General features: G+C 61.0%; 56 protein-coding genes (2 of these 56 cut by a window edge). 23 read left to right on the top strand and 33 right to left on the bottom strand.

Features of this window, described 5'->3' with window-relative positions:
* Both AC1DUP_RS28410 and AC1DUP_RS28405 read right to left on the bottom strand, forming a co-directional pair.
* A protein-coding gene (locus AC1DUP_RS28410; RefSeq protein WP_477836037.1) for a YcjX family GTP-binding protein crosses the window boundary here: on the bottom strand, positions 1-1,121 show its 5' portion. Its footprint begins 355 nt before the window's first position; 1,121 of the gene's 1,476 nt are visible here — the first part of the coding sequence; its start codon is at positions 1,119-1,121; the stop codon falls past the left edge of the window.
* A gap of 74 nt (positions 1,122-1,195) precedes the next feature.
* On the bottom strand, positions 1,196-1,690 hold the full coding sequence (locus AC1DUP_RS28405; RefSeq protein ID WP_113299471.1) for a SixA phosphatase family protein: 495 nt from the start codon (positions 1,688-1,690) through the stop codon (positions 1,196-1,198).
* A gap of 277 nt (positions 1,691-1,967) precedes the next feature.
* Between AC1DUP_RS28405 and dksA the strand changes: the two genes are divergently transcribed.
* Entirely contained in the window at positions 1,968-2,387 is a 420-nt protein-coding gene (gene dksA, locus AC1DUP_RS28400; RefSeq protein ID WP_113299470.1) for an RNA polymerase-binding protein DksA, read from the top strand.
* Between the two features lie 97 nt (positions 2,388-2,484).
* Here dksA and AC1DUP_RS28395 read toward each other — a convergent pair whose 3' ends face one another.
* The gene (locus AC1DUP_RS28395; RefSeq protein ID WP_477836034.1) at positions 2,485-3,615 is read right to left on the bottom strand and encodes a flagellar biosynthetic protein FliO; all 1,131 of its coding nucleotides are present in this window, start codon (positions 3,613-3,615) and stop codon (positions 2,485-2,487) included.
* A 287-nt stretch (positions 3,616-3,902) separates the two neighbouring features.
* Here AC1DUP_RS28395 and cckA point away from each other — a divergent pair, with 287 nt between their 5' ends.
* Positions 3,903-6,506 (top strand): cell cycle histidine kinase CckA, encoded by a 2,604-nt coding sequence (gene cckA, locus AC1DUP_RS28390; RefSeq protein ID WP_477836032.1) that lies wholly within the window; start codon positions 3,903-3,905, stop codon positions 6,504-6,506.
* A 75-nt stretch (positions 6,507-6,581) separates the two neighbouring features.
* On the opposite strand, the gene AC1DUP_RS28385 is transcribed toward cckA, so the two are convergent.
* Both AC1DUP_RS28385 and AC1DUP_RS28380 read right to left on the bottom strand, forming a co-directional pair.
* Positions 6,582-7,508 carry a pseudouridine-5'-phosphate glycosidase gene (locus AC1DUP_RS28385; protein ID WP_113299467.1) on the bottom strand — a complete coding sequence of 309 codons (927 nt, stop codon included), beginning with the start codon at positions 7,506-7,508 and terminating at the stop codon, positions 6,582-6,584.
* Positions 7,509-7,538: 30 nt separating this feature from the next.
* Positions 7,539-8,483 (bottom strand): carbohydrate kinase family protein, encoded by a 945-nt coding sequence (locus tag AC1DUP_RS28380; RefSeq protein WP_477836030.1) that lies wholly within the window; start codon positions 8,481-8,483, stop codon positions 7,539-7,541.
* A gap of 229 nt (positions 8,484-8,712) precedes the next feature.
* On the opposite strand from AC1DUP_RS28380, the gene recA reads away from it, so the two are divergent.
* Both recA and alaS read left to right on the top strand, forming a co-directional pair.
* Positions 8,713-9,804: a recombinase RecA gene (gene recA / locus AC1DUP_RS28375; RefSeq protein ID WP_477836028.1), complete on the top strand. Its 1,092-nt coding sequence runs from the start codon at positions 8,713-8,715 to the stop codon at positions 9,802-9,804.
* Between the two features lie 153 nt (positions 9,805-9,957).
* Positions 9,958-12,612, top strand: a complete 2,655-nt coding sequence (alaS, locus tag AC1DUP_RS28370; RefSeq protein ID WP_477836026.1) for an alanine--tRNA ligase — start codon at positions 9,958-9,960, stop codon at positions 12,610-12,612.
* A gap of 105 nt (positions 12,613-12,717) precedes the next feature.
* Here the strand turns inward: alaS and AC1DUP_RS28365 are convergent, their stop codons facing one another.
* Complete coding sequence (locus AC1DUP_RS28365) at positions 12,718-13,350, bottom strand: LysE family translocator (protein ID WP_477836024.1); 633 nt, start codon at positions 13,348-13,350, stop codon at positions 12,718-12,720.
* A gap of 126 nt (positions 13,351-13,476) precedes the next feature.
* Here AC1DUP_RS28365 and AC1DUP_RS28360 point away from each other — a divergent pair, with 126 nt between their 5' ends.
* Entirely contained in the window at positions 13,477-14,328 is an 852-nt protein-coding gene (locus AC1DUP_RS28360) for an AraC family transcriptional regulator (protein WP_113310682.1), read from the top strand.
* A gap of 62 nt (positions 14,329-14,390) precedes the next feature.
* Here AC1DUP_RS28360 and AC1DUP_RS28355 read toward each other — a convergent pair whose 3' ends face one another.
* Positions 14,391-15,020 (bottom strand): glutathione S-transferase family protein, encoded by a 630-nt coding sequence (locus AC1DUP_RS28355; RefSeq protein ID WP_477836021.1) that lies wholly within the window; start codon positions 15,018-15,020, stop codon positions 14,391-14,393.
* A gap of 449 nt (positions 15,021-15,469) precedes the next feature.
* A complete protein-coding gene (locus AC1DUP_RS28350; protein ID WP_113299460.1) occupies positions 15,470-16,681 on the bottom strand; it encodes an NADP-dependent isocitrate dehydrogenase in 1,212 nt (403 codons plus the stop codon).
* A gap of 190 nt (positions 16,682-16,871) precedes the next feature.
* Between AC1DUP_RS28350 and AC1DUP_RS28345 the strand changes: the two genes are divergently transcribed.
* The 6 genes from AC1DUP_RS28345 (at position 16,872) to AC1DUP_RS28320 (ending at position 24,105) form a co-directional block, all read left to right on the top strand.
* On the top strand, positions 16,872-17,414 hold the full coding sequence (locus AC1DUP_RS28345; protein ID WP_477836019.1) for a hypothetical protein: 543 nt from the start codon (positions 16,872-16,874) through the stop codon (positions 17,412-17,414).
* A gap of 135 nt (positions 17,415-17,549) precedes the next feature.
* Entirely contained in the window at positions 17,550-19,586 is a 2,037-nt protein-coding gene (locus AC1DUP_RS28340) for an FUSC family protein (protein WP_113299458.1), read from the top strand.
* 8 nt (positions 19,587-19,594) lie between these two features.
* Entirely contained in the window at positions 19,595-20,425 is an 831-nt protein-coding gene (locus AC1DUP_RS28335; protein ID WP_477836017.1) for an RNA methyltransferase, read from the top strand.
* Entirely contained in the window at positions 20,406-21,206 is an 801-nt protein-coding gene (gene murI / locus AC1DUP_RS28330) for a glutamate racemase (RefSeq protein ID WP_477836015.1), read from the top strand. Before AC1DUP_RS28335 ends, murI begins: the two co-directional genes overlap by 20 nt.
* 99 nt (positions 21,207-21,305) lie before the next feature.
* Complete coding sequence (locus AC1DUP_RS28325) at positions 21,306-22,481, top strand: MFS transporter (RefSeq protein WP_477836013.1); 1,176 nt, start codon at positions 21,306-21,308, stop codon at positions 22,479-22,481.
* Between the two features lie 109 nt (positions 22,482-22,590).
* The gene (locus tag AC1DUP_RS28320; protein WP_115035005.1) at positions 22,591-24,105 is read left to right on the top strand and encodes an ATP-binding protein; all 1,515 of its coding nucleotides are present in this window, start codon (positions 22,591-22,593) and stop codon (positions 24,103-24,105) included.
* Between the two features lie 6 nt (positions 24,106-24,111).
* On the opposite strand, the gene AC1DUP_RS28315 is transcribed toward AC1DUP_RS28320, so the two are convergent.
* Positions 24,112-24,447, bottom strand: coding sequence for a cupin domain-containing protein (locus tag AC1DUP_RS28315; RefSeq protein WP_113310674.1), 336 nt, complete (start codon positions 24,445-24,447; stop codon positions 24,112-24,114).
* A gap of 100 nt (positions 24,448-24,547) precedes the next feature.
* Between AC1DUP_RS28315 and AC1DUP_RS28310 the strand changes: the two genes are divergently transcribed.
* From AC1DUP_RS28310 to AC1DUP_RS28285, 6 genes are all read left to right on the top strand, one after another.
* Complete coding sequence (locus tag AC1DUP_RS28310; protein WP_113310673.1) at positions 24,548-25,078, top strand: MarR family transcriptional regulator; 531 nt, start codon at positions 24,548-24,550, stop codon at positions 25,076-25,078.
* A gap of 197 nt (positions 25,079-25,275) precedes the next feature.
* The gene (rpsD, locus tag AC1DUP_RS28305; RefSeq protein ID WP_113299451.1) at positions 25,276-25,893 is read left to right on the top strand and encodes a 30S ribosomal protein S4; all 618 of its coding nucleotides are present in this window, start codon (positions 25,276-25,278) and stop codon (positions 25,891-25,893) included.
* Between the two features lie 168 nt (positions 25,894-26,061).
* On the top strand, positions 26,062-26,991 hold the full coding sequence (locus AC1DUP_RS28300) for a glutaminase (protein ID WP_113299481.1): 930 nt from the start codon (positions 26,062-26,064) through the stop codon (positions 26,989-26,991).
* Positions 26,992-27,050: 59 nt separating this feature from the next.
* Entirely contained in the window at positions 27,051-27,917 is an 867-nt protein-coding gene (gene ttcA / locus AC1DUP_RS28295; protein ID WP_477836047.1) for a tRNA 2-thiocytidine(32) synthetase TtcA, read from the top strand.
* Between the two features lie 44 nt (positions 27,918-27,961).
* Positions 27,962-28,792 carry an inositol monophosphatase family protein gene (locus AC1DUP_RS28290; protein ID WP_477836010.1) on the top strand — a complete coding sequence of 277 codons (831 nt, stop codon included), beginning with the start codon at positions 27,962-27,964 and terminating at the stop codon, positions 28,790-28,792.
* Between the two features lie 16 nt (positions 28,793-28,808).
* Positions 28,809-29,633: an inositol monophosphatase family protein gene (locus AC1DUP_RS28285; RefSeq protein WP_113310672.1), complete on the top strand. Its 825-nt coding sequence runs from the start codon at positions 28,809-28,811 to the stop codon at positions 29,631-29,633.
* A 27-nt stretch (positions 29,634-29,660) separates the two neighbouring features.
* Here AC1DUP_RS28285 and hisC read toward each other — a convergent pair whose 3' ends face one another.
* The 5 genes from hisC to AC1DUP_RS28260 form a co-directional block, all read right to left on the bottom strand.
* The gene (gene hisC, locus AC1DUP_RS28280) at positions 29,661-30,719 is read right to left on the bottom strand and encodes a histidinol-phosphate transaminase (RefSeq protein WP_113310671.1); all 1,059 of its coding nucleotides are present in this window, start codon (positions 30,717-30,719) and stop codon (positions 29,661-29,663) included.
* 32 nt (positions 30,720-30,751) lie between these two features.
* Positions 30,752-32,032: a multidrug effflux MFS transporter gene (locus AC1DUP_RS28275; protein WP_113299447.1), complete on the bottom strand. Its 1,281-nt coding sequence runs from the start codon at positions 32,030-32,032 to the stop codon at positions 30,752-30,754.
* A 111-nt stretch (positions 32,033-32,143) separates the two neighbouring features.
* On the bottom strand, positions 32,144-33,391 hold the full coding sequence (locus AC1DUP_RS28270; protein WP_113299479.1) for a multidrug effflux MFS transporter: 1,248 nt from the start codon (positions 33,389-33,391) through the stop codon (positions 32,144-32,146).
* A gap of 137 nt (positions 33,392-33,528) precedes the next feature.
* Positions 33,529-33,867, bottom strand: a complete 339-nt coding sequence (grxD, locus tag AC1DUP_RS28265) for a Grx4 family monothiol glutaredoxin (RefSeq protein WP_113299446.1) — start codon at positions 33,865-33,867, stop codon at positions 33,529-33,531.
* Positions 33,868-34,174: 307 nt separating this feature from the next.
* Positions 34,175-34,405, bottom strand: coding sequence for a hypothetical protein (locus AC1DUP_RS28260; protein WP_113299444.1), 231 nt, complete (start codon positions 34,403-34,405; stop codon positions 34,175-34,177).
* 166 nt (positions 34,406-34,571) lie between these two features.
* On the opposite strand from AC1DUP_RS28260, the gene AC1DUP_RS28255 reads away from it, so the two are divergent.
* Entirely contained in the window at positions 34,572-35,717 is a 1,146-nt protein-coding gene (locus AC1DUP_RS28255) for an alpha/beta hydrolase family protein (protein ID WP_113310669.1), read from the top strand.
* A 129-nt stretch (positions 35,718-35,846) separates the two neighbouring features.
* On the opposite strand, the gene AC1DUP_RS28250 is transcribed toward AC1DUP_RS28255, so the two are convergent.
* From AC1DUP_RS28250 to AC1DUP_RS28235, 4 genes are all read right to left on the bottom strand, one after another.
* Entirely contained in the window at positions 35,847-36,080 is a 234-nt protein-coding gene (locus tag AC1DUP_RS28250; protein WP_007826248.1) for a BolA/IbaG family iron-sulfur metabolism protein, read from the bottom strand.
* A 19-nt stretch (positions 36,081-36,099) separates the two neighbouring features.
* The gene (purL, locus tag AC1DUP_RS28245; protein WP_113310668.1) at positions 36,100-38,334 is read right to left on the bottom strand and encodes a phosphoribosylformylglycinamidine synthase subunit PurL; all 2,235 of its coding nucleotides are present in this window, start codon (positions 38,332-38,334) and stop codon (positions 36,100-36,102) included.
* A 241-nt stretch (positions 38,335-38,575) separates the two neighbouring features.
* Entirely contained in the window at positions 38,576-39,157 is a 582-nt protein-coding gene (locus AC1DUP_RS28240) for an acyloxyacyl hydrolase (protein WP_113310667.1), read from the bottom strand.
* A gap of 125 nt (positions 39,158-39,282) precedes the next feature.
* On the bottom strand, positions 39,283-40,701 hold the full coding sequence (locus AC1DUP_RS28235) for an aminotransferase-like domain-containing protein (protein ID WP_113310666.1): 1,419 nt from the start codon (positions 40,699-40,701) through the stop codon (positions 39,283-39,285).
* Between the two features lie 79 nt (positions 40,702-40,780).
* Between AC1DUP_RS28235 and AC1DUP_RS28230 the strand changes: the two genes are divergently transcribed.
* Positions 40,781-41,035: a DUF1127 domain-containing protein gene (locus tag AC1DUP_RS28230; protein WP_113310692.1), complete on the top strand. Its 255-nt coding sequence runs from the start codon at positions 40,781-40,783 to the stop codon at positions 41,033-41,035.
* A gap of 106 nt (positions 41,036-41,141) precedes the next feature.
* On the opposite strand, the gene AC1DUP_RS28225 is transcribed toward AC1DUP_RS28230, so the two are convergent.
* From AC1DUP_RS28225 to AC1DUP_RS28195, 7 genes are all read right to left on the bottom strand, one after another.
* Entirely contained in the window at positions 41,142-41,546 is a 405-nt protein-coding gene (locus tag AC1DUP_RS28225; RefSeq protein ID WP_113299438.1) for a hypothetical protein, read from the bottom strand.
* 38 nt (positions 41,547-41,584) lie between these two features.
* Positions 41,585-42,256, bottom strand: coding sequence for a phosphoribosylformylglycinamidine synthase subunit PurQ (gene purQ / locus AC1DUP_RS28220; protein WP_113299437.1), 672 nt, complete (start codon positions 42,254-42,256; stop codon positions 41,585-41,587).
* Positions 42,253-42,807: an RNA 2'-phosphotransferase gene (locus AC1DUP_RS28215; protein ID WP_477836004.1), complete on the bottom strand. Its 555-nt coding sequence runs from the start codon at positions 42,805-42,807 to the stop codon at positions 42,253-42,255. Before AC1DUP_RS28215 ends, purQ begins: the two co-directional genes overlap by 4 nt.
* A 44-nt stretch (positions 42,808-42,851) precedes the next feature.
* Positions 42,852-43,094: a phosphoribosylformylglycinamidine synthase subunit PurS gene (gene purS, locus AC1DUP_RS28210; protein ID WP_113299435.1), complete on the bottom strand. Its 243-nt coding sequence runs from the start codon at positions 43,092-43,094 to the stop codon at positions 42,852-42,854.
* Positions 43,095-43,109: 15 nt separating this feature from the next.
* Positions 43,110-43,874: a phosphoribosylaminoimidazolesuccinocarboxamide synthase gene (gene purC / locus AC1DUP_RS28205; protein WP_113299434.1), complete on the bottom strand. Its 765-nt coding sequence runs from the start codon at positions 43,872-43,874 to the stop codon at positions 43,110-43,112.
* Positions 43,875-44,104: 230 nt separating this feature from the next.
* Entirely contained in the window at positions 44,105-46,408 is a 2,304-nt protein-coding gene (locus tag AC1DUP_RS28200; RefSeq protein ID WP_477836001.1) for a bifunctional diguanylate cyclase/phosphodiesterase, read from the bottom strand.
* A 106-nt stretch (positions 46,409-46,514) separates the two neighbouring features.
* Positions 46,515-47,069, bottom strand: coding sequence for an RBBP9/YdeN family alpha/beta hydrolase (locus AC1DUP_RS28195; protein ID WP_113299432.1), 555 nt, complete (start codon positions 47,067-47,069; stop codon positions 46,515-46,517).
* Between the two features lie 160 nt (positions 47,070-47,229).
* On the opposite strand from AC1DUP_RS28195, the gene AC1DUP_RS28190 reads away from it, so the two are divergent.
* A complete protein-coding gene (locus AC1DUP_RS28190) occupies positions 47,230-48,033 on the top strand; it encodes a DUF2189 domain-containing protein (RefSeq protein ID WP_477835998.1) in 804 nt (267 codons plus the stop codon).
* Positions 48,034-48,159: 126 nt separating this feature from the next.
* Positions 48,160-48,624 (top strand): low affinity iron permease family protein, encoded by a 465-nt coding sequence (locus AC1DUP_RS28185; protein ID WP_113299478.1) that lies wholly within the window; start codon positions 48,160-48,162, stop codon positions 48,622-48,624.
* Positions 48,625-48,669: 45 nt separating this feature from the next.
* Here the strand turns inward: AC1DUP_RS28185 and purB are convergent, their stop codons facing one another.
* The 5 genes from purB to AC1DUP_RS28160 all read right to left on the bottom strand — a co-directional run bounded on the left by purB (position 48,670) and on the right by AC1DUP_RS28160 (position 53,076).
* Complete coding sequence (gene purB / locus AC1DUP_RS28180) at positions 48,670-49,977, bottom strand: adenylosuccinate lyase (protein WP_477835996.1); 1,308 nt, start codon at positions 49,975-49,977, stop codon at positions 48,670-48,672.
* Positions 49,978-50,039: 62 nt separating this feature from the next.
* Positions 50,040-50,525, bottom strand: coding sequence for a hypothetical protein (locus AC1DUP_RS28175; RefSeq protein WP_477835994.1), 486 nt, complete (start codon positions 50,523-50,525; stop codon positions 50,040-50,042).
* Positions 50,526-50,527: 2 nt separating this feature from the next.
* Positions 50,528-51,256 carry a DUF2259 domain-containing protein gene (locus tag AC1DUP_RS28170; protein ID WP_113299428.1) on the bottom strand — a complete coding sequence of 243 codons (729 nt, stop codon included), beginning with the start codon at positions 51,254-51,256 and terminating at the stop codon, positions 50,528-50,530.
* The gene (gene rpe, locus AC1DUP_RS28165; RefSeq protein WP_113299427.1) at positions 51,256-51,933 is read right to left on the bottom strand and encodes a ribulose-phosphate 3-epimerase; all 678 of its coding nucleotides are present in this window, start codon (positions 51,931-51,933) and stop codon (positions 51,256-51,258) included. The genes AC1DUP_RS28170 and rpe overlap by 1 nt, the downstream gene beginning before the upstream one ends.
* A gap of 60 nt (positions 51,934-51,993) precedes the next feature.
* A complete protein-coding gene (locus AC1DUP_RS28160) occupies positions 51,994-53,076 on the bottom strand; it encodes an ABC transporter substrate-binding protein (RefSeq protein ID WP_477835991.1) in 1,083 nt (360 codons plus the stop codon).
* Positions 53,077-53,248: 172 nt separating this feature from the next.
* Here AC1DUP_RS28160 and AC1DUP_RS28155 point away from each other — a divergent pair, with 172 nt between their 5' ends.
* Together AC1DUP_RS28155 and AC1DUP_RS28150 are read left to right on the top strand one after the other, a co-directional pair.
* Positions 53,249-53,743 carry a flavin reductase gene (locus tag AC1DUP_RS28155; RefSeq protein WP_113299425.1) on the top strand — a complete coding sequence of 165 codons (495 nt, stop codon included), beginning with the start codon at positions 53,249-53,251 and terminating at the stop codon, positions 53,741-53,743.
* A 31-nt stretch (positions 53,744-53,774) separates the two neighbouring features.
* A complete protein-coding gene (locus AC1DUP_RS28150; protein WP_113310659.1) occupies positions 53,775-54,092 on the top strand; it encodes a TfoX/Sxy family protein in 318 nt (105 codons plus the stop codon).
* Here the strand turns inward: AC1DUP_RS28150 and AC1DUP_RS28145 are convergent, their stop codons facing one another.
* From AC1DUP_RS28145 to AC1DUP_RS28135, 3 genes are all read right to left on the bottom strand, one after another.
* A complete protein-coding gene (locus AC1DUP_RS28145; RefSeq protein WP_477835989.1) occupies positions 54,093-54,515 on the bottom strand; it encodes an NUDIX domain-containing protein in 423 nt (140 codons plus the stop codon).
* 7 nt (positions 54,516-54,522) lie between these two features.
* Positions 54,523-56,088, bottom strand: a complete 1,566-nt coding sequence (locus AC1DUP_RS28140; protein WP_477835987.1) for a DEAD/DEAH box helicase — start codon at positions 56,086-56,088, stop codon at positions 54,523-54,525.
* A 97-nt stretch (positions 56,089-56,185) separates the two neighbouring features.
* On the bottom strand, positions 56,186-56,829 hold the end of the coding sequence (locus AC1DUP_RS28135) for a peptidoglycan DD-metalloendopeptidase family protein (protein WP_477835985.1). Its footprint extends 679 nt past the window's final position; 644 of the gene's 1,323 nt are visible here — the last part of the coding sequence; the start codon falls outside the window, past its right edge — the gene reads right to left on this strand; it ends in the stop codon at positions 56,186-56,188.

Here is a 56,829-nt window from a genome sequence, read left to right as displayed (position 1 = left end):
CCGGCGCCGGCCATGCCGATACGGTCGATGGCGCGGTCGACGAGACGGCGCGTCAGGCGATCCAGCCGGTCGTGGCTTTCGTGGTGCAGATGGTCAGCCTTGGTGGCGGCGACCAGAACGCGGTCGATGCGACGGCCGAGCAGCGAGGAGAGGACGGAATTGTTGCCGGGGCGGAAGCAGGCGAGCACATCGGTCAGCGCCCGTTCCAGATCCTGCACGGCTTCAGGCCCGCGGTTCATGGCCTGCAGCGCATCGACCAGCACGATCTGCCGGTCTAGGCGAGCGAAATGCTCGCGGAAGAAGGGTTTGACGACGACGGACTTATAGGCCTCGTAGCGCCGCTCCATCATCGCCCAGAGGGAACCGCGCTCAGGCCTTCCGTCCGGGGGCAAGGCAAGGGGCGCGAAGGTCAGGGCAGGCGACCCATCGAGATCTCCAGGCAACAGGAAGCGGCCGGGCGGCAGGGTGGAAAGCGAGCGCTCGTCGGCCTTGCAGGCCTTCAGGTAGTCGGCAAAGCTGGTTGCGAGGTCGCGGGCCACCATTTCATCGGCCGAGGCGGTAATGTCTGTCGCCTTCGTCAAGGCCAGCCAGCCGCTCGACAGTTCGGCGCGGATGCCGGTTGCGGCAAGTGCGATCGTTTCCTCGCTGAAGGTACGGAAGTCCTTGCCGAGCAGTGGCAGGTCGAGCAGCCATTCGCCGGGATAATCGACGATATCGATCGACAGCCGGCCGGGCGAGAACATGCGCGTCCAGGAACTGGCGCTTTGATAATCGAGCGTGATGCGCAGCTCGGAAATCGCGCGGGTGGAATCCGGCCAGATGCGCTCCTTCACCAGCGCGCGGATATGATCCTCGTACTGGAAGCGCGGCACTGCATCATCGGGCTGCGGCTCCAGACGCACAGCCGAAACACGACCGGACTGCACCGCTTCGAACAGCGGCAGGCGGCCACCGTGCAGGAGATTGTGGACCAGCGAGGAGATGAAGACCGTCTTGCCGGAACGGGAAAGTCCGGTGACGCCGAGCCGGATGGTCGGATTGACCAGACCGCTGGCGCGGTCTGCAAGATTGTCCAGCGCGATCAGCGCATCGTCGGCAAAGGATGTCAGGCGTGGCGGCAAATCGGAATCCCTGATGGCACTGCCTGCAATATAGGGAAGGGCCGCTGCCTGAAAAAGAAGCGGCGCGAAAAGCTCTAATCGATAACGAAATCGACCAGTCGCCAGATAGAGGCCGACGCATCGTGATCGATGACGGCAAGACCTGCGGTCGGGAAGCCGGTCGGCAACGCGGCGACCATCGCCTCTTGGCCGATCAGCGCCTGCAGGGCCTGCTCCATGGTCGGGTTGTGGCCGACGAGCATGACGGTGCCCGCATCCTGCGCATCGATGATTTCGAGATATGTATCGACCGAGGCGTTGTAGAGCGTGTCGACGAAGCGCATGTCGAGCGTTTCGCCCATGGCGCGATGCACGGCCTCGGCGGTGTCACGGCAGCGAAGCGCGGTCGAGCTGATCAGGACGTCCGGACGGTAGCCCTTGTCGGCGGCGCGGTCGGCGACGATCTCGGCATCGCCGAAACCCTTCTGGTTCAGCGGGCGGTCGAAATCGCGCTGTCCGGGCTCGGCCCACGCGGCTTCGGCATGACGAAGGAGATAGATCCGGTTGGGCGGAGGCAGGAGGGCGGCCATGGGCAAATCCAGCTTCTAACGGAGCCTTTTCAGTAGCGGTTGCGATCCGGCAACGTCAACCGTCCGAAGGCTCCCAACGGCGCAAAAGCACGGTCCCAACACGGCATTTTGAAGGCGAAGCAAAAATTGCTGTTCGGAATAATGATGGGAAAATAGACTGTTAGCTAAAATTTGTGACAGATTTAAAAATCTGTTTACCTGTCTATTTTGGCTTGAATCACGGCTAGCGCTTGGGATATACAGCCGGCCAGATGAGATGTTCTTCAGGAGAATCGCGTTGAGTGAGAAGATCGATCTTAGCAATTATGCTCCCTCGGAAGACGAGGAGTTCATGAACACGAACCAGCGGGCTTACTTCAGAGGCAAACTGGTCGCGTGGAGAAACGACATCCTTAGAGAAGCGCGCGAAACTCTCGACCATCTGGCAGAAGAAAGCGCAAACCATCCTGACCTCGCAGACCGTGCATCCTCTGAAACCGACCGGGCTATCGAACTTCGCGCCCGTGACCGTCAGAGAAAGCTGATCTCCAAGATCGACGCAGCGCTGCAGCGCATTGAAGATGGCACCTACGGCTATTGTGAGGAAACCGGCGAACCGATCGGCCTCAAGCGTCTCGACGCCCGCCCGATCGCCACGCTGTCGATCGAGGCGCAGGAACGCCACGAGCGCCGCGAGAAGGTTTACCGGGACGAATAATCGTTTCAAGACCGGCAAAGAATAAAGGCACCGCGAGACGATCGCGGTGCCTTTTTTGGTTTTGGCGCTCTTCGCTCCGGGCCCCTAGGCCGCGGCTTTACTTGTCTCGGTTGACGCTCATTTCGCCGAAGATGCGGGCAACTTCCTTTTGAAGTGCTGCATCAGCGCCCGTGATCGGTGCCATTTCGGGGTCGCGGCGCGGCATTGATCCAGGCTGAGAGGCGCCGGGATGCTGGGCAGGGCGCGCCTGCTGCGCATTGGGCGCGGGAGCCACGCGATCTGCGGCAACATTGCCGGTTATTTCCTCATCGAGGACGCGCTGGAAATCCCGGCGGATGGCGGCCGATTGCGCGCCGCCGTCTTCCGTTGCGACCGGTGCACCGCGCGAAACGGGCGGCGTGGAAACCTCCGGTTCGATGCGCTGCTGCGGCAGCACGCGCTGGCGGGCTGCATCGAGGATATCGGCGGCGTTGGCCGCATCCGGCATCGGCTGCGGAGCGGGACGTTCGGGCTGGCGCGGCTGAACCTGTGGCGGGCGCTGCAGACCGTCACGCTCGGCTGTGAGGGGCGGAGCCGACATCTGCGGAGCGGAACGTTCCGGCTGGCTGGACATCGGCTGGCCCGGCGTTTGCTGAGCGGACGTTTGCTGAGCGGACATGGGCGGGGCAACGGCCGGAGCGACCAGGGGTTCGGGCCGCTGGCGGATAGGCTCGGCCGGCGGCGCGATGACTGGGGGGGCGATGACGACAGGTGCAGGTGTCGGCGCCGGTGTATAGGTTTCGAAATCGGGTTCGGCGCTTGCAGCAACAGGCGGAGCGACGGAAGCGGCGACCGGCTGCGGCTGCGGTTCGCGGCGCGGCTGGATGACGGCCCGCTCCGGGACGACTGGGCGTTCTTCGACCGGCTGCGGGCGGAACTCAGCAACCGTTTCGACTTCGGGTTCCGGCAGGATGCGGCTTTCGATGACAATATCAGTGGGGCCGCCGATCATGACGAGATGTTCGACATTGTCACGCCGCACCAGCACGAGGCGACGGCGGGCATCGACAGCGGCGGCATCGAGGACCTGAAGGCGCGGCTGGCGGTTGCGGCCGCCACGGACGAAGGGCGAGGGCGCACGGTTGCGCATGAACCACAGGATGGCGATGAGCAGGATGAGGGCAATACCGACACCGCCGGCTGCAAGCAGGAAGCGGCTACCGTAAGCTCCTACAACATCATCGAACATAGGCACTCACTCCATTTCGCATTATGGCACAACAGACGACTTTTCCGCTCCTTAGGCAAGAGCTGGCGGGTCTGTCCAGTCGCCGCCGAACGCGATTTCGTGTTGTGCAACCTATTTGATAGAACGGGGTCAGGGGCAAACTGGCGCGTTTGCCTGTGAATTCAAGCAGTCTGATGAAAGCCTGCTGTTTTTGAGGGCGCAGCAAGTTGATAAGAAGGGATAGACTGCCTGATTCCTGCTGCGTATCGGTGTACGCACGCAGCCGGAAGGGCTCATGCGAGGAATAAATGACGAAATCGCGTCAGGTCGACGACTATAACGCGCCGCTTGTGGATCGTGGGGGGCGTTCTGGCACGGCAATACGCATCATCCTGCTGGCGATCGTGCTGATTGCGGCGGCCGCGGCCTTTGTCTTCTTCAAGGATTCGCTCGGCAACGAGCTGGTGCTCGGCTGTCTCGGCGTGCTCGCCATGGTCGGCATCTTCTTCCTGGTATCCTCGGTCATCGGCTTCATCGAGGTGATGCCGCAGCGCCAGTCCGACAGCTTGGCGCGCGCCTTTTTGAACAGCCACCCCGATGGATCGCTGATCACCGACGACAAGGGCCGCATCGTCTACGCCAACGCCGCCTATGGGGCGCTGACGGGCGCCCGCAAGGCGACCGAGGTGCAGACGCTGGAGACGTTGCTGTCGCGCCACCGCGAATCGAACGAGGCGCTCTACCGGCTGGTGAACGGCCTGCGGGAAGGCCGCGAAGGCCGGGAGGAATTCCGCCTGCTGCGTGCCGTCGGCCCCGGAAGCAGCGCCGGCGCCCATTGGTACCGCCTGAAAGCTCGTCTCTTGACGCCGGAAGAGGGCGACGGCAAGCCGCTGCAGATCTGGCAGATCACCGATATCACCGCCGAGCGCGAGGATCAGGAGCGCTTCTTCAAGGAATTGCAGAACGCGATCGATTATCTCGACCACGCTCCGGCAGGCTTCTTCTCCGCCGGACGCAAGGGCGAGATCTTCTATCTGAATGCGACGCTTGCCGAATGGCTGGGCCTCGACCTCACCAAATTCATGCCGGGCTCGATGAACATCGGCGATCTGGTGGCGGGCGAGGGGCTGGCGCTGATCCAGTCCGTACAAGCCGAGCCGGGCTTCAAGAAGACCGTGACGCTCGAACTCGACCTGCGCAAAACGAACGGCCAGAGCCTGCCGGTGCAGATCATCCACCGCGTCACCTCCATGCGCGACGGGGCGCCCGGTGAAAGCCGCACGATCGTGCTGACGCGCGACAAGGACGGCGAGAACGGACAATCTGCTTCTGCGGCTGCCATGCGCTTTACGCGCTTCTTCAACAACACGCCGATGGCGATCGCCTCCGTCAATGGCGATGGCAAGATCCTGCGCACCAATGCGCCCTTCCTGAAGCTCTTCTCCAATATCGTCTCGCGTGACGACCTGGAGCGTGGCGCGCTGATGGAAACGATCGTGCAGGAAAGCGACCGGCCGCAGCTTGCCGCGGCACTCGCCGCCGCCAAGGACCGGCAGGGCGATATCGCGCCGATCGATTCCCGCACGCCGACGGACGATGCGCGCTTCTTCCGCTTCTACGTGAATGCCGTCATCGACCAGAGCGACGAGGCGCCCGAGGAGGCGGCAATCGTCTATGCCGTCGAGGTGACCGAGCAGAAGGCACTGGAAGCGCAGATGGCGCAGACGCAAAAGATGAATGCGGTCGGTACCCTTGCCGGTGGCATCGCGCACGACTTCAACAATGTGCTGACGGCAATCCTGCTGTCCTCCGACCACCTGCTCTTGCAGGCGCGGCCTGCCGATGCGAGCTTCGCCGACCTGATAGAAATCAAGCGCAACGCCAACCGCGCGGCGGTGCTGGTGCGCCAGCTTCTCGCCTTCTCGCGCAAGCAGACGATGCGGCCGACGGTGCTGAACCTGACTGATGTCGTCGGCGACCTGCGCATGCTGGTGGACCGGCTGATTTCGGGCACCAACGTCAAGCTCGACGTCGAATATGGCCGCGATCTCTGGCCTGTCAAAACCGATCTTTCGCAATTCGAGCAGGTGCTGATCAACCTCAGCGTCAATGCCCGCGACGCCATGCCCAATGGAGGCACGCTGACGCTGCGGACCCGCAATCTGTCGGCCGCAGAGGTCGCCGCCTTCAACTATTCCTACATGCCGCATGAAGACATGGTGCTGATCGAGGTGACCGATACAGGCACCGGCATTGCGCCCGAGATCATGGACAAGATCTTCGAGCCGTTCTTCACGACCAAGGATGTGGGCAAAGGCACCGGTCTCGGCCTTGCCATGGTCTATGGCATCGTCAAGCAGTCCGGCGGTTATATTCAGCCGGAATCTGAAGTCGGCAAAGGCACGACCTTCCGCATCTTCCTGCCGCGCCATATCGTCGAGCCGGCGGTTGCGGCCGAAGGGGAAGCCGCTGATCAGGCAGTTGCAGCCGGCGGCGCGCAGATTGTCGAACTGGTCCAGCCCCAGCAGCCGGAAGACCTGACCGGTTCGGCTGTCATCCTGCTCGTGGAAGATGAGGAAGCGGTGCGCCGCGGCGGCAAGCGCATGCTGGAGACGCGCGGCTATACGGTCCACGAGGCTGGGTCCGGCGTCGAAGCCCTCGAAATCATGGAAGAGCTGGAAGGCAAGGTCGACATCGTCGTCTCCGACGTCGTGATGCCGGAAATGGACGGGCCTTCGCTGCTGCGCGAGTTGCGCAAGAAATATCCGGATATGAAGTTCATCTTCGTTTCCGGCTATGCCGAGGATGCGTTCGCCCGCAACCTGCCGCCGGAGGCCAAGTTCGGATTTCTGCCGAAGCCGTTTTCGCTGAAGCAGCTGGCGGTGGCAGTGAAGGAAACGCTGGATAGCTAAAGCTTTTGCGGGGGGGTGTCCGCCGGCACGACACGTCTACAGGAACGGGGCGGGTCTAGCCCGCCCCATCAATCCTTATTCTCCAAGCGCCACGGCAATCTCAGCCGCAAGCCGCGCATTGTTCTCCACCAGCGCAATATTCGTCTTCAGGCTCTGCCCGTCCGTCAGATCGAAGATCGTGCTCAGCAGGTAAGGTGTTACCGCCTTGCCGGTGACTTCGTCGCGTTCGGCGCTGTCGAGGGCGCGCTCGATGTAGATTTCCATTTCCTCGCGGGCGATTTCGTCGGCTTCCGGAACCGGATTGGCGATCAGCATGCCGCCGTCGATGCCGAGCTGTTCGCGGGTGGTCTGGAAATTGGCGATCGCGGCCGGGCTGTTCAGGGTGAGCGGGCTGCGGATGCCCGAGGCGCGCGACCAGAAGGCCGGGAATTCATCGCTCTCATAGGTCACGACGGGCACGCCGCGGGTTTCCAGCACTTCCAGCGTCTTCGGAATATCGAGGATCGCCTTTGCGCCGGCGCAAACGACGATGACGCCGGTGCGGGCCAGTTCTTCGAGATCAGCCGAGATATCGAAGGTTTCTTCAGCACCGCGATGGACGCCGCCGATGCCGCCTGTCGCAAAGACCTTGATGCCGGCCCGCGCTGCCGCAATCATCGTCGCGGCAACCGTCGTCGCACCCGTGCGGCGCTCGGCGATGGCGAAGGCGAGATCGGCGCGCGACACCTTCAAGACATCCTTCGCCTGGGCGAGTTGCTCGAGCTCAGCGGCCTCAAGGCCAATATGAAGTGTGCCGTGGATGACAGCGATGGTGGCGGGAACCGCACCCTGATCGCGGATGATCGATTCGACGCTGCGCGCCATCTCGATATTGCCGGGGTAGGGCATGCCATGCGTGATGATGGTCGATTCGAGCGCCACGATCGGGGCGCCGCGCTGCTTGGCGGCGGCCACTTCCTTCGAATAGGAGATCGGCAGCAGGGGCGAAATGGGTTTGGTCATGATCGGTGTCCCTTTATCGATGGTGCCGCTTCATTGCAGAATTCTCGCCGCCGGGACAAGCGAAAGCATGTCGCGGATAAGATCCGGCGAGAGATTTTCGTTCACGGCGTGCCGTGACTGGACAGTAAGGGCGGCTGCAGCCGTGCCATGGCGCACCGCTTCTTCCAGCGGCAGGCCGTGCATGAGGGCCGAGAGCGTGCCGGCTGCCAGAGAATCTCCGGCGCCGGTGACATCGGCCACTGTCTCCGAGATCGGCGGCTGTAGGACGAGCGCACGATGGTCATTGAAGGCGACGAGCTCGCGCTGGCCGCGGGTGACGACCGCGCCGCTGACGCCGATGTCACCGAGCAGGGACGGCCAAGCGGCAGCATCCTCTGGCCGGTGGCCGACAAGGGCTGCAGCCTCGGCCTCGTTGAGGAAGAGATAGTCGATGCCGTCGAGGCAGGGCAGGAGGCGCACCACCTTGGCCGGCGAGATGGCGATGGCCGCCACCGGCTTGCCGAGCGCCTTTGCCCTTGCGACGATCGCAGCTGCCGTTTCCTCCGGCAGGTTGGCGTCGAAGAGAATGAAATCGGTAGCGGCGAAGGCATCGCGCACCCAGCGGATCGACAGACGCCGCGGCACGAAGAAGCGGTAGAGCTCCATATCCGCCAGCGCGATGACCAGATTGCCGTCCCTCTCAATGATCGCCGTATAGCTCGGCGTCTTGCGGTCGAGGAAGACGAAGGGGCGGTCGTCTATCCCCGCAAAGTCGGCCGCCTCGCTCACCGTCTCGCCGATCGGGTCGCCGCCGCGCGGCGAAATCATCGTCACGTCGAAGCCGAGTCGAGCCAGATTGCGGGCCGCATTGAAGCCGCCGCCGCCCGGTTCCTCGAACCATGTCCCGGGGTTGCTGGCGCCGGGTGCCGTCTCGCCGGCAATGCGGCCGCGACGATCGATATGGGCACCGCCGAGAACGAGAATCTTGCCGCTCATTTCTGCTCTCCCAAAGCGAATCGAATAGGCTCCGAAATATCCGCATTCAGCCCCGGTGGCTTATTAAGCCGTTGCTTTGCATCGATAAAACAAAAATAGAACACAGGCCGTTTTACCTTTTTCTTTCAATTATTTGCAACCCCATTGCGAAATAAGAACAAATCAGGTACAAACTTCGCATCAGCGGCGACATTGCTTGAGCAGCGTCAATAACCTAAAGGTGGATCGAATGTCTCAGAATTCATTGCGGCTCGTAGAGGACAAATCGGTGGATAAAAGCAAGGCGCTCGAAGCGGCACTCTCACAGATCGAGCGGTCGTTCGGCAAGGGCTCGATCATGAAACTCGGTTCGAACGAGAGCATCGTCGAGATCGAAACAGTTTCCACGGGTTCGCTCAGCCTCGATATCGCGCTCGGCATCGGCGGCCTGCCGAAGGGCCGCATCGTCGAAATCTACGGTCCGGAAAGCTCTGGTAAGACGACGCTCGCTCTGCAGACCATTGCCGAAGCCCAGAAGAAGGGCGGCATCTGCGCCTTCGTCGACGCCGAACACGCTCTCGATCCGGTCTATGCCCGCAAGCTTGGCGTCGATCTGCAGAACCTCCTGATCTCCCAGCCGGACACAGGCGAGCAGGCGCTTGAAATCACCGATACGCTGGTGCGTTCCGGCGCCATCGACGTCCTCGTCGTCGACTCGGTCGCCGCACTGACGCCGCGTGCCGAAATCGAAGGTGAAATGGGCGACAGCCTGCCAGGCCTTCAGGCTCGCCTGATGAGCCAGGCGCTGCGCAAGCTGACGGCTTCGATCTCCAAGTCGAATACCATGGTGATCTTCATCAACCAGATCCGCATGAAGATCGGCGTCATGTTCGGTTCGCCGGAAACGACAACTGGTGGTAACGCGCTGAAGTTCTACGCCTCCGTTCGCCTCGACATCCGGCGCATCGGCCAGGTCAAGGAGCGCGAAGAGGTGATCGGCAACCAGACGCGCGTCAAGGTCGTCAAGAACAAGATGGCGCCTCCCTTCAAGCAGGTCGAATTCGACATCATGTATGGCGAAGGCGTCTCCAAGACCGGCGAACTCGTCGATCTCGGCGTCAAGGCCGGCATCGTCGAGAAATCGGGCGCCTGGTTCTCCTACAACAGCCAGCGCCTCGGCCAGGGCCGCGAAAATGCCAAGACTTTCCTGCGCGACAATCCGGATCTCGCGCGCGAGATCGAAACGGCATTGCGCCAGAACGCCGGCCTGATTGCCGACCGCTTCCTGCAGAATGGCGGCCCTGACGCCGGCGACGATGCAGGTGATACCGGCGACATGTAATTCGCCCTGACCACTGAATCAAATTCGTACCGGCCGCATTCCTTCACGAGAATGCGGCCGGTTTTGTTTGTTCGCTGGACAGTGGCAAGGTCGAACGATAAAAGCCGATGAATTTGGTTTTACCTGCCTGCTGGCAGCATCGAAGGGCATGAAATGAGCGGTGTGAACGATATCCGGTCGACCTTCCTCGACTACTTCAAGAAGAACGGCCATGAGATCGTTTCATCGAGCCCGCTCGTGCCGCGCAACGACCCGACGCTGATGTTTACGAATGCCGGCATGGTGCAGTTCAAGAACGTCTTCACCGGTCTCGAAAAGCGTCCCTATTCGACGGCGACGACCTCGCAGAAATGCGTGCGCGCCGGCGGCAAGCATAACGACCTCGACAATGTCGGTTATACCGCGCGCCATCTGACCTTCTTCGAAATGCTCGGCAACTTCTCCTTCGGCGACTATTTCAAGGAGAATGCGATCGAGCTTGCCTGGAAGCTCGTTACTGAAGGTTTCGACCTTCCGAAGAACCGTCTGCTGGTGACCGTCTATTCCGAAGACGAGGAAGCCGCGACGCTGTGGAAGAAGATCGCCGGTTTTTCCGACGACAAGATCATCCGCATCCCGACCTCTGACAATTTCTGGCAGATGGGCGATACCGGCCCCTGCGGCCCGTGCTCGGAAATCTTCATCGACCAGGGCGAGAATGTCTGGGGCGGCCCTCCCGGCTCGCCGGAAGAGGATGGTGACCGGTTCCTGGAATTCTGGAACCTCGTCTTCATGCAGTTCGAACAGACCGAGCCCGGCGTTCGCAATCCGCTGCCGCGTCCGTCGATCGACACCGGCATGGGCCTGGAGCGCATGGCCGCCGTTCTCCAGGGTGTCCAGAGCGTGTTCGACACCGACCTGTTCCGCACATTGATCGCCACCATCGAGGATACGATGGGCGCCAAGGCTGAGGGCAGTGCCAGCCACCGGGTCATCGCAGACCATCTGCGCTCCTCGGCCTTCCTGATCGCCGATGGCGTTCTGCCGTCGAATGAAGGCCGCGGTTACGTGCTGCGCCGCATCATGCGCCGCGCCATGCGCCATGCGCAGCTTCTCGGCGCCAAGGAACCGCTGATGTACAAGCTGCTGCCGACGCTGGTGCAGGAGATGGGCCGCGCCTATCCGGAACTGGTGCGCGCCGAGGCGCTGATCTCCGAAACACTGAAGCTCGAAGAAAACCGCTTCCGCAAGACGCTGGAGCGCGGCCTCTCGCTTCTCTCCGACGCGACCACGGACCTTTCCAAGGGCGATATGCTTGACGGTGAGACCGCCTTCAAGCTCTACGACACCTATGGCTTCCCGCTCGACCTGACACAGGACGCACTGCGCGCCCGCGAGATCGGCGTCGACATTTCCGGCTTCACCGATGCGATGCAGCGCCAGAAGGCAGAGGCACGCTCGCACTGGGCCGGTTCCGGCGAGAAGGCGACGGAGACCGTCTGGTTCGAGCTCAAGGAAAAGCACGGCGCGACCGAATTCCTGGGCTACGACACCGAAACGGCTGAAGGCGTGGTGCAGGCGATCATCAAGGATGGCGCTGTTACGACCGAGGCCAAGGCCGGCGACAAGGTGCAGATCGTCGTCAGCCAGACACCATTCTACGGTGAATCCGGTGGCCAGATGGGCGATACCGGCGTGATCTCGTCCGACCATGGCAAGATCGAGATTTCAGATACGCAGAAGCGGGGCGAAGGCCTTTTCGTGCATCTGGGTACGGTCATCGAAGGCGTGTTCAAGGACGGCGATGCGGTCGTGCTGACGGTCGATCATGCGCGCCGTTCGCGGCTACGTGGCAACCACTCGGCGACCCACCTGCTGCATGAGGCTCTGCGCGAAGTGCTCGGCACCCATGTCGCCCAGAAGGGTTCGCTGGTCGCGCCCGAGCGCCTGCGTTTCGACGTTTCGCATCCGAAGCCGATGTCGGCAGAGGAGCTTAAGGTTGTCGAGGAGATGGCCAACGAGATCGTTTTGCAGAACGCGCCTGTTACGACACGCCTGATGAGCGTCGACGATGCGATCGAGGAAGGCGCGATGGCGCTCTTCGGCGAGAAATACGGCGATGAAGTGCGTGTCGTTTCGATGGGCACGGGTCTGCATGGCGCCAAGGCCAACAGGCCCTATTCGATCGAACTCTGTGGCGGCACGCATGTGTCGGCGACCGGCCAGATCGGCCTCATTCGTATCCTCGGCGAAAGCGCCGTTGGTGCCGGTGTCCGCCGTATCGAAGCGGTGACCGGTGAATCGGCTCGCGAATATCTCGCCGAGCAGGACGACCGCGTGAAGACGCTCGCCGCATCGCTGAAGGTGCAGCCTTCAGAAGTGCTGACGCGCGTCGAGGCGCTGATCGATGAGCGTCGCAAGCTGGAAAAGGAACTGGCCGATGCCAAGCGCAAGCTCGCCATGGGCGGCGGGCAGGGTGGTTCTGCCGATGCCGTGCGCGAGATTGCCGGCATCAAGTTCCTCGGCAAGGCCATAGCCGGCGTCGACCCGAAGGATCTCAAGGGCCTCGCCGATGACGGCAAGGCCAGCATCGGCTCCGGCGTGGTGACTCTGATCGGCGTTTCCGAAGATGGCAAGGCCAGTGCGGTCGTCGCCGTGACGCCCGATCTCGTCGGCCGCTTCAGTGCCGTCGATCTGGTGCGCGTCGCATCCGCCGCGCTCGGCGGCAAGGGCGGCGGCGGCCGTCCTGATATGGCCCAGGCCGGCGGCCCTGACGGAGCCAAGGCCGACGAGGCGCTCGAGGCCGTTGCGGTCGCGCTCGCCGGCTGATCACTGGCCTGACAACAGTTTGACATCAGAACCGGCTGCGAGATCCTGGATTTCGCAGCCGGTTCTGTTTCCGCGAGCGTGCTTAGACAGGTGACTGCAGGGCGGTCAGTTTCTGGTCTGCAGCGCGAGATGGCAGGCGAGCCCGGTAAAGACAGTTGCCAGCATATATTGCGGCAGCTTCGGCAAACGGCACATCGAGCCAAGCCGTGAACGGATCTGGCTTCCGAGGATAATGACGGCACCATTCACGACGAGGCCGATGCCGTTCAGGACGCTGGCAAGCACCAGCATCTGCGCGGTCATGAAGCCGCTCTCTGCGTTCACGAATTGCGGAAATAGCGCGATGACGAAGAGCGCCATTTTCGGATTGAGCAGGTTGGTTGCAAGGCCAGCGAAGAAGATGCGCCTGCCCGACAGGCGCTTCGGCGTCGAAGCCGGCGCAAAGGCTGTGCCTTCCGAACGGATGGTCTTGTAGGCGAGATAAAGCAGATAGCAGCAGCCGGCCCAGCGTACGGCTTCAAAGGCGGCAGGTACGGTCATGAAGAGCTGGGAAAGCCCGAAAGCTGCGGCAAGGGCGTGGCAGTAGGTGCCGAGCGCGATGCCCGCATAGGTCAGAAATCCGGCAGCAGGTCCCTGGCTGATGCTGCGCGAGGCGATCAGCAGCATGTCGGGGCCGGGCGTGGCGGTCAGCACCAGCGCTGCGGCGGCGAAAAATATCAATGTGGAAAAATCCGGCATCAGTCTTCCTCATGGGTTTGAGCCGGAATTCCGCTCTAAGCCGGATTCGCCGAAGGTTCAAGTCCGCAGGATTTGTCAAATCGGGTTATGCTTTGTTACGGCCGATCGAACAGCAAAGGGTTTGACATGGTGGGTGAAACGGCCTGGGCGCTTTACGAGAACCGTCTGAGACGGGTTTCGTCCTATATCCACGACCATCTGGACGAGGATCTGGATATGGAGCGGCTGGCCGAGATCGCCTGCCTGTCGAGCTATCACTGGCACAGGATCTATCGGGCGATTTACGGCGAGACGCTGGCGGCGACGGTCAAGCGGCTGCGGCTGCATCGCGCCGCGGGCGATATCGTCCGCACGGACCTTGATGTCAGCGAGATTGCGAAGCGATCAGGCTATCCCAATCTCCAATCCTTCAACCGCATCTTCAAGGCGGTCTATGGAATGCCGCCGGCACGCTATCGGAAAGAGGGAAGCCATACAGTCTTCGAACCCTCAACCTCCGGAAAGGCACCTGCCATGTTTGACGTAAGCCTGAAAACCATCCCGCCGCTCGAATTGGTCGGCGTTCCCCATACCGGCTCCTATATGGAGATCGGCAAGGCCTTCGAGACGCTGTTCGGCACGCTCTATGCCCGCGGGCTCGCAAAACCCGAGATGCGAATGATCGGCGTCTATCTCGACGATCCCGATCTCGTGCAGGCCGAGAAGCTGCGCTCCGTCGCCTGCGTGACGGCAGGTGAAGAGACGACGGCAAACACCCCGCTGGAGCGGCGCATGGTGGAAGGCGGTGACTACGCCGTGCTGCACCACAAGGGGCCTTATGCCGATATGTACAAGGCCTACCAGTGGCTCTACGCGCAGTGGCTGCCAGCCTCGGGTCGACAGATCCGCGACAAGGTCATGTTCGAGGAGTATCTCAACAATCCGCGCGAAGTCGCGCCGACCGAGCTACGGACTGATATCTATATGCCCCTCGCCTGATTTGGCTTTTTTCTACGCAATTCCGGACGCAAAACCGCTGCACAGTTTTGCTGGAATTGCTTTCAGGCCGCCTGCATGGCTTTCGCCGCCTCGTCATCCAGCGCGGTTGCCCGCTTGTAGGCATCGCGTTCGGCAAGGCGGCCGAAATAGTCGACGAAGACCTGGCGCTTCTCGATGCCACCGAAGGCAAGGCCCCAGCCGACATGCGAGCCGACATAGACGTCGGCCGCCGTGAAGCGCTTGCCGGCGATATAGGGAGAGGCGGCCGAAACCGCCTTTTCCAGCGTACCCATGACATCGCCGAAGGAACCGCAGCCAGCCATGCGCAGCCGCTCCTGCGGGATTTCGAAGCCGAGCGCCTTCAGCGTGACGGAAGCTTCCAGCGGCCCGGCGGCGAAAAACATCCAGCGGTAATAATCGGCCCGTTCATCGGGCTGCGGGCCGAGCCCTGCCTGCGGAAACGTGTCCGCAAGATACGCACAGATCGCCGCGCATTCCGTCACGATCGTCGTCCTGTGACGGATGGCCGGCACCTTGCCCATCGGGTTGACGGACAGATAGTCCGGCTCCTTCATCGTCCCGCCGAATGTCAGGATTTCGGTACGATAGGGTACGCCGGTTTCTTCCAGCATCCACCGCGCTATCCGGCCGCGCGACATCGGGTTGGTGTAGAAGGTGATTTCCTCGGTCATCCTGTTCTCCTCTTTCCCATGCTCTTTTCGTAGCATTGGCGCGGGAGATTTCAACCTTTGGTGCAGGCGGCGTCTTCAGAGCAGCACGGCGGATGATCTCGGTCGATGTCGGTGCGTCGCCGACGGCAGTCTGACCGGAAGGCAATCGCCAACGCTGATTGTAATGTTGGGTCTGGGTCTCAAGCAAAGCAAGATCAAGATAAAAAACAATCATATCCTGCCCCTCGCGTCGCGCAAGGAGCCTTACAAGTTGCAGGAATTCGGGGACAAAACTCTTCTTGGCCATCAGAACCTCCATGCCTAGGCGAGAGAATTGATAGCCATTGCAACTTACGCGAGGCTTAATTCTTAAAGCACCTGCTAATTTAGACCCCAAGGCCGACACCTGGCAGACAACAAAAACCCGGCGCAGAGGCCGGGTTTTCCGAGATCGTTCAACCGAGCAGGGCTCAGGCCATCGCGGCCTGCAGGTTCTGGTCGATCTTGTCGAGGAATGCGGTGGTGGAGAGCCACGGCTGATCCGGTCCGATGAGGAGCGCCAGATCCTTGGTCATGAAGCCGGCTTCGACGGTATCGACGCAGACCTTTTCGAGCGTGGCGGCGAACTTGGCCAGTTCGGCATTGTCGTCGAGCTTGGCGCGGTGAGCGAGGCCACGGGTCCAGGCGAAGATCGAAGCGATCGAGTTCGTCGAGGTTTCCTGGCCCTTCTGGTGCTGGCGGTAGTGGCGGGTAACCGTGCCGTGCGCGGCTTCGGCTTCAACCGTCTTGCCATCGGGCGTCAGCAGGACCGAGGTCATCAGGCCGAGCGAGCCGAAGCCCTGGGCGACCGTGTCGGACTGGACGTCGCCGTCATAGTTCTTGCAGGCCCAGACGTAACCGCCGGACCACTTCAGCGCGGAAGCGACCATGTCGTCGATCAGGCGGTGTTCGTAGGTGATGCCGGCTTCCTTGAACTGATCCTTGAATTCAGCTTCGAAGACTTCTTCGAAGATGTCCTTGAAGCGGCCGTCATAGGCCTTGAGGATGGTGTTCTTGGTCGACAGGTAGACCGGCCACTTGCGCATCAGGCCATACATCATCGAGGCGCGGGCGAATTCGCGGATCGACTCGTCGAGGTTGTACATGGCCATGGCGACGCCGGCGCCCGGTGCGTTGAAGACTTCCTTCTCGATGACGGTGCCATCTTCGCCGACGAACTTGATCGTCAGCTTGCCCTTGCCGGGGAACTTGAAGTCGGTTGCGCGGTACTGGTCGCCGAAAGCGTGACGGCCGACGACGATCGGCTGTGTCCAGCCCGGAACGAGGCGGGGAACGTTGCGGCAGATGATCGGCTCGCGGAAGATGACGCCGCCGAGGATGTTGCGGATCGTGCCGTTCGGGCTCTTCCACATTTCCTTGAGGTTGAATTCCTTGACGCGCGCTTCGTCCGGCGTGATCGTCGCGCACTTGATGCCGACGCCGTACTTCTTGATGGCGTTGGCGGCGTCGACGGTCACCTGGTCGTTGGTGGCGTCGCGGTTTTCGACCGAGAGGTCGAAGTAATCGATGTCGAGGTCGAGATACGGATGGATCAGCTTATCCTTGATGAGCTGCCAAATGATGCGAGTCATTTCATCGCCGTCGAGATCGGCGACGGGATTGGCGACCTTGATCTTCTTCATGTATCTGCCTCGTAAGCTTAGGAAAGGGACGGCTGTCCCCGGGTGGGTGATGTGGTCCGGAGCGCTATAGCATTGTGAGCCGGGAAGGCAAAGTATAACGGCCGCGGAAATGCGTTTTTGCCGCCATTGCCAAGTGCGGGAAAATGGCTAGTCTCGCCGACAGAAGCCCCCGAGTCCCGGACATTTTGCCATGAAAAAGATCGCCGTTCTGTTCGCCGGCCTCATTGCCGCGCTGTCTGTCCTGCCGCGCGTTTCGGCCGCCGCCGACGCAACCGCGCCGGTCCAGGAGATCATGAAGGACACGCAGAAGAACTGGGCGGGCGACAACAGCGACTGGATCGATATTTTCGACGAGGCCACGCTGAACCGGCTCTACAGCAAGGACTTTGGGGACAAATACAAGGCTGCCGCGCAGAACCCGGCAGCCGACGAAGACGGCATCTCCCCCTTCGACTACGACGTGATCGTCAACGGCCAGGATGCCTGCCCGCTGCAGGATCTTTCCATCGAAAGCGGCCAGCCGGCAAACGGCACGACCGAAGTGACCGTCAAATTCAAGGCGGCGACCTGCATGGATGGCACACCCGACAAGGATGCCCTCACGACCGTGCGTTTCGAGGTGATCGACGAGAACAGCAAAGCCGTCATCGACGACATCATGATCCAGGGCGAGGAGGGGCAGGGGCCGATCTCGCTGAAGGAAGCCATGGTGCAGATTGCCAATGGCGAATGAAGGCTGGGGATCGCCGACTGGTTACGCCCAGGGATCACCATGCTGGCGGTGCCGGATGTGATTTGATTTTTGCCGCGACGACGGTATCTGGCTCTCGGGTGTCGTCGCTGCAGGTGCGCATGAGGACTGGCAAGGGTGATTTCCGGATTTGAATTCCGAGACTGGCTGCTCGCCAACGACCCGGCGCTTTCGCGCCTGCGCATGGGCTCGCGCGTCACGCTGTCGATCGTCCTGTCCTTCGCGATCCTGCTTTTGATCCATATGCTTGTCGTGCCGCTGCCGATCGCCTCCTTTGGCCTCGGCATCGTGCTGTCGATCGAAGGCGGGGTTGCCGTGCGCGACAAGGGCTCGACGCGCCAGCTCATCACAAGGCTGCTCGGCTGTCTTGCGAGCCTCTTGGTGGTCGGCATTGCGGCCGTGCTTGAATCGCATCGCGTCCTCTCGGATTTCATCTTCCTCGTGGTGATTTTCCTCGCCTCGGTGGCGCGCGTTTACGGCCCGCGTGGCTTTGCGATCGGCATGTTCGCTTTCACCTCCTATTTCATGGGCTCCTATTTCCACCCGACGATCGGGGAATTGCCTGTCGTCCTGATCGGCCCCGTTGTCTCGGCGCTTGTCAGCCATTGGGTGAGGGCGGTGCTTCTACCCGACAATTGGCGGCGCGACCTGCTGCGTTCACTGGAGAGCGTGAGGGGCCGCATCAATCAGATCCTCTTCAAGCTCGCTGCCCTTGCAGCGGATGGAAAGGTCGATGAGGCCGATCGGCAGGAACTGCGCCAGTTGGAAGACCGGCTGAAAGAAGTGGTGCTGATGGCAGAGAGCTTCATTCCGCGCCCGCCGGGCGGCGTTTTTGATGGCGCTTCCGCTCCGGCCGCGGAACTGGCGATCCGGTTATTCGATGCGCATTTGGCGGCTGAAAGCGCCATCGTGCTGAGCTATCAAAGTGCGCCATCCTTTGTGCTCGTCCATGCCGTCATCGAGGATGACAAGGCAGTGTTGTCTGCGCAGGAAAAGGCAGTCGCCGATATGGAAGGCCAGCCGCAGGGCGAGACGGCGCGGGCACTGCTCTGGCTCGGAGCGGCGCGCCGGCAGCTCATCGAAACGATCGATACCGGGCGCGGGACGGATTTTGCCGAGATCGCCTCTGTCGAGGAGGTCAGCACGCCCACGGCAGTCGATTTCTCTCTGAAGAACCCGGTGATGCGTTCTGCCCTGCAGATCACGCTGGCGGCGGCGATTGCCATGACGCTCGGGCTGGCGCTGTCGCGCGAGCGCTGGTTCTGGGCGGTGCTCGCCTCCTTCCTCGTCTTCAGCAATACCAATTCGCGCGGCGACACGGCCATCAAGGCGCTGCAGCGCTCGATCGGCACGCTGTTCGGCATCGCCTTCGGCCTGGTGCTGGCCTCGTTGCTTTCCCACCAGATAGGTATTGCCATTGCCGTTTCGATCGTCTGCGTCTTCCTTGCCTTCTACTTCCTGCAGAGTTCCTATGCGACGATGACCTTCTTCATCTCGATCGTGCTCTGCCTGGTCTATGGCATGATGGGTGTCCTGACCTTCGATCTCCTGAAACTGCGACTTGAGGAAACGGTCATCGGCGCGATCGCGGGAACGCTGGTCGCCTTCCTCGTCCTGCCGGCGCGCACGCGCGGGACACTCGATACGGCGGTCGCCAAGTGGTTCGACACCCTAAAGCAGCTGCTGTCGGCCGTATCGGACAAGAAGAGCCAGCCGGAGCTCATCGTCATCTCGCAAAAGGTCGATGCCTGCTACCGGGACATTACGCTCGCCGCACGCCCTCTCGGCTCCACCTGGTCCATTGTCACCAGACCGGGACAGATCCGCCAGACGCTGGCAATATTCCTTTCGATCACCTATTGGTCGCGCATTCTGGCCCGCAACCACACGGCCGATGTCGTCGACGACGATCTGAAGCGCAGGATCGCTGCCGATATCGGCGTTCTGGACGCGGCTGCACCACGCGGCTCGGAATGTTTCCTCGTCATCCGCAAGCAGATGCGGCCGACCGGCCGCCATCTGCCGCTGTGGCGGGAAGGCACGCGGCTCGCCGTCGAAATGATCGGCTCGACGCTGGAGCGGCTCTATCCCGCAGAGACGCGGGACTTGCCGTTTACGGCCAGCAAAGCTATTGCGCCCATAAATCAGGAATAGGAAATACGATGGCGGGCACGAACAGCGAGCGTCAACTTCTGGCCGAAGGGCCAGTTATCATTCTGGTCGAGCCGCAGATGGGCGAGAATATCGGCATGGTGGCGCGCGCCATGGCGAATTTCGGCCTCGCAGATCTTCGCCTCGTCAACCCGCGTGACGGCTGGCCCAATGAGAAGGCCCAGGCGGCGGCCTCCAAGGCCGACCACGTGATCGAGGGCACTCAGGTTTTTGCCACGCTGGAAGAGGCGATTGCCGACCTCAACTTCGTTTATGCGACGACGGCGCGAAGCCGCGACAATTACAAGCCGGTGCGCGCTCCGGTCTTTGCCGCGCAAACGCTGCGCAGCCGGTTCCGGGCGGGCGAGGCAACCGGCATCCTTTTCGGGCGCGAGCGCTGGGGGTTGACGAACGAGGAAGTGGCGCTTGCCGACGAGATCGTCACCTTTCCGGTCAATCCGGCCTTCGCCTCGCTCAACATCGCCCAGGCCGTGCTCTTGATGTCCTATGAGTGGATGAAATCGGGCATGGAAGATCTGGAAGCGGTGCCGTTCCAGGCGCTCGAGCAACGGCCCTCCACCAAGGAGCAGCTCTTCGGCCTGTTCGACCAGCTCGAAGACGCACTTGATTCGCGCAACTATTTCCATCCGCCCTCGAAAAAGCCGAAAATGGTCGACAACCTTCGCGCAGTCCTCTCCCGCCGGGCATTCACGGAACAGGAAATCAGCGTGCTGCGCGGCGTCATCTCCTCCCTCGACCGCTTTTCGCGCGATAGTCCGCGCAAGGGCGGTTCTACTCGATCCGGCAAGGGTGCCCCGACCGATGACAGTGCCGACGAATGAGCTGAAACCCGTCCTCGTCTTCGATTCCGGCATAGGCGGGCTGACGGTGCTGCGCGAAGCGCGCGTGCTGATGCCCGAGCGCGGCTTTATCTACATTGCCGACGATGCCGGCTTTCCCTATGGCGGCTGGGAAGAGCAGGCACTGAAGGAGCGGATCATCGGGCTCTTCGCCAAACTGCTCGAAGACTACGACCCGGAAGTCTGCGTGATCGCCTGCAACACGGCCTTTACGCTTGTGGGCGCAGACTTGCGCGCCGCCTTTCCGCAGATGACCTTCGTCGGCACGGTGCCGGCCATCAAGCCTGCCGCCGAGCGCACGCGCTCCGGCCTCGTTTCGGTGTTGGCCACCCCCGGCACAGTCAAGCGCGCCTACACACGTGACCTCATTCAGTCCTTTGCGCAGCAGTGCCATGTGCGGCTCGTGGGTTCCGAAAACCTGGCGCGTATGGCGGAAGCCTATATCCGGGGCGATACCGTTTCCGATGAGGCTGTGACGGCCGAAATCGACCAGTGCTTCGTCGAGAAGGAAGGCCGCAAGACCGATATCGTCGTGCTTGCCTGCACGCATTATCCCTTCATGGCCAATCTATTCCGCAGGCTGGCGCCTTGGCCGGTGGACTGGCTGGATCCGGCGGAAGCCATTGCGCGGCGCGCCCGCACGTTGGTGCCGCAGGTGGCCGACGCGGTTCATCCCGATAATTTCGACTTTGCCGTTTTTACTTCGGGCAATCCGGATTTTGCCACGCGGCGGCTGATGCAAGGTTTCGGGCTGAGCGCCTGAGAAGGCACTGCGCGCTTTATTTCACCTGCCTCATCGCGCAAGATCTCCGCGGGGAATCGCGAGCGGGTGTTTGGCGCTCAAGATGCAAAGGGGTGGGCCGTGCCGCTGCAAAGACTAGTCATGCTGATCTTCTTTCTGCAACCGATAGCCTTTGGCGCCTGGTTGCCGCGCATTCCTGATATCCAGGCGAAGCTTGAACTCGGCACCGCCGATCTCGCCGTTGCACTTCTGGGATTGCCAATCGGCACGCTGATCACCCTGCCGTTTGCCGGCCGCCTCGTCTCGCGCATCGGCGGGCGCATGGCGATCATCTATGGTTTCATCTTCTTTCTTGCGGTGGTTTCGCTGCCGGCCTTCGCGCCCAGCGCCACGCTTCTATTCTTTGCCCTGATGATCGTCGGGGTCGCGCTCTCGACGGTAGAACTCGGCATGAATGTCGAGGCCGATGTAACGGAGAAGGCGACGGGGCTGATCATCATGAGCCGCTGCCATGGCTTCTGGAGCCTCGGCATCATGGTCGGCAGCCTGATCGGTGTTGGTGCCATAGCCATCGGGCTTTCACCGCACTGGTCGATCTTGATCACGGCGATCGTCGTCCTGCCGGCCGGGCTGATTACCAGCCTGCGCCTGCCGAAATTGCCTGAAAGTCACCACGAGGAGAATTCGCAGGTAAAGACCGGCTTCAAGCCGCCCAGTCTTGCCCTGCTCGGGATCTGCGCCTTCGTCTTCGGTGTGACGATGACTGAGGGTGCGATCGCCGATTGGTCGGCGGTCTACCTCCGCGATGTCATGAATGCCGCGGGCGCGCAAACCGGCCTTGGTTATTCGGTTTTTGCCTTCATGGTTGCGGCGGGGCGCTTCAGCGGTGATTACATGAAAGGCCGTTTCGGCGCGGTTGCCATTGCCCGCGGCTGCGGCATCGCCTCGCTTGCCGGCATGCTTGTCGTTCTCTTTGCGCCGGCGACGCCGCTTGCCCTGCTGGGCTTTGCAGCAGTCGGTGTCGGCGTTTCGGTCGGATTTCCGCTTGCGGTGACGGCAGTTGCCTCGCTGACCGACCGCCCGCCCGCGTCAAGCGTTGCGACGCTGTCCTTCGCAGCCCTGAGCGGTTTCCTCATCGGGCCGCCCATCATCGGCTTTCTCGGCGAACTCCTGGGCTTGCGTGTGGGGCTTGCGGTCTTGCTGGTACCGCTTTTCGTCAGCCTGCTCTGCACCCGTTTGCTGATCCCGACGCAGAAGGAGATGGCAGGCGATCTTATCGAGCGCGAGGCGGTGTGAAGCGCTATTTCCCAAGGTTGACTTTCCCTGTGGGTTCTTGACGGTTTGACGACAACAGTGCCTGCGAATCTGCTAGAGACGGGCCGGGAATTTGTAAGGGGAATTGGACGTGCAGGTTGGCATCGATATGGGACTGGCGTCCGGCGCTCCGGCGACGCTCGATATCGAGGAGCTACTGGCGACGCGTCTGCTCGTGCAGGGCAATTCCGGTTCCGGCAAGTCGCATCTTCTCCGCCGTCTGCTGGAACAGTCAGCCCAATGGGTGCAACAGGTCATCATCGATCCCGAAGGTGATTTCGTGACACTCTCCGACCGCTACGGCCATGTCGTTGTCGACGGTGAGCGCACCGAGGCCGAGCTCGCCGGCATTGCCAACCGTATCCGCCAGCACCGCGTATCCTGCGTTCTGACGCTGGAAGGTCTCGATATAGAGCAGCAGATGCGGGCCGCTGCCGCCTTCCTCAACGGCATGTTCGATGCCGATCGCGAATATTGGTATCCTGTTCTCGTCGTGGTCGACGAAGCGCAGATGTTTGCGCCCTCGGTCGCCGGCGATGTGTCGGAAGATGCGCGCAAGGCTTCGCTCGGTGCCATGACCAACCTGATGTGCCGCGGACGTAAACGCGGGCTTGCGGGCGTCATCGCCACGCAGCGCCTTGCAAAGCTTGCGAAGAACGTCGCGGCCGAAGCCTCGAACTTCCTGATGGGCCGCACCTTCCTCGATATCGACATGGCGCGTGCCGCAGACCTGCTCGGCATGGATCGTCGCCAGGCGGAAATGTTCCGAGATCTGAAGCGCGGTCATTTCGTGGCGCTCGGCCCGGCCTTGTCGCGCCGGCCGCTGCCGATCCAGATCGGCAATGTAGAGACCTCTGCGCGCTCTTCCAGCCCGAAGCTGATGCCGTTACCGGATGCGCCGCAGGATGTGGAAGACCTGATCTTCACACCCGACCCGGAAGAATTCCAGCGGCCGATCGTGCGGCGTACTCCGCCCGCACCACGCCCGACCACCGATATTCTGGCTGAGCTGTCGCGCTCGACGCCCTCAGCAGCACCGTTGCAGACTTCCGAGCCACGTGTGGCGCAGCCGGAAATCTCGGCCGAGGAGCGTGAGGAACGGCTTGCCGGCGTACTCGCCGAAATCCTCGACGATCCGGGCTCCGGCTTCCGCACCGATGCAGTTCTCTATCAGGAGTTCCTGGTGCGGCTGCGCATGCGCCGCGTTCCCGGTCCGCCGATGTCGCTGCCGGAATTCCGACGGCGCGTTGCGGTTTCGCGCTCCGGCGTCGATCCCGAAATGGCGGCAAGCGAGGCGTGGGCGACGGCACTTTCGCTGTCGAACGGCGTCACCGACGATCTGCAGGGCGTGTTCTTGATGATGGCGAAGGCTGCGATCGGCGGCGAGGCTTGCCCTTCTGATTCCCGTATCGCTCGTGCTTACGGCACTCATTCGGCCCGTCGCGCGCGCCGGCTGCTCGGTTATTTCGAGGAGCAGGGGCTCATCGTCGTGCACGCGGATTTCAGCGGCAAGCGCATCGTTGCCTTTCCGGACCTGCAGGCCGAAACCGCACCAGGCTCAGCGGATGCGCCCGACAGCGATTTTCTGAAGAGCGCTGCCGAATAAACCGCTTCAGACCCAGCTCTGAATGATTTCGGGGCTGGCATGGATGCAGGTGAGCTCCAACCGCGTCGTTCCGACATTCTTGAAGCAATGCGGCGTCTCGGCATTGACGATGACGATATCGCCGACGTTGGGCTCCAGCGTCTCCTCGCCGACGGTAAAGCGCGCCTTGCCGGAGCGCACGATCCACATTTCCGTATAGGGGTGAATATGCAGGTCCGGCCCCTGGCCAGGCTCGTTGTCGATCAGGAAGATCGAGACCGGCGCGCCGTAATCGCCGCCCTCGAAACGGATGGTGCGATTGGCGAACTGCTGCTGGCTTTCACGCGGTAGGACATGGAACATGATTTCCTCCTTGGATCACGCTGCAGGTTCGCTATACTTATCTTCACGAGAAGATAATCTTCCCAATTTATCTTCTCGTCAAGATAGTTTTGGAGTGACCATGGAAAAACAAGACCATGTCGACCGGTTGCGCGCTCTCTGGGCGGAAGAGCTGCCCGATCTCGATACGACGCCGATGAGCATTCTCGGGCGCATCTACCGGATCTCCAATCTGGTGCGGCCATCCATCGAGGCGACATTCTCGGAATTCGATCTCGATCGCGGCGAGTTCGACGTGATCGCGACGATCCGGCGCGCTGGGCCGCCATACCGAATGATCCCGACGGAGCTCTACAGCCTTCTGATGATTTCCTCGGGCGGGCTGACGCACCGGCTGGACAGGCTGGAGAAATCCGGGCTCATCCGGCGCGAGCGCTCTGCCGGGGACAAGCGCAGCTTCGAGGTGGCGCTGACGAAGGAGGGCATCCGCCGTGCCGAAGCCGCCTTCCGCGAAGACATGAAGCGGGAACTCGGCCATCTCGACGGACTGGATGAGGACGAGCGTCGGGCGCTGGCCGGGCTCTTGCGCAAACTTGCCGGTTCGCTCGAACGGGCGGGTGAGAACGGGCTTGCTGCGGCAGATTCTGTTTGACAATCCTGTGACTTATCCCTAAAGACCGCCCGAGCACCGGGCAGCAATGTCCGGTGTTTCATTTGACATGTCCCGTGGATTTTGTCCGTTCGCGAATGGAAAAATCCTGTCGGGTCCCGGAAACGGGATCAAAGGAGGGCGTGTTTCCTTCGCGCGGTTTGGCAACAAACCGTCCTAACTTTTTGAAAGGAAATACGATGAGCAAGCGCGAATCGTCTAAGTACAAGATCGACCGCCGTATGGGCGAAAACATCTGGGGCCGTCCGAAGTCCCCGGTGAACCGCCGCGAATACGGCCCGGGCCAGCACGGCCAGCGCCGCAAGGGCAAGCTTTCCGACTTCGGTGTGCAGCTGCGCGCCAAGCAGAAGCTGAAGGGTTACTACGGTGACCTGCGCGAGAAGCAGTTCCGCGCAATCTTCGCTGAAGCTGACCGCCGCAAGGGCGATACCTCGGAAAACCTGATCGGTCTTCTGGAGTCGCGTCTCGACGCGATCGTGTATCGCGCCAAGTTCGTTCCGACGGTCTTTGCTGCCCGTCAGTTCGTCAACCATGGCCACGTCACGGTCAACGGCGTCCGCGTCAACATCGGTTCTTACCGTTGCAAGGCCGGCGACGTCATCGAAGTTCGTGAACGCTCCAAGCAGCTCGTTACGGTTCTGGAATCGGTTTCGCTCGCTGAGCGCGACGTTCCTGATTACGTCGAAGTCGACCACCACAAGATGGTTGCCACTTTCGCACGCGTTCCGACGCTTGCCGACGTTCCGTATGCGGTCGTCATGGAACCGCAGCTGGTCGTCGAATTCTATTCTCGCTAACGCATAGCCCCGACAATCGAATTCGATTGTCGGAAAGGCTTATGCGTTTTTACGATGCTGCTGCGTCCTTTGCACATCTACGATGTGCGGCGCAGCAGGGCGAGAGGCGTTTTCGCATACAGAAAAGCCGCCTTACAAGGCGGCTTTTTTGTTCTCTGGAGAGAAGCCATCATGGATTTGCAGACAGTCCTCGACAGCATCTACAAGGAATTGGCGCCGCGCATCGGCGAGGGCAAGGTGGCGGATTACATCCCCGAGCTTGCCAAGGTCGATCCCAATCAGTTCGGCCTGTCGATCGTCACCGTCGATGGCAAGGTCTATAGCGTCGGCCATGCCGATGTGGCTTTCTCCATCCAGAGCATTTCCAAGGTCTTCATGCTGACGCTGGCGCTCGGCAAGGTGGGCGAGGGGCTGTGGAAGCGCGTCGGCCGCGAGCCCTCGGGCTCGGCCTTCAATTCCATCGTGCAGCTCGAGCATGAGCACGGCATCCCGCGCAATCCCTTCATCAACGCCGGCGCGATCGCCGTCAGCGATGTCGTCATGGCGGGTCATGCGCCGCGCGAGGCAATCGGTGAACTGCTGCGCTTCGTGCGCTACCTGGCGGATGACGAATCCGTCACCATCGACGACAAGGTGGCGCGTTCGGAGACGGCGACCGGTTACCGCAATTTCGCGCTCGCCAATTTCATGCGCTCCTATCGCAATCTCGACCATCCGGTGGATCACGTGCTCGGCGTTTATTTCCACCAGTGCGCGCTTTCGATGACCTGCGAGCAACTGGCCCGCGCCGGCCTGTTCCTGGCGGCGCGTGGCGGCCATCCGCTGACAGGCCATTCGGTGGTTTCGCCGAAGCGGGCGCGGCGCATCAATGCGCTGATGCTGACCTGCGGCCATTACGACGGATCGGGCGACTTCGCCTATCATGTCGGCCTGCCGGGCAAGAGCGGTGTCGGCGGTGGCATTTTTGCGGTGGCGCCGGGCATTGCCTCGATCGCCGTCTGGTCGCCGGGGCTGAACAAGGTTGGCAATTCACAGCTTGGCGCCGTGGCACTTGAGATGCTGGCTGCCCGCACCGGCTGGTCCGTTTTCGGCGATTGAGACTGGGTTGGAGTGCCGGTTTCTGCTAAGCAGGACGCGCGCATCAGATGGATGAGAAGATGAATATCGCAGCCGATATTGCCGACGATCTGGAAGTGGCTGAAGCCGGCATCGGCCATGCGCTATTTGCCAATGCGCCTGATACGGTTTCCTTCAACAAGCTGCGCAAACGCCTGATGCGACAGGTCCGCCAGGCCTTCGACGACTTCGACATGCTGAAGGGCCAGAAACGCTGGCTGATCGGCATTTCCRGCGGCAAGGATTCCTACGGGCTCTTGTCGCTGTTGCTCGACCTGCAATGGCGCGGCTTGTTGCCGGTGGAGCTGATTGCCTGCAATCTCGACCAGGGCCAGCCGAATTTTCCGAAGCATGTACTACCGGAATACCTCACGAAGATCGGCGTCAAACATCGCATCGAATATCGCGATACCTATTCCATCGTGAAGGAAAAAGTGCCGGAGGGAGCCACCTACTGTTCGCTCTGCTCGCGCCTGCGCCGCGGCAATCTCTATCGCATTGCCAAGGAAGAAGGCTGCGATGCGTTAGTGCTCGGCCATCACCGCGAGGATATCCTCGAGACCTTCTTCATGAACTTCTTCCACGGCGGGCGGCTTGCCTCGATGCCGGCAAAGCTGCTCAATGACGAAGGTAACCTGATGGTGCTGCGGCCGCTTGCTTATTGCGCCGAGGACGACATGGCGAAATTCGCTGCTGCCATGCAGTTCCCGATCATCCCCTGCGATCTCTGCGGCTCGCAGGACGGTTTGCAGCGCAATGCGATGAAGGACATGCTCGCCGATATCGAGCGCCGCATGCCCGGCCGCAAGGATACGATGCTGCGCGCGCTCGCCCATGTGAACCCGTCGCATCTGCTTGATCCCAAACTTTTCGACTTTTCTGCACTGAGCGTCACCCAAACGTCATAATGGACTTGCTATGAGCGTCTGCAGATCCATGCAACGAGTCCAAAATGATTTTCTCAGACAATGACATAGAGTTTCTCGGCGATTGCCTCCGGCATGTCGCCGAAGAAGAGATAATGCCGCGCTTCCGCAATGCGGCTGCGGCCAATGTTTCCGAAAAGACATCTTCCATCGATCTCGTCACGCAGGCCGACCTGCGCTCCGAGGCCTATCTGACCGCGGCCATCCGCGAGCGCTTTCCCTCGGCATTGATCGTCGGCGAAGAAGCCTATGAGGCTGATCGTTCCGTCGTGCCGGCATTGGCCGATGCCGATCTTGCCTTCGTCATCGACCCCGTCGACGGCACCTTCAATTTCGCAGCGGGAATGCCGGTCTTCGGTACGATCCTGGCCGTGACGGTCAAGGGTGAAACGGTTGCCGGCATCATTCACGATCCGGCGCTCGGCGACACCGTCGTTTCCCTCAAGGGCGCCGGTGCCTTCCAGCACAAGCGCAATTGCGACCCTGTCCGCCTGAAGGTCGCAGAGCCGATCGAGCTTAACCRCATGATCGGCGCCATGGCCTGCAGCCATATGGAAGAACCCGATCGTTCGCGCGTTGCCGCCAATATGGCGAGGATCAAGATGACCTTCGCCTTCAACTGCTCGGCCTATGAATATTGGATGGTTTCCTCGGGCAAGCTGCATTTCATCGGCCATCCGAAGCTGATGCCGTGGGATCATCTGGCCGGCGTGCTGACGCATCAGGAGGCCGGCGGCCATACCGCCAAGTTCGACGGAACGCCCTACAGGCCGGGCGAGATTTCCGGCGGCATCATCTCGGCTCCCGACAAGGAAAGCTGGCAGATGATCCGAAACGAGATCGTCGGCTACCGATAAACCGAAAGGAACCGCCATGACCACTGCCATAGATACGATGACGCTTGCCGATCTCTTGCGGCAGGCAGCGAAAGCCGAGATCCTGCCGCGCTTTCGCCGACTGGGCAGCGGTGATGTGCGCGCCAAGACGGAAGCGACCGATCTGGTAACGGAAGCCGACGAGCAGGCTGAAAGAATGCTGAAGGCGGAGGCCGCGCGCCTCTGGCCGGAGGCGCTCTTCATCGGGGAAGAATCGGTTTCTGCCGATGCAGCACTTCTCGACAAGCTTAACGGCGCTGATCTCGCCATCATCGTCGATCCCGTCGACGGTACTTTCAATTTCGCTTCCGGCATTCCGGCCTTCGGCGTCATGGCCTCCGTCGTCTCCAGAGGCGAGACGGTCGCCGGCATCATCTATGATCCGATGGGCGACGACTGGGTCATGGCGGAAAAGGGCGGCGGCGCCTGGCTGCGCCGGCCGGACGGCGAGGCGCAGCGGCTGAGCGTTGCCGCGCCGGTCGCGCTCGACCAGATGGTCGGCATGGCCTCCACCGGCTACCTGCCGCAGGAGAAGCGCGCAGAGATCCTCGGCAATCTCGCCAAGGTACGCTTCCTCACCAACTACCGCTGTGCGGCCCACGAATACCGCGCCTTTGCCGGCGGGCATGTGCATTACCTGATGTACAACAAGCTGATGCCCTGGGATCACCTGGCCGGTACCTTGATCAGCCAGGAAGCCGGCGCCTATGCCGCCCGCTTCGACGGCTCGGCCTATCTGCCGCATCATGTCAGCGGCGGCTTGCTGATCACGCCCGACAAGGAAAGCTGGGACGTGCTGCGCCGCGAGGTCTTCACGGTCTGAAGCCGGCAAGCCCGTCGTCGGTGCCGATCAGGCGAGGATCTGCTGCAGCGCGTCGAGAAGCTTGTCGCATTCGGCATCGGTGCCGATGGTGATGCGCAGGAAGTCCTGGATGCGCTCCTTGCGGAAATGCCGCACGAGCAGGGCTCTCTTTCGCAGCTCACCAGTAAGTTCCGCGCCGCCGCGCTCTGCATGGCGGGCGAATACGAAATTGGCAGAAGACGGCAAGACTTCGAAGCCCAGCCCCCTGAGAGCGGCGGTCAGGCGCTCGCGGCTCGCGATAATCAGATCGCAATGTTTCCTGAACCAGTCCTGATCCTCCCAGGCGGCAACGGCGCCCGCCTGGGTGAGCCTGTCCAGCGGATAGGAATTGAAACTGTCCTTGACCCTTTCCAGCGCATCGATCAGCGGCCGCTGGCCGACCGCGAAACCGACGCGCAGGCCGGCAAGGCCGCGCGATTTCGAGAAGGTCTGGACGACGAGCAGGTTCGGATATTTCCGGACGAGCGGGATAGCGCTCTCACCGCCGAAATCCACATAGGCTTCGTCGATAACGACAACCTGATCCGGATGCTCGGCGATTAACGCGTCGATCGCCGCAAGAGGCAGTGCGGTCCCGGTCGGCGCATTCGGGTTGGGCAGGATGATCGCGCCGCAGGGCTGCCGATAATCCTCGATCCTGACCTGCATCTTTTGGTCCAGCGGGATCTCACGGAAATCGATGCCATAGAGACCGCAATAGGTCGGGTAGAAGCTATAGGTGATATCCGGGTAGAGCAGGGGCAGTTCGTGCTTTAGCAGCGCCTGGAAGGTGTGCGCCAGAACCTCGTCCGAACCATTACCAACGAAGACTTCGCCGGGATCGAGATCGTAGCTTGCGGCAATCGCCTGGCGCAGTTTCAGCCCGGTCGGTTCGGGATAGAGCCGCAGCGTGTCATTGACCGTTTCCGAGATCGCCGCCAACGCGCGGGGCGATGGGCCGTAGGGGTTCTCATTGGTGTTGAGCTTGACCAACCCGTCGATGACGGGCTGTTCGCCCGCCACGTAGGGCGTCAGGGATTGGACAACGGGGCTCCAGAAACGGCTCATCGTGAACTTCCAGTCTTATGCCTGCTGCAGCATTACATGTGAACGGCGCCGGGGTCGATCTGCGGGCTGTCGCCGGGATGGGTGAAAAGTTTGCCTTTTTCGGCCCAGAGCACCATGACCACAGTGACAAGACCGAAGAGCGCAAAGCCGCCGAAGAGCGGCTGCACCGTACCGTTGAAGAGCTGACCGACGCCGCCGCCGAGAAGGGCGCCGAAGGTCGTCGACACGAAACCCGTCACCGCAGTTGCCGTGCCGGCGAGATTGCCCATCGGCTCCAGGCTGATCGCCGTGAAATTGGTGGCGATCACGGCAAACATCATGAGCAGGATCGAGAAGAGCGCATAGGAGAAGGCGAAGGACGGCGTGCCGCCCAGCGCCGCCACGAAGCCGATCGCCGAGACGATGGTGAAGAGCAGCATGGCGGCATGCGAAATACGACGCATGCCGAAGCTGCGCACCAGCATGCCATTGGCGAAGTTGGCGACTGCAATGCCGCCGGCCGTCGCCGCGAAAGCAATCGGCAGCCAGTCGCCAAGGCCATAGACCTCGCCGAAGACCTGCTGGACCGAGATCACATAGGCGCTGATGACGCCGGTGAACATGGTGAGCCCGATCATGTAGCCGCAGGTGATGCGGTTGGTGAGAACCGTTTTGAAGCCGTCGCCAACAGCAGCGAAGGACAACGGGATGCGCTCTTCCGGCGGGAGGGATTCCTTCAGCCGCAGCAGCGCCCAGACGAATAGGATAGAGGCGACGATGCCGAGCAGGATGAAGATCCAATGCCATTCGGCATAGGCGATGATCATCTGGCCGACCGAAGGGGCGACGATCGGCACGATCATGAAGACAATCATGACATAGGACATGACACGCGCCATTTCGCGGCCGCCGAAGCAGTCGCGGACGATCGCCATGGTGGTGATGCGAACGGCTGCGCCGCCGATGCCCTGAACGAAACGCATGATCAACAGCATCTCGAAGCTGCCGGTGGCGGCTGCCGCAAACATGCCGACCACATAGCAGGCTAGGCCGCCGAGCAGGATGTTGCGCCGACCGAAAGCATCCGACAGGCTGCCGAAGACAATCTGCGAGGCGCCGAAGCCCAGGAAGAACACGCCGATGACGAGCTGCGTGTCATTGCTGTTGGTCACACCCAGCGAATGGCCGATACTGGGTAACGCAGCCAGCATGCTGTCGATCGCCATGGCGATGCTGGCAGTCATGATGGCGATGGTGACCACGAATTCGACAAAGCCCATGCCGATGCGGGCAGAACCCTGGTTTTCCGTGTGCGGTTTGTGTGTCGGAGTCATCCGAATCCCCCTGAATGACGGAAGAGCGGCCGCAAACGCGGCCGAATTCGATGTGGGAGGGCGGCGGAGTCCCTACCATGGTGTCCCGCCGGCCCGATGTGTCTGAAAACTTCAGTGCCCGATATCGGTGAAGTTCGAAATTGATGCGTCCTTCGGCAGCGGTGCGTGCTGCGGCCTGAACAGTCGTCCCTTTTCGGCGATCAGCACGAAAACGATGCCAGCAAGCGACACGACGAAGTAACCTAATATCATCGGCGTTGCCGTGCCGTCGAAGGCCTGTCCGATCATCGCTCCGATCAATGCCCCGCCGATCGTGCTCATGAAGCCGATCACCGAGGAGGCTGTGCCGGCAAGGTGGCCGAGGGGCTCCATGGCGAGCGAGTTGAAGTTGGAGCCGATCCAACCGAACTGGAACATGACCAGCGCGAAGAAGATGATGAAGACCACGAAGGGCATCGGCTGCGGTCCAAAGATCTGCACCATGAGCCAGATGAAGCTCAGAATGCAGAAGCCGAGGATCGACGCATGCGACAGGCGGCGCATGCCGAAGCGGCCGACCAGCTGCGAGTTGATGAAGGACGAGAAGGCCATAAACAGCGCCACACCGGCAAAGGCGACCGGCATATAGACGCCAAGCCCATAGATGCCGACATAGATCTGCTGGGCGGAGTTGATGAAGCCGAACAGCGCGCCGAAGAGAATCGTGCTGGCGATGGTGTAACAGAGGGCGATGCGGTTCGACAGGAAGATCGCGAAGCCCTGCGCCACCGAGCGGACCGTGAAGGGACGAACATTCGCCGGATCGAGCGTTTCCGGCAGGCGCAGATACATCCAGATGCCGACAGCCGTCGCCATCGTGCCGATGAAGACGAAGATCATGTGCCAGGTGCTGACGAGCATGATGATCTGGCCGCTGCCGGGCGCAATGACAGGCACGATCATGAAGACCATCATGATCAGCGACATGACTTCCGCCATCTGCCGGCCGCCGTAGACGTCGCGGACGATGGAGATCGTAATGACGCGGGTGGCTGCCGAACCGAGACCCTGGATGAAGCGCAGCACGAGAAGACCCGCAAAGCTCGGGACGACGGCAATGCCGAAAGCAGAAACGATATAAATAACGAGCCCGATCAGCAGCGGAATACGGCGACCGAAGCGATCGGAAAGCGGACCGTAGAAAAGCTGGGCGAGGCCGAAGCCGAAAAGATAAGATGAAACGACATACTGACGATGGTTTTCGTTTTCGACACCGAGGCTTGAGCCGATCTGCTGCAGTGCGGGCAGCATGATGTCGATTGCCAGCGAGTTGACGGCCATCAAGAAAGCCGCAAGCGCGATAAATTCGAGCTTGCCCATGGGCAGCCGACCCGCGGACATGGCTTGTGATGAATCTGTCACAATGAAATTCCCATAAACAGGTCAAGGCGCTGCTTGGCGCAGCGCCTCGAACTCAAGATACAGATTTGGAAACCGGACGGACGCCCGGTGACCGATCAGGCGACGGCGGTCTTAACCGTGACGCCATTTTCCTGGAGGTGCTGCTGCAGCTCACCGGCCTGGAACATTTCCCGCACGATGTCACAGCCGCCGACGAATTCGCCCTTCACGTAGAGCTGGGGGATCGTCGGCCAGTTGGAATAATCCTTGATGCCCTGGCGGATTTCCGAATCGGCGAGCACGTTGATGCCCTTATAGTCGACACCGATGTAATCGAGAATCTGGACGACCTGGCCGGAGAAACCGCACTGCGGAAACTGCGGCGTGCCCTTCATGAAGAGGACGACGTCGTTGCTCTTGATCTCGTTTTCGATGAATTCGTTGATACCGCTCATAGGCCTTAATCCTTTCAACAGGCGGGTTAAAGGCCCGCCGTTTCAATCGTTTTCCTTAGATAGCATGTGGGGGCCGGAATTCCACCCGCCAAAACCAAAAAAAGACCAATCCGCGACACTCTGAGGCGCACATTGTTGCCTAAGCGTTACGGCTCCCTGGGTGAGGCAGACCTGGGTCTGTTCTATATCGGTATCGGTGAAGTGGCCGAGATCCCATTGCGAGACTTCGGTCATGACATCGAGATCGCATTCGCCCATGCCCTTGCCGCAAGGAAATGCAAGCACTGCAGCTTACGATGGAAAAGGTTTAGGCCGGGCGCTGCCTACTGCGGCCTGCCGCCGTGCGGCGCTTGCTGACCTGCTTGCGAGCGGGCTTACGGCTCGTCGAGGTTGCCTTGCGCATGGTGCGGCTCGTTGTTACTGAAGCTGCCTTGCGACGCTTGCGCTTGGTCGTGGTGCGACCCGTCGTCTTCTTCAAGATTTCCTTCAGAACGCTATTGACCACGCCTGACACCAGTTCATTCACGAGACTAGCCACAAAATCCCTCCCAATCTGATCAAAACGCACCTTCCGCTATTGAATTCCGGAAGAGTTCGCTTAGCAAGTCGGTTCGAAGGTTTTATCCGGTTTTTCGCCGTATTTTCAAGCGAACCCGTCATCCTGGCAACGTCGCCCTCAACCCGCCGGAAAGAAGAAAAAGACCATGAAACTCGTCGAGAAGCGGGTTGTGCTGCATTTCCCCGGCTTCGAGCCGCTTGATGGCGCAGCACACCGGGCGCGGTATGAGCGTACCGCCCGGCAAAGCGCATCCGTCTGGGGTTATAATGTCGCGACGGGTGCTGCAAACGAAGGGCACTATGTTTCCTTCGATGTCGGCACGGGTGCCGATGGCTGGCAGACGAAGACGCGTATGCATGTCTTCGACCATAATGATCTGGTGCAGCGGCTACGCATGGGAAATACGGCAAGCCGGATCGCGACGGGCTTTCTAAGCTTCTGGCAAGTGGTGCGGGAAGGCGGTATGGCCGGCTATTTCCGCCATGCCTGGCGCTTCGGACTGTTCTTTATCTTTCCCTTCCTGCTGACGGCCCTTGCAATCGTCATCACGCTGCAGATCCTGACGCTGCCTTACTGGCTGGGACTTCCCGGCTGGCATCTCGGCTGGAGCGCGCCGCTGGCGGCCATCTTCTTCATCTTCGGCTTCCTGCCATTCTCGGAGCGCTTCCACACGCTGCATCTTTTTGCCGACTGGGAAATGGCGATGGCGCTGGCACGCATGGACAGGCCCGAATTCAACGACTGGCTGGAGCAATGCGCGACGTCGATGGGTGAGGCGCTCAATGAGGAGGCCGATGAATATGTCATCTCCTCGCACAGCATGGGCTCCAGCGTCGCAGCACACGTCGTCGGCATTCTGCTCGAGCGCGAACCTGACGCATTCAAGGGCAAGCGCGTGGTGTTTGCGACACTTGGCTGCGCCATCCTGCAATGCGCGCTGATGTCATCTGCCACGCTTTTGCGTTCACGAGTCGGCCTGATTGCACGTTGCCCGGATATTTTCTGGCTGGACGTGCAGTGCCTGACGGATTCGATCAATTTCTACAAGGTGCCGGTCGTCAGCGTTTCCGGCCATCCGGATGCCCCGCAGGCGAGCATGATCCATATCCGCGTACGGCAGATGCTGACGCCGGAGCATTACAAAAAGATTCGTGGGGATCAGTTGCGTGTGCATCGCCAGTACGTGCTGGGGCCGGACATGAAATCTTCTTTCGATTTCACGCTGCTCACCGCCGGCCCAATGCCGGCCTCGGTTTTTGCCAATCCCGATCAGAGCAAGCTACCCGCCTGAGTTAACGGAAAAAGGTGAGGCGACGTCGATCACTTTCGAGCCAACCGCGTCTGTTCCAAAACAAAAAGGCCCGGCGGAAGGATGCCTTCCCGCCGGGCCTATTCATTTCCACAGGCCGAAGCTTGCATCTCAATCCGGCGCCGAGGTCTGCAAAGCAAGCGCGTGCAGGATGCCGCCCATATTGCCCTTCAGCGCCTCATAGACCATCTGGTGCTGCTGCACGCGGCTCTTGCCGCGGAAAGCTTCGGCGACGACTTCAGCGGCGTAGTGGTCGCCATCGCCTGCCAGATCGCGGATCGTCACCTTGGCACCGGGAATCCCGGCCTTGATCATGTCTTCAATATCGCCGGGTTTCATGGCCATGATCGTTACTCCTTGCGCATCATTCCGCAGCGGCAAGTTCGCCGCGGCCGTCCATGAAATCAGGGAACCACGATTCATGGGCGTCGCGCAATTGCTGAATCGGCAGCGAGATCAGATCGTCGACAACGAGCGCGCCACCGCCCACCGTTCCGAGGCGGCGGAAGGGAATGCCTGACCCTTCGGCATTGGCGCAGACGAAATCGGCAACATCCTTTGGAACCGTCAGGACGTAGCGGGCCTGATCCTCACCGAAGAGCTGTGCATGCGGCGCGCCTTTACCTTCGCTGAGGCTGATATTGAGACCTTTGCCTGAAGCCATCGCCATTTCGGCAAGTGCTGTCACCAGACCACCAGAGGAAATGTCGTGGCAGGCGGTCGCCTGGCCGTTGCGGATCACAGAGCGGACGAAATCGCCGTTGCGACGCTCGGCGAAGAGATCGACTTCAGGTGCGGGACCTTCGGTGCTGCCGATGACATCGCGCAGATAGACGGACTGGCCGAGATGGCTGCCGTCGGTGCCGATGAGCAGAACACGGTCGCCTTCGGCAGCGCTGCCGATACGGGCCATCTTGCGCCAGTCGGGCATCAGGCCGACGCCGGCAATGGTCGGGGTCGGCAGGATCGCGACGCCATTGGTCTCGTTATAGAGCGAGACGTTGCCGGATACGATCGGGAAGTCGAGCGCGCGGCAGGCTTCGCCGATGCCCTTCACGGCTTCGACGAACTGGCCCATGATTTCGGGCTTCTCCGGATTGCCGAAGTTGAGGTTGTCGGTCGCCGCCAGCGGCTCGGCGCCGGTCGCAGTGATGTTGCGCCAGCATTCGGCAACAGCCTGCTTGCCGCCTTCGAAAGGATCGGCCTCGACATAACGCGGTGTAACGTCGGAGGAGAAGGCCAGCGCCTTCAGCGGGTGACCTTCGACGCGCACAACGCCGGCATCGCCGCCCGGAAGCTGCAGGGAGTTGCCCTGGATCAGTGTGTCATACTGTTCGTAGACCCAGCGGCGGCTCGACTGGTTGGCAGAGCCGACGAGCTGCAGCAGCGCCTCGTTATAATCCTGGGGAGCAGCGACGAGATTGGCCGGCAGCGGCGCACGCTTGCCGGATTCGCGCCAGGGGCGGTCATATTCCGGAGCCTGGTCCCCGAGATCCTTGATCGGCAGGTTCGCAACTTCCTCGCCCTGATGCATGACGCGGAAGCGCAGGTCATCGGTGGTCTTGCCGACGATTGCGAAATCGAGGCCCCACTTGACGAAGATCGCCTTGGCTTCCTCTTCCTTTTCCGGCTGTAGCACCATGAGCATGCGCTCCTGGCTTTCCGACAACATCATCTCATAGGCGGTCATGCGCTCTTCGCGCACCGGCACCTTGTCGAGTTCGAGCAGGATGCCGAGGTCGCCCTTGGCGCCCATTTCGACAGCCGAGCAGGTGAGGCCGGCGGCACCCATGTCCTGGATGGCGATGACGGCGCCGGTCTTCATCAGTTCCAGGCAGGCTTCGAGCAGGCATTTCTCGGTGAAGGGGTCGCCGACCTGAACTGTCGGGCGCTTCTCCTCGATCGATTCGTCGAATTCGGCGGATGCCATCGTTGCACCACCGACGCCGTCGCGGCCGGTCTTGGCGCCGAGATAGACGACGGGAAGGCCGACGCCCTTGGCTTCCGACAGGAAGATGGCGTTAGACTTGGCAAGGCCCGCAGCAAAGGCGTTGACGAGGATGTTGCCGTTATAGCGGGCATCGAATTCCACTTCGCCGCCGACCGTCGGCACGCCGAAGGAATTGCCGTAGCCACCGACGCCGGAGACCACGCCGGAGACGAGGTGGCGGGTCTTCGGATGATCCGGCTCGCCGAAACGCAGCGCGTTCATGGCAGCGATCGGACGCGCGCCCATGGTGAAGACGTCACGCAGGATGCCGCCGACACCGGTCGCCGCACCCTGGTAGGGCTCGATATAAGAGGGGTGGTTGTGGCTCTCCATCTTGAAGACGACGCAATCGCCGTCATCGATATCGACCACGCCGGCATTTTCGCCCGGTCCCTGGATGACGCGCGGACCCTTGGTCGGCAAGGTGCGCAGCCACTTCTTGGAGGATTTATAGGAGCAGTGCTCGTTCCACATGGCCGAAAAGATGCCGAGCTCGGTAAAGGACGGTTCGCGGCCGATCAGATCCAGAATGCGCTGGTATTCATCCGGCTTGAGGCCGTGTGAGGCGATGAGTTCCGGCGTGATCTTGATAGTGTTGGGAATGGTCATGAGCTCTCGAAAGTCCCTGCCTTAGAGCAATCCAGCAAAAGTGCGCAGCGGTTTTGCGTCCGGAATTGCGTGAAACAAAGAGATAGAGCACGACCGAGATTCGAAGAACAACGGACATGCCCTAGCGCGTTTGCCGTGTCTTTAGCTTAAGTAGGAATTGCGCGCGATAGGAAAATGCCTGCCGTCAACAGAGGGCAGGCATCAAAAGCTTCATAATGCTGTCTTTAACGGGCGAAGCCCGTCAGAATTTGTAGCCGACCATCAGTCCGGCGCGGGTCATGCCGTCGTTGGGGCCATCGCAGAGATTGGCATTCGAGGAATGGGCGAGCTGCGCCATGACATTCCAGTTGCTGTTTAAGCGATAGCCGGCGCCGAGATATTCGTGGAACAGCACACGACAGCCGAGATCGGGATCGTCGTCGTCATCGCGAAGCTCGCCAGTGTGGATGACGCCGCCGAAGCCAGCTTCAGCGAAGATCTTGTCGCTGAGGTCGACCGTCCAGGTGAAACCGGCGAAGAACTGCGTGGCTTCACCCGCCGTGCCGATCGAGGTGCCGACATGGACGCGCGGATGCATGAGCTGCTGCTTCCAGTCGGTTGCCTGCTCAAAACCGAAGGGATCGAAAAGGACCGTTACTTCAGGGAAAACGCCATCTTCATGCGAGTGACCGCCCTGAACGGAAGCAGAAGCGCCGAAGCGCAATTCGTCGAAAATCTTGCCTCCGGCTTGCGCCGTTGATGACATTCCCAGGCTGCTGGCAATGAGTGCGACCAACGCGATACTCGACAGGCGTAGCAGGCTCAAACGGAAATCGAATTTCATCTGCTGTCCCTTGATTCTCGCTTAAACAGCGGAATGTGAAAGAGGTAACACGCAGAGTTAGACGGTAAAGCGCTGGTGTCCGGATCATGGCTTTTTCCACAATCCTGACACCAATTTGCAACAGTTCAGATTTCCCCGTCGTAGGCGGAGCCGCCATTTTCCAGCAGTCGTTTCAATATCATAAGGCCGGACACCAGCTCGTTTCTATCCTTCGGTGAAGAGAAGCCGATGCGCACGCGGTGATAGACTTTGTCGCCACGCGCCGCCTTGAACTCATCCTCGTCGTCGACAAGCACGCCATCGCGAAAGGCGGCATTCTTGAAGGTGCCGGACAGCCAGGGTTCCGGCAGTTTCAGCCACAGGAAGGGCGCATGCGGGTGGGATTCGAAATCAAAGCCCTGCATGACCTCACGGGCGAGACTCACGCGGGCCGACAGTTCCAAAACGCTCGCGTCGCGGATCTCATGCGCCTTGCCGCTCAGGACAAGGCGCGCGCAGGTTTCCGCCAGGATGAAGGGCAGGCCGCCCGTAACCATCTTGTGCGTGACCTTGATGCGCTGGGCGAAATGCGGCGGGCAGGCGACCCAGCCGCCACGCACGCCGGCAGCAACCGATTTCGACAGGCCATTGACCAGGAAGGTGCGATCGGGCGCGATTGCGGCAAGCAGTGGCGTAGCGTCATTGGCCATGCCACCATAGAGATCGTCCTCGATGATCCACACACCGTGCCGTCTGGCAATTTCGGCGATCGCGACGCGCCGCTCATAGGGCATGATGGCGAGTGTCGGATTGTGGACCGTCGGCATCGTAAAGACGAGCTTCGGATGCTGCTGCTGGCAGAGCCGCTCGAAATCCTCGGGAATGATGCCGTTTTCATCGGACTCGACTGTCAATGTACGCCGGCCGAGCAGGCGGACGCTGCGGCTCACCTGCGTATAGGTGAGGTTTTCGAAGACGATCTTGTCACCGGGTGCTGACACGGCTGCGATGACGGAGATGGCCGCCGCATGCGCGCCGAGCGTCGGCACAACGTTTTCAGCCTCCGGCGACCAGCCGTTGCGCGCCAGCCACAGACGGCCGGCCTCGAACCAGTTCGGTGGGAAGCTGCGGGAGTAGGAAGAGATTTCCGCCAGATGCTGTTCGCCGATCTCGGCCATGATGCCGGCGATGATCTTGCCCTGACCGAGATCCGGGGCAGCGGTCGTATCGAAGCGAAGCTTGTTCGGCGGGGCCTCGGCAACACGTGTGCCACTCAGCGAAAGGGTGACAGGGTCCACCTGCTCGCTGGGCGGCGTATCGGCGCGGTCAAGCACATAGGTGCCGCGGCCAACTTCGCCGGCGACGAGCCCGCGCTCATGAACCAGCGCATAGGCCCGGCCGATTGTTCCGATTGTCACCCCGATATCATAGGCAAGATTGCGCTGCGGCGGCAGCTTGGCGCCCGCCGGCAAGGTGCCGGAAGCAATGGCGGATTCGATATTGTCCGCAAGCCGCATATAGACCGGGCCAGAGCCCTGCGAAAGATCAGGAAGCCAATTTGTCATGGTGACAATGAATAGATTGTCACCCTCTCTCTGTCAAGACTATGTGACAATCACAAGAGCAGAACAACAGGAGCCAAGGATGTCCGTTGTACCTCCAATAAAGAGCGATATTGTATCGATTGTCTCTATCGATAGCCCGCACGAAATTGTCCTCCCGACGCAGGCGCCGGCCACGACTCAGCTGGGGCGTCTGCGGGCAGTCTTCCTGCTATGGCAACAGAAGCGGGAGGGGCGCCTGGCGTTGCGCGGACTGACAGCGGATCAACTCAAGGATATCGGCCTGTCGCAGTCCGATGCCGCACGCGAAGTCAGCAAGTCATTTTTCTGGGACTGAAGCTTAGAGCATTTCGGCTTTTCTGCGAAACACGGGAAATGCTCTGTCTCTCTGTTTTCACGCAATTGCGGACGCAAAACCGCTGCGCACTTTTGCTGGAATTGCCCTAGCTGCAGGCGCGGTTACCGCCCGACCAGCGGGTGACATCGGCGGCGATACGGCCGGAAACCGGCTCGGACATCATCGGTCCGAAAGCCTGCATCTTGGCTGGGCTGCCTTCGGCCTGCACCACAAGCAGCGGCCGGCTTTCCGGGCTGCCCTTGTGCACGACCAGAATGCGCGGACGGCCGGAGAAGGAATTGAGTTCCGGCGCGAGCTTGTAAGCCGCGAAAGCCGGATCGCCCGACTTGAACCAGCAGCTATTGGCGCCGAGCGCCACACGCTCCATCGTCGACAGCGCACTGCGATCCGGTCCCCTTACAGGAGCCGGAGACTGGCAGGCAGCGACGAATGCCGCGAGGCCGGCAAAGGCCGCAGCGTTGGCAACGGCGGCGAAAAGGCGAGGGCGCATTCAGCTTGCTCCAGTGGTCCGGCGAACGGGCCGCCTAATCAGGCAGCGATGACGTCGAGCGCCGAGGCGAAGAGGCCGCGGCCATCCGAACCGCCATGGGCGGCTTCGATAAGATTTTCCGGATGCGGCATCATGCCGAGCACATTGCCCTTGGCATTCACGATGCCGGCAATGTCGTTGACCGAACCATTCGGATTGGTGCCTTCAGCATAGCGGAAGACGACCTGGCCGTTGCCCTCGATGGCAGCGAGCGTCTCGGCATCGGCAAAGTAGTTGCCGTCATGATGGGCGACCGGGCAGCGGATGATCTGGCCCTTTTCATAGGCACGGGAGAAATCCGTCTCGGCGTTGACGACTTCGAGCTTGATCTCGCGGCAGACGAATTTCAGCGAGGCATTGCGCATCAGGGCGCCCGGCAGCAGGCCCGCCTCGACGAGGATCTGGAACCCGTTGCAGACACCCAGAACCTTCACGCCCTGGTTTGCCTTTTCGATGATCGCCTGCATGACGGGCATGCGCGCGGCAATCGCGCCGCAACGCAGGTAATCGCCATAGGAGAACCCACCGGGAATGACGATCAGGTCGACGTCAGGGATTTCCGTTTCCGTCTGCCAGATCGTCACCGGCTGCTGACCGGAGATCTTGGTGAGCGCGGCGATCATGTCGCGATCGCGGTTGAGGCCCGGAAGTTGAACGACGGCTGATTTCATAAGGTCCCCGCGTTTGGCGAAAGATATTGAACTGGAACGCTTTCGGCGAGCCATACTCCATTGTCCGAGACAAAGAAAGAATGGCCCTCTGAAAACATGCGGGCTGCGTCTACACGCAGGATGATATAGTCGCCCTTGCGGCGCGTTGCGACGATCTTTGCCGTTTCGACATCATCAGAAAGATGAACGTGGTGCCGTTCCATCTTCTTCAGGCCTTCGCGCTCGATCAGGGGCCAGTTCACCAGCGACGTGCCATGAAAAAGGACTGCCGGCGGCTCGACCGCCTTCAATGCCAGATCGACACCGATGCTATGGCCCTGGTTGGCGCGAATTCTGTCATCGACCAGGGCGAAGCGCTTCTTCGGACTGTTCTCGATGATTTCGATAATATCGGCGCGAGAGACGTCGTATCTCGACATCAACGCCTTCTCGAACACATCGAAGGGGACCCAACCTTCGGCATCAAGCGTCAGGCCTGCGGCTTCCGGCGCATGGCGCAAAACATAGCTCATGAATTTCGAGACTTCCGTCTCCAGCTTTGTTTCCATCATGACGCCTAATCCTGAAAGCCCGCCGGACGGCGGGCCTGTGATCGTCAGTCGATCGCGATCGCGTAGTTCTCGATGACCGTGTTTGCGAGGAGTTTCTCGCACATGGCCTTGAGTTCCGTCTCGGCCTTGGCCTTGTCGGAACCATCAAGTTCCAGGTCGAAGACCTTGCCCTGGCGGACATGGCCGACGCCGCCGAAGCCGAGGGCGCCAAGCGCGCCTTCGATAGCCTTGCCCTGAGGATCGAGAACGCCGTTTTTCAGCGTGACGGTGACGCGAGCCTTGATCACTTGTTTTCCCTGCTTTTACTTGACCAGAACGGGACCCGTGCCGCGCACGGGCTCGTTTTCATTGATGATGCCGAGACGGCGCGCGACTTCCGAATAGGCTTCCAGCAATCCGCCGAGATCGCGGCGGAAGAGGTCCTTGTCCATCTTCTTGCGGGTCTCGATATCCCAGAGACGGCAGCTATCCGGCGAGATTTCGTCGGCCAGGATGATGCGCATCATGTCGCCCTCGAAGAGGCGGCCGCATTCGATCTTGAAATCGACGAGCTGGATCCCGACGCCGAGGAAAAGACCGGTCATGAAGTCGTTGACACGGATGGCGAGCGCCATGATGTCGTCGAGTTCCGCCGGGTTGGCCCAGCCGAAAGCGGTGATATGCTCTTCGGAGACCATCGGGTCCTCGAGCGTATCGGACTTGTAATAGAATTCGATGATCGAACGCGGCAGGACCACGCCTTCCTCGATGCCGAGGCGCTTGGCGAGCGAGCCGGCGGCGACATTGCGCACGACGATCTCAAGCGGGATCATCTCCACTTCCTTGATCAGCTGCTCGCGCATGTTGAGCCGGCGGATGAAGTGGGTGGGAATGCCGATGTTGTTCAGATGGCTGAAAATATATTCAGAAATACGGTTGTTGAGGACGCCCTTGCCATCAATGACTTCGTGCTTCTTCTTGTTGAAAGCAGTGGCATCGTCCTTGAAGAACTGGATCAGCGTACCCGGTTCAGGCCCTTCATACAGAATCTTTGCCTTGCCCTCGTAGATACGGCGGCGACGGTTCATAGTCGTTATTCTCTGCTGTTGGCGCTCTTGGGATAGCGCGCGTGGATCGATCTCGTGGCGTCCCCTTAAAGGAAAAGAGAGAGTTTCACAATCCGCCTGTCACTCCTTCCCCGGTTTCCGGCCCTGCGCGGAAAACCGCAAAGAGAATCGAATGTCTTCGCAAGGGAAGACTACCGCCTTTTTGTTTACGGTGAAATGAAGGCAAAATCTCGGAGGGGTTATACAGGTGTTTATCTGGAGGCTGTTTTGGAGATGGGCCGGTCGACGGAAAGTCGCAGATCCGTCTGCAGCGCGCGGGCTGCACCCTCCGGCTGCCGCCAGCTTCCGCTGCGGATGAAGGTGGGGATCTGCATGGCAGGCATCGGCCGGGCGAGAGCATAGCCCTGCAGCATGTCGCAACCAAGCTCTTGCAGGATACGGACGTGATCGGTGGTCTCCACACCTTCGGCGGTGACGAGAATGTTCAGCGAGCGGCCTATTTCGATGATGGAGCGCACGAGCTTGCGCTGCTCGGCCGATTGCGGCAGCCGGCTGATCAATTCGCGATCGATCTTCAGCGTCTTCGGGCTGAGCCGCAGCAGGCTGACGATCGAGGCATGGCCGGTGCCGAAATCATCGACTTCGATGTCGATGCCGAGCTTCTTCAGCTTCTTCAGATTTGCGGTCACCGCCTCGTCGCAATCGTCGAGCGAGATGGATTCCAGAAGCTCGAATGAGATCGTGCCGGGCTCGATCTTCAGGGAACGCAGCTTCTTGCCGAGCTGCGGATCGGACAGTCTCCGGCCGGAGACATTGACCGAGATGCGGGGAATGGCGAAGCCTTCGCGGACCCAGACCTTCCGATCGGCGATCGCCCGTTCGAGGATCAAGGCATCGATGGTCGAGACGACGTCGAGGTCTTCGGCAATGTCGAGGAAACGATCCGGGGCCAGCAGGCCGTGTTCGGGATGCTGCCAGCGGGCCAGCGTCTCGATGCCGGCGATATCGAGCGTGCGGGCATCGAATTGCGGCTGATAGAAGGGCACGAATTCGCTGCGCTCCAGGCCGATCAGGATTTCGTCAGCTAGGCGCTTGGCCGTCAGGATCGTGCGGCGCGCGGCATTCGAGAAGAATTCGTGGCGGTTGCGGCCGGAGCCCTTGGCCCGGTAGAGCGCGATATCGGCATTGAGGAGAAGCTGCTTTTCATCGAGCTTCGGGCCGCTGTCGATGGCGATGCCGATGCTGGCGCCGAAGCGGCAATCATGCCCCTCATATCTGATGGGTTTGCGCAGCTCGCGGATGATGCGTTCGGCGACGGTGGCGATCTTCTTCGAGGCGGTGTCGACGATGCAGAGGACGACGAATTCATCGCCGCCGATGCGCGCGACGAAATCAGTGGCGCGAATGGAGTCGCGCAATACCCGGGCGGCATGTTTCAGCATATGGTCGCCGGCGCGGTGGCCGAGCGTATCATTGATCTGCTTGAAGCGGTCGAGATCGATATGAAGGATGGCGAGCGCCAGGCCTTCCTCGCGGCACTGGGTGGAGCGCTCCTCCAGCATCTTGTCGAGATAGCGGCGGTTCGGCAGGCCGGTCAGATAATCATGGAACGCCAGATGCTCGATGCTTTCCTTGGCGGCTTCGAGCTGCCTGTTGCGTGCTTCGGCGAGATCCTTGGCTCGCTGCAGTTCGTTGCGCAGCGCCACCTCGTCCGTTACGTCCCAGTTGGCGCCGATCAACCGCCGGCAACCGTTGCCATCGACGAAGAAGGCAGCGCGGGCGCGGATGATGCGCTCGGCGCCATCCCCCCGGATGATGCGGAATTCCTGGTGAAAGGGCATCTCGTCTCGGACATTGCTCTCGACGGTGCCGAGCACGCGCTCGCGATCATCGGGATGGATCGCATCCGGCCACGCAGCGGCGGCAGCGTGGCGATCGAGGCCCTTCATGCCGTAGATCGCGATGAGGCGATCGTCCCATTCGACGGTTCCATGATCGATATCGGCTTCGAAGACGCCGATATCGCTGATCTGCAGAGCAAGATCGAGACGGCGGGAGAGCTGAGACAGCATCTCCTCGGTCTCCTTGCGGATGGTAATATCGGTATCCGTGCCCACGACGCGCTGTGCAGCGCCATTCTCATCCCATTCGACAGGCGCCCCTCGGCATTCGATCCAGACCCAATGTCCGTCCTTATGGCGCTCGCGATACTGGAAGACGTGACAATTCGGATCGCCGGCGTTTTGGCGCTCTATCGCCTCGACGACAAAATCACGGTCATCAGGATGTACGAGCTGCAGCCAGGCTTCGTAGTCGCCATCCGCTTCCTCATGCGGGGCCATGCCGCGGATGTTCTTCCATGTCTGGGAATAATATTTCTTGTCGAGGCGATAATTGTGATCCCAGACACCGAGGCCGGAACCGACCAGCGCATAGTTCCAGCGGCTTTCACGCTCGGCGATGTCGGAATCATCGGTGTAGCTTGCGAACCCATCGGCCGCCGGTTCGTCGCGACTGATATCGGCGGCGGTTTTGGGCGGCTGGCTTTGCTTCACGGGCGCTCTCGCTATTCTGGCGTGTGCGCAGTCTGCGGTCTTTCCATTAAGAAATACTTAGAAAGCGATCGCTTAATTCTCTGGAAACCCCCGATATTCCGGTTTCTCAGCCGGGCAGGCGACTGAGAAACTGGGCAAAGACCATCGTGCCCTCCGGCCACGGGCCGTGACCGGATTCCGAGTTGATGTGACCGGACTCGCCGGCATCCACCAGGAAGGAACCCCAGCTGTTGGCGATATCGTCGGCATGCTCATAGGTGCCGAAGGGATCGTTGCGGCTGGCAACCGTAATCGAGGGGAAGGGCAGCGGATCGCGCGGGTAGGGGCCGAAGGTCATCAGATGCTTCGGGCGGATATCAGGATTGGCTACATCGGGGGGCGCCACGAAGAAGGCGCCGGCAACGCGCTTCTGAAACAGCGGGATGGCATGGATCACCGAGGGCACGCCAAGGGAATGGGCGATGAGCACGACGGGGCGTGTGCTGGCATTCACCGCTTCGGCGATGCGGGCGGTCCAGTCGTCGCGCACGGGCTTCGACCATTCCGCCTGCTCGACGCGCCGCGCCGTGCTGAGTTTTGCTTCCCAGCGGGTCTGCCAATGGTCGGGACCGGAATTGGTATAGCCGGGAATGATGAGGATATCTGCGTCTGAAGCTTTCATGGTGCCGCCGATGTGAGAAAGCGTAACCGCGATGTCAAGGGAAAGAGCGACTTAGCTCAAAAAATTTGCTACAGTGGCTGTCTGCCGGTTGCGTTCTCGTGTCGGCCCCTTGTTGCCGACACATCGCCTCCGGCTCATCTTGGCTGAGGAGGAGAAAGCCATGACGACATTTCATGTCATGACGGGCGCTGGCGAGAGCTTCGCACGGCCCGTGGTCAATAAGATCAGCATAGCCGACGTCTTCGACGCGCTCAGGCTCGGTTTCGAGGATTTCCGCGAGAAGCCTTCGCATTATGTTTTCCTGTGTCTCATGTATCCGATCGCCGGCATCTTCCTGACGATGCTGAGTTCGGGCGCCAATCTTGCACCGATGATCTTTCCGCTTATGTCGGGCTTCGTGCTGATCGGCCCGATCGCCGCGATCGGCCTCTACGAAATCAGCCGCCGGCGCGAAGCCGGACTCGATTCCTCCTGGACGCATGCACTCGACGTGCGCCACTCGCCGGCTTTGCCGTCCATCATCGCCGTTGGCCTCCTGCTGTTCGGGATCTTCACCGTCTGGCTGGTCACGGCGCAAACCATCTATGCGGGGCTTCTCGGCGAAGTCTTCCCGCGCTCCATGTCGCTCTTCCTGCAGCAAGTGTTCAGTACGCCGGAAGGCATGCAGCTCATCCTGTGGGGCAATCTGGTCGGCCTCGGCTTTGCTTTCGTCGTTCTGGCGATCACCGTCGTGACCTTCCCGATGCTGCTCGACAAGGATTGCGGGGCGGTGGCCGCGATGGTCGCCTCGATCCGCGCAACCTTCATCAATCCGGTACCGGTATTGCTCTGGGGCCTGATCGTTGCCGCATCGCTCGTCATCGGCACAATCCCGCTCTTTGTCGGCCTCGCACTCGTCATTCCCATCCTCGGCCATGCGACCTGGCATCTCTACCGGAAGCTGATTGCCCGCGAAGCCATGTGACGGCAGCACTCCCGGGGGTATCGCGAATTTCCATGATGCCCCCGGAAATTCACTGCACTCTGGAACCTCGGAACCTTGCATGGAGTTTGTCTTACGCCGACTTCTGAGGAGGATTTCAAGGTGACCATACGCCACGTGTTTGCCCACTTCGCGACCAAGATATCGGAGTGGGCGGGCAAGCCGGTGACCTTCATTCTGGCGCTCATCGCCGTGATCATCTGGGCTGCTCTCGGCCCTGTCTTCGACTACTCGGAAACCTGGCAGTTGGTGATCAATACCGGCACGACGATCATCACCTTCCTGATGGTCTTCGTGCTGCAGAATGCGCAGACACGCGATACGCGCGCCATCCAAGCAAAGCTCAATGAGATCATCCTCACCAGCCATGCGGAGAACCGCTTCATCGGCATCGAAAATCTCGATGAAGAAGACCTCAAGCACCTCGACCAACTGGTGGCCAAAGCGGCTAAAGGCAAGGGTGAGACAGAGGCCTGCGAGATATCGGATGAGCCGGCCGATACATCACCTGCAAAACGCGAGTCGAGAAAGCGCAAGACGCCAGTGGCTTCCACGCAGCGCAAGCGGAAATGAAAACGGCGCCTCATGGGCGCCGTTTCAAGGGATATCTTGCAGCGATTACGCTTCGCCGAAAACGCGGCGGAAGATCGTGTCGACGTGCTTCGTATGATAGCCGAGGTCGAACTTCTCCCGAATGTCTTCTTCGGAGAGCGCAGCACGAACCTCGGCATCGGCGAGCAGTTCTTCCAGAAAATCCTTGCCCTGTTCCCAGACCTTCATGGCGTTGCGCTGGACGAGGCGGTAGGCGTCCTCGCGGGAGACGCCGGCCTGGGTCAGCGCCAGGAGAACGCGCTGCGAATGGACGAGGCCACGGAACTTGTTGAGGTTCTTTTCCATGTTCTCGGGATAGACTACGAGCTTTTCGACGACGCCGGCCAGACGGTTCAGCGCGAAATCGAGGGTAACCGTTGTGTCGGGGCCGATAGCGCGCTCGACGCTCGAATGGCTGATGTCGCGCTCATGCCAGAGCGCCACGTTTTCCATGGCCGGCACGACCGACATGCGCACAAGGCGGGCAAGGCCGGTGAGGTTTTCGGTGAGAACCGGGTTGCGCTTGTGCGGCATGGCCGACGAGCCCTTCTGGCCCGGCGAGAAGTATTCTTCCGCTTCCAGCACTTCCGTGCGCTGCATGTGACGAATTTCGGTCGCGACGTTTTCGATCGAAGAGCCGATGACACCGAGGGTGGCGAAGAACATCGCATGGCGGTCACGCGGAATGACCTGCGTGGAGACGGGTTCGGGAACGAGGCCGAGGGCTGCGCAGACATGCTCTTCGACAACCGGATCGATATTGGCGAAGGTGCCGACGGCGCCGGAGATGGCACCCGTGGCGATTTCGGCACGCGCAGCGACCAGACGGGCGCGGTTGCGGCCCATCTCGGCATAGAAGCGCGCGAAAGTCAGGCCCATCGTCGTCGGCTCGGCATGGATGCCGTGGCTGCGGCCGATGCGGATCGTATCCTTATGCTCGAAGGCACGCGTCTTCAGCGCTGTGAGAACGCGGTCCATGCCGGCAAGAAGAATATCGGCGGCGCGCACGAGCTGGATGTTGAACGTGGTGTCGAGCACGTCGGACGAGGTCATCCCCTGATGGACGAAGCGGGCGTCCGCGCCGACGATTTCGGCAAGGTGGGTCAGGAAGGCGATAACGTCATGCTTGGTGACGGCCTCGATCTCATCGATGCGGGCGACGTCGAAGGTCGCCTTGCCGCCCTTTTCCCAGATGGTGGCAGCCGCCGACTTCGGGATCACGCCGAGGTCCGCCAGCGCGTCGCAGGCATGGGCCTCGATCTCGAACCAGATGCGGAACTTGGTTTCGGGAGACCAGATGGCGACCATCTCGGGCCGGGAATAACGAGGGATCATGTGCGAGCGCCTTCATTTCGTGACAGTAGCTGCGGCCCCTGTAGCAAAGACGGCCGGCAATCTCAACGCATGCGTTTGGCAAGAGCCAGGCTGGTGGCGAAAAGACAGACCAGTCCAAGGGGCAGAAATAGCCCCAGACCGATAACGAGGAACTGATAAACGGCGCTGGCGCCGGTGAAGACAAACTGGAACATCCAGATGACCGAGCCGAACGGCGCATGCCAGCGGGCATAGAAAATCCGGTAGTCCATGGCGAAGAGAAAGGCTGTCATCAGGACCGTACCGGTCGTCAACGCCAGGAAGAAAGCGGCGAAACGCGTCTCCACCTTATGGCCCAGGGCGAAATAGCGCCCCACAAGCAGGTTGAAGGGCCAGGAGAGCAGCCCGCCGCTAAAATAGAGGATGGAGAGATCGAGCACGTGGCTCGTTTCCCATCCATTGCGCAGGTAGAGGCCGACCATGACCGAGAGCAGCATCTGGACGCCCCAGAGCGGGGCGCCGATGAAAAATTCTGAAAAGGACGGCCATGCCGCCCGCAGACGGTTCATTCTCAGGGGTGAACCGGAACGGCGATCCAGCGGCCGTTGCGGCCGTCCGGCGCGGCGCTCAGCGCCAGAATGAGGGCGATGTGAACAGGCTTTGCCGATTCCGGCTGGTAGACGAGGGCGCCGCCCATGCGATATTCGACCGTGCAGCCCCGATCATCCGGCAGCGACTTGTCTTCATGCACCAGCTGGCGATGCGGCGCACCGTCCTTTTCGATGAGTTGCAGCGTAAAGCCGGTGACGCGGTTGACGTCCTTGCAGCTATCCGGCTTTGCGACATCGGCGTCACCGAGCAGCAGCGTATAGGCGCCGCGCGGCGGGCCATCGTTGGCAAGCGTCGTGTAGCGGATCGTCTTCATCGGCGAGCCGAGCTCGGTCGGCGGGTTGAAGGCGGCGATCAGGCCCGGATTGGTCAGAAGGTCGTATTTGTCCATCTGCTTGCGGGCAGCCGTCAGGTTCTGTCGGCGCGCCTTGGAAAGATCAGCGTCCTTGTCTGTCAGCTCCAGATGGAAGGGCGTGCCTTCAAGGTTTTCACCGGTTTCGGTGTCGATGAAAAAGGTATCCGAATAGGGCACCTTTCCATCCTTCATGCCGAATTCCTGGAAGGCAAAGATCTTGCCATCGGCCGAGAAACCGACCGGCTGCATATTGGCAATGTCGCCGGCCGAGGCCGTAGCGGCCATGCCGGTCAGCAGGGCGGCGAAAAACCCGCCCATAAACATGCGCTTCGTCATTAGCGAGCTCCCTCAGCCGCGTTGCGAAGGGCGGTGATGGCCTGGCGATAGGACTCGACCGAGCCGCCCTTGAAAATTGCCGATCCGGCGACGAGCACATTGCCGCCGGCCTTTGCCACGGTGGGCGCGGTATCGACCGTCACGCCACCGTCCACCTCAAGCTCGATCGGGCGATCACCGATGAGTGACTTCGCCGCTGCGATCTTGTCTGCCATTGCCGGAATGAATTTCTGGCCGCCGAAACCGGGGTTGACGGACATAATGAGAATGAGGTCGACATCGTCAAGCACGTTCTCGACCACGGAAAGCGGCGTTGCCGGATTGAGCGTGACACCGACCTTCTTGCCGAGATGGCGGATCGTCTGCAGCGAGCGGTGCAGATGCGGTCCTGCCTCTGCGTGCACGGTGATGCGGTCGCAGCCGGCCTTGGCGAAAGCCTCCAGATAGGGGTCGGCCGGCGAGATCATCAGATGGCAGTCGAAGGTCGCATCCGTATAGGAGCGCAACGACTTGATAACGTCAGGACCGAAGGAGATGTTCGGCACGAAATGCCCGTCCATGACGTCGAGATGGATCCAGTCGGCGCCGGCTGCGGTAACGTTGCGTACTTCCTCGCCGAGCTTTGCAAAATCTGCCGCCAGGATCGACGGCGCGATGCGGATGGGCAGTGTCGTCATGGGTCTCGGTCTCCATCTCAACCGGCAGCGGGCAAGCCGCCTCCCGGCATTGTCAATAGGTCAGTCGGTCCCGTCGGCAGGCGGGACGAAAGCATCGCCGCGCCATTCGAGAAGACGATAGGGATTTTGCGAAAGCTCATGGGCCGGCATGAAGGTGACCGGTCCGATGGGCGTGTGGAATTCCGTGCTGATCAGCTTTTCGGCAACCGGCTTGCCTTCGGCCATCGCAGCCTGCACGGCCTGGCTGGCAATCAGCGCGGCGGCCGCTGCCGGCAGGACATAGCCTTCCGGCTCGATTCCAGCCGCGCGCAGGGCCGCGACGGTCGCAGCCGCATCCGGCAGAAGCGCATATTCGGGGATGGCAACGGCGCGCACGCCATCCGCCAGCGCGAGCGGCTGGTTTGCAGCGCGCATCGCATCGCCGCTCAGGATGTCGAGCGGGATGTTTTCGGCCCTCGCGTCACGGGCGATGGTGGCGACATCGTTCCTGTCACCGCCGATGAAAACCTTGGTAGCACCGGCCCGCTTCAGGCGGCGCACGAGGCCGATCTGCTGTTCCTGCCCCGGCCGGTAGGTGTCGGTGAAAACGGGCTTCAGGCCATTTTCTTCCAGCGCGTTGCGCACGGCTTCCGTCAGTTCACGGCCGTGGATCGTACCATCTTCGATGAGGGCGATCGGAGAAGCCGTCCATTGCTGCAGGATGATCTGGATGATCTTGGCAGCTTCATCACTATCCTGCGGGCCGAGGCGGAAGAGGGGCCAGCCGTTTTTCAGCGAATCTTCCATCAGGATGCGTGAGCGTACTGATACGGTGATGGCAGGGATACTGGCGTCCTTCAGCTTCGGCAGTGCGCCTTCCAGCGTCTCGCTGCACAGGAAGCCGATCGCGATCTGGACCTTGGCAGCGATCAGCGCATCGGCGATCGCCTGGCCGCTATTGTCCTGGCAGGTCTCGTTGATAGGGACGACCGTATCGCCCGCCTGCTGGATCTGGAAATTCGCTCCTGCGAAGATCTGGGCGCCGAGCGATGCAAAAGTGCCCCCTTGCGGCGCCACGACTCCGATCGTCACGCCGGCCGCACGGCTTTCGGCCGTCAACGCCATCAGCGACAGAAGGGCGGCTATGACACGCAGGGTCGTCATGAAAGGTGCAGGTCTCTCGTCTTGTCCATGCCCTTTTATCCGCACGGCGACAATCGTCAAAGAAAAACAAGCAGGTTCCGCAGCTTTTCGCGGGTGCCATTGTAGAAAAGGTAACCGATGCCCGCCATATTGGTGAAATAACAAGAACAAGACACCGAACGCGGAGAAGCATGTGTTGAACAGGCAGCATATCGATCCCGGCCTCTATCGCGACGCCATGAGCCGCTATGCCGGCCACGTGCAACTCGTGACGACGGCCATGGGTGAGGCCCGCCGCGGCGTCACCATCACGGCCGCCTGCTCGGTATCCGACCATCCGGCTTCCGTCCTCGTCTGTCTCAACAATACCAATGTGAAGAACGAGATCTTCTTCCGCAGCGGCATCTTCGCGTTGAACTCACTCGGCGCCCATCATCAGGCCGTTGCCGATGCTTTTTCAGGCCGCACGCATCTGGAAAACGAGGATCGTTTCTCGAGCGCCCGCTTCGAAACGCTGGCAACGGGCGCCCCGGTGCTTGCCGATGCGCTTGCCGTCTTCGACTGCCGGGTGACCGACATCAAGGAAATGCCGACCCATAACGTCATCTTCGGCGAGGTCGCCGCCGTTCGTTTCACCGAGATCCACCCGGCGCTTCTCTATTTGAACCGCGGCTATCATTCGATTTAGCTGGCTCGCCACGCAAGAGGAGCGACAGGCCATGGACAATGCCGGCATCGAGGAAATGTTTCAGTCGCTTGGGCCTGTCACCATCAAGCCCATGTTCGGCGGCAAGGGCATCTACCACCTCGGCCGGATCCTGGCACTGGAAGTGCGCGACGAGATCCTGCTGAAGGCCGACGAGAAGAGCGCGGCGGAATTTACGGCGGCCGGCGCCAGCCAATGGTTCTACGAGGGCAAGAAGGGTGCGCCGGTGAAGATGCCTTACTGGAGCATTCCTGAAGAGGCCTATGATGACCCTGACGTCATGGCGCGCTGGGTGCGGCTTGCCTATGAAGCCGCATTGCGGGCTGAATGATCAGCGCAATTGCCCGGCCGGAAGAGATGATATCGCAACCCTGGTGAAGGCCGAGAGCGGCTCGGGCAGGTCGGCAAGGCCGAACCAGCCAAAATCCGAGAGCTTGTCCGGTTCCGTGAGCTGCGGCTCGCCGGTCACTTCACGGGCGATATAGAGAAGGGAAATCCAGTGCTGGCGGTCTGCTTCGATGATCTGCTCGGTCGAGCCGATTCGTTCGATGCGACCGATGGTGAGCCCCGTTTCTTCTTCCGCCTCGCGGCGCGCGGCTTCCTCAGCCGGCTCCATATGATCGACCTTGCCGCCGACAATATTCCAGTAGCCGGCTTCAGGTGGACGCATACGCTTGTAGAGGAGGATTTTGCCGTCGCGCAAAATAACCAGGCCTACACCGAGGCCTGGGAAATCGATGCCGGGCGTGCCCATCGGGCAATTAGGCCTTTGCGTAGCCGGCGATCAGCATGAAAGCGGGAATATCGTCACCAAAGCCAACCGGCGTCGGGCCATCATCGTGGTCACGATGGCGACGGCGCTCGCGATTGTCATCGTTCGCCGGATACTGCCGAGCGTTGCGCGCGTTGTTCTGCGGCTTCGGTTCTGCTTTGCGCTCGTTCTTCACGGTTTCGGCCCTTACTGGTCTTGCTGGTGCTGCTTCCACGACTTCAATGCCATTATCTTCGGCATTGATATCAGATTTATGACTCGCAGGCCGGCGTTCACGCTCGCGGCCACGATCCTTGTCCCGTTCACGGCCCTTGCCGCGGCGGGGAGACCGCTCGCTGTCGCGGCTCTCTTCGGCCGGCGGCAGAGAGGACAGATCGCCGCTCTGCCATTCGACCTTTTCGCCGATCAGCTTTTCGATCGCGTCGGCATGTTTCTGGTCGCGGCGGGTGACGATGGTGAAGGAAGCACCGGAACGACCGGCGCGGCCGGTACGGCCGATACGATGAACATAGTCTTCCGCGTGGATCGGCACGTCGAAATTGAAGACGTGACTGACATCGGGAATATCGAGGCCGCGGGCGGCGACGTCGGAAGCGACGAGCAGTTGGATGTTGCCGTCCTTGAAGTTGGCAAGCATGGCCATGCGCGAGCGCTGGTCCATGTCACCATGCAGGGCGCCGACCGAGAAGCCATGACGCTCCAGCGAACGGAAGAGATCAGCGACATCCTTCTTGCGGTTGCAGAAGATGATCGCGTTCTTCAGATCGGTCTGAGCGCGGACGAGGTCACGCAATGTAGCGCGCTTCTCGTAATCCTTGTCGTGAGAGGCGACAAAACGCTGCGTGATGGTGACCGATGCCGAAGCCGGCTTGGAAACTTCGATCCGCTCCGGGTTCTGCAGGAAGCGGTCCGCGAGCTTCTGGATTTCCGGCGGCATGGTGGCCGAGAAGAACAGCGTCTGGCGGGTGAAGGGGATCAGCTTGGCGATGCGCTCGATATCGGGAATGAAGCCCATGTCGAGCATGCGGTCGGCCTCGTCGATGACGAGGATTTCCACGCCGCTCATCAGGAGCTTGCCGCGCTCGAAATGGTCGAGGAGACGGCCGGGGGTGCAGATCAATACATCTGCGCCGCGCTCCAGCTTGCGGTCCTGGTCTTCAAAGGAAACGCCGCCGATGAGGAGGGCGACGTTGAGACGATGATTCTTGCCGTATTTCTCGAAGTTTTCGGCAACCTGGGCGGCCAGCTCGCGGGTCGGCTCCAGGATCAGCGTGCGGGGCATGCGGGCGCGGGCGCGGCCCTTTTCCAGAAGCGACAGCATGGGAAGAACGAAGGAGGCCGTCTTGCCGGTGCCGGTCTGCGCGATGCCGCAGATGTCACGACGTTCAAGCGCGAAGGGGATTGCCCCAGCTTGAATGGGAGTGGGGATCGTGTAGCCCGCATCGGTAACAGCGGAGAGCACTTTGGGGCTCAAACCAAGATCAGCAAATGTCGTCAAAGGGAAAACTGTTTCCGTTCCGTTCGGCCGGTCTCTGGCGAGTCGGCGGGATTGCATGCCGCAATGCTGCGCGACATAGTCCGAAACGGCCGGCAAGTCAAGGAATAGCGGCTTCACCCCGGGGTTGAGGTGAAGTGTTCGTTACCCAGATCGGCTATTTTATATAAGTGGCAAGTTTAAGGCCGGCATTCATGAAATAGATCGGGTCGACGGCATGCCCATCCTGACGCACCTCATAATGCAGGTGCGTGCCTGTGGAGCGGCCCGTGCTGCCGGCCAAACCTATGGCATCGTTGCGGTCGACCGTGTCGCCGACCTTCACCAGAATCTCGGACATATGGCCGTAGCGTGTCGAAATGCCGTTGCCGTGATCGACCTCGACCATGTTGCCATAACCGCCGGTCCAGCCGGCCGCGACCACCTTGCCGGGCGCGGTGGGGCGGATCCTCTCGCCGGGCGAGAAGCGGAAGTCGATGCCGGAATGAAGGGCAAGCCGGCCGAGGAACGGATCGCGCCGGTTGCCGAAGGGGCTGGTGACTTCCTTGCCTATGGCCGGGTTACGGAAGGGCAGGGCTTCGGCGGTGCTGCGCACGGCTTCCAGACGCGTCAGCGCGCCATCAAGCTGGACGAGCGAATTGTTGAAGTCGTCGTTGCTTTCAGGCTCCACATAAGGACCGCCGACGGCGCTGTCCTCGTCTTCCTTGGCGGCAATGGTCTCTGCCGGGATTTCGATATGGAAACGATCGAGCACGCCTTTGATCGTATCGGCGGCATTGCCGGCATCGCTCGTCAGCTGCT

The organism is Rhizobium sp. 01L419, from assembly GCF_056400025.1.
This window is presented reverse-complemented; position numbering and strand designations above follow the sequence as displayed.

Coding starts and splice junctions, on each gene's coding strand:
- AC1DUP_RS28405 (WP_113299471.1), bottom strand. CDS start 1,690: ATGGCCGCCCTCCTGCCTCCGCCCAACCGGATCTATCTCCTTCGTCAT.
- AC1DUP_RS28395 (WP_477836034.1), bottom strand. CDS start 3,615: ATGTTCGATGATGTTGTAGGAGCTTACGGTAGCCGCTTCCTGCTTGCA.
- cckA (WP_477836032.1), top strand. CDS start 3,903: ATGACGAAATCGCGTCAGGTCGACGACTATAACGCGCCGCTTGTGGAT.
- AC1DUP_RS28385 (WP_113299467.1), bottom strand. CDS start 7,508: ATGACCAAACCCATTTCGCCCCTGCTGCCGATCTCCTATTCGAAGGAA.
- AC1DUP_RS28380 (WP_477836030.1), bottom strand. CDS start 8,483: ATGAGCGGCAAGATTCTCGTTCTCGGCGGTGCCCATATCGATCGTCGC.
- recA (WP_477836028.1), top strand. CDS start 8,713: ATGTCTCAGAATTCATTGCGGCTCGTAGAGGACAAATCGGTGGATAAA.
- alaS (WP_477836026.1), top strand. CDS start 9,958: ATGAGCGGTGTGAACGATATCCGGTCGACCTTCCTCGACTACTTCAAG.
- AC1DUP_RS28365 (WP_477836024.1), bottom strand. CDS start 13,350: ATGCCGGATTTTTCCACATTGATATTTTTCGCCGCCGCAGCGCTGGTG.
- AC1DUP_RS28360 (WP_113310682.1), top strand. CDS start 13,477: ATGGTGGGTGAAACGGCCTGGGCGCTTTACGAGAACCGTCTGAGACGG.
- AC1DUP_RS28355 (WP_477836021.1), bottom strand. CDS start 15,020: ATGACCGAGGAAATCACCTTCTACACCAACCCGATGTCGCGCGGCCGG.
- AC1DUP_RS28350 (WP_113299460.1), bottom strand. CDS start 16,681: ATGAAGAAGATCAAGGTCGCCAATCCCGTCGCCGATCTCGACGGCGAT.
- AC1DUP_RS28345 (WP_477836019.1), top strand. CDS start 16,872: ATGAAAAAGATCGCCGTTCTGTTCGCCGGCCTCATTGCCGCGCTGTCT.
- AC1DUP_RS28335 (WP_477836017.1), top strand. CDS start 19,595: ATGGCGGGCACGAACAGCGAGCGTCAACTTCTGGCCGAAGGGCCAGTT.
- murI (WP_477836015.1), top strand. CDS start 20,406: ATGACAGTGCCGACGAATGAGCTGAAACCCGTCCTCGTCTTCGATTCC.
- AC1DUP_RS28315 (WP_113310674.1), bottom strand. CDS start 24,447: ATGTTCCATGTCCTACCGCGTGAAAGCCAGCAGCAGTTCGCCAATCGC.
- AC1DUP_RS28310 (WP_113310673.1), top strand. CDS start 24,548: ATGGAAAAACAAGACCATGTCGACCGGTTGCGCGCTCTCTGGGCGGAA.
- rpsD (WP_113299451.1), top strand. CDS start 25,276: ATGAGCAAGCGCGAATCGTCTAAGTACAAGATCGACCGCCGTATGGGC.
- AC1DUP_RS28285 (WP_113310672.1), top strand. CDS start 28,809: ATGACCACTGCCATAGATACGATGACGCTTGCCGATCTCTTGCGGCAG.
- hisC (WP_113310671.1), bottom strand. CDS start 30,719: ATGAGCCGTTTCTGGAGCCCCGTTGTCCAATCCCTGACGCCCTACGTG.
- AC1DUP_RS28275 (WP_113299447.1), bottom strand. CDS start 32,032: ATGACTCCGACACACAAACCGCACACGGAAAACCAGGGTTCTGCCCGC.
- AC1DUP_RS28270 (WP_113299479.1), bottom strand. CDS start 33,391: ATGGGCAAGCTCGAATTTATCGCGCTTGCGGCTTTCTTGATGGCCGTC.
- grxD (WP_113299446.1), bottom strand. CDS start 33,867: ATGAGCGGTATCAACGAATTCATCGAAAACGAGATCAAGAGCAACGAC.
- AC1DUP_RS28255 (WP_113310669.1), top strand. CDS start 34,572: ATGAAACTCGTCGAGAAGCGGGTTGTGCTGCATTTCCCCGGCTTCGAG.
- AC1DUP_RS28250 (WP_007826248.1), bottom strand. CDS start 36,080: ATGGCCATGAAACCCGGCGATATTGAAGACATGATCAAGGCCGGGATT.
- purL (WP_113310668.1), bottom strand. CDS start 38,334: ATGACCATTCCCAACACTATCAAGATCACGCCGGAACTCATCGCCTCA.
- AC1DUP_RS28240 (WP_113310667.1), bottom strand. CDS start 39,157: ATGAAATTCGATTTCCGTTTGAGCCTGCTACGCCTGTCGAGTATCGCG.
- AC1DUP_RS28235 (WP_113310666.1), bottom strand. CDS start 40,701: ATGACAAATTGGCTTCCTGATCTTTCGCAGGGCTCTGGCCCGGTCTAT.
- AC1DUP_RS28230 (WP_113310692.1), top strand. CDS start 40,781: ATGTCCGTTGTACCTCCAATAAAGAGCGATATTGTATCGATTGTCTCT.
- AC1DUP_RS28225 (WP_113299438.1), bottom strand. CDS start 41,546: ATGCGCCCTCGCCTTTTCGCCGCCGTTGCCAACGCTGCGGCCTTTGCC.
- purQ (WP_113299437.1), bottom strand. CDS start 42,256: ATGAAATCAGCCGTCGTTCAACTTCCGGGCCTCAACCGCGATCGCGAC.
- AC1DUP_RS28215 (WP_477836004.1), bottom strand. CDS start 42,807: ATGATGGAAACAAAGCTGGAGACGGAAGTCTCGAAATTCATGAGCTAT.
- purC (WP_113299434.1), bottom strand. CDS start 43,874: ATGAACCGTCGCCGCCGTATCTACGAGGGCAAGGCAAAGATTCTGTAT.
- AC1DUP_RS28195 (WP_113299432.1), bottom strand. CDS start 47,069: ATGAAAGCTTCAGACGCAGATATCCTCATCATTCCCGGCTATACCAAT.
- AC1DUP_RS28190 (WP_477835998.1), top strand. CDS start 47,230: ATGACGACATTTCATGTCATGACGGGCGCTGGCGAGAGCTTCGCACGG.
- purB (WP_477835996.1), bottom strand. CDS start 49,977: ATGATCCCTCGTTATTCCCGGCCCGAGATGGTCGCCATCTGGTCTCCC.
- AC1DUP_RS28175 (WP_477835994.1), bottom strand. CDS start 50,525: ATGAACCGTCTGCGGGCGGCATGGCCGTCCTTTTCAGAATTTTTCATC.
- AC1DUP_RS28170 (WP_113299428.1), bottom strand. CDS start 51,256: ATGACGAAGCGCATGTTTATGGGCGGGTTTTTCGCCGCCCTGCTGACC.
- rpe (WP_113299427.1), bottom strand. CDS start 51,933: ATGACGACACTGCCCATCCGCATCGCGCCGTCGATCCTGGCGGCAGAT.
- AC1DUP_RS28160 (WP_477835991.1), bottom strand. CDS start 53,076: ATGACGACCCTGCGTGTCATAGCCGCCCTTCTGTCGCTGATGGCGTTG.
- AC1DUP_RS28150 (WP_113310659.1), top strand. CDS start 53,775: ATGGACAATGCCGGCATCGAGGAAATGTTTCAGTCGCTTGGGCCTGTC.
- AC1DUP_RS28145 (WP_477835989.1), bottom strand. CDS start 54,515: ATGGGCACGCCCGGCATCGATTTCCCAGGCCTCGGTGTAGGCCTGGTT.
- AC1DUP_RS28140 (WP_477835987.1), bottom strand. CDS start 56,088: ATGCAATCCCGCCGACTCGCCAGAGACCGGCCGAACGGAACGGAAACA.